The 45,384-nt window shown below is 66.5% G+C and carries 37 protein-coding genes (1 of these 37 cut by a window edge); 25 read left to right on the top strand and 12 right to left on the bottom strand.

What is annotated here, in order from left to right; genetic code table 11:
• The 5 genes from MTR62_RS02360 to MTR62_RS02340 form a co-directional block, all read left to right on the top strand.
• A partial coding sequence (locus MTR62_RS02360) for a DUF58 domain-containing protein (RefSeq protein ID WP_244016675.1) occupies positions 1-990 on the top strand: 990 nt, incomplete at its 5' end.
• Positions 987-2,084 (top strand): stage II sporulation protein M, encoded by a 1,098-nt coding sequence (locus MTR62_RS02355; protein WP_244016674.1) that lies wholly within the window; start codon positions 987-989, stop codon positions 2,082-2,084. The genes MTR62_RS02360 and MTR62_RS02355, both read left to right, overlap by 4 nt.
• The gene (locus MTR62_RS02350) at positions 2,081-3,154 is read left to right on the top strand and encodes an RDD family protein (protein WP_244016673.1); all 1,074 of its coding nucleotides are present in this window, start codon (positions 2,081-2,083) and stop codon (positions 3,152-3,154) included. The genes MTR62_RS02355 and MTR62_RS02350 overlap by 4 nt, the downstream gene beginning before the upstream one ends.
• Positions 3,151-3,615, top strand: coding sequence for a GNAT family N-acetyltransferase (locus MTR62_RS02345; RefSeq protein ID WP_244016672.1), 465 nt, complete (start codon positions 3,151-3,153; stop codon positions 3,613-3,615). Before MTR62_RS02350 ends, MTR62_RS02345 begins: the two co-directional genes overlap by 4 nt.
• Positions 3,615-4,127, top strand: coding sequence for a GNAT family N-acetyltransferase (locus MTR62_RS02340; protein WP_244016671.1), 513 nt, complete (start codon positions 3,615-3,617; stop codon positions 4,125-4,127). Before MTR62_RS02345 ends, MTR62_RS02340 begins: the two co-directional genes overlap by 1 nt.
• Before the next feature lie 19 nt (positions 4,128-4,146).
• On the opposite strand, the gene MTR62_RS02335 is transcribed toward MTR62_RS02340, so the two are convergent.
• Positions 4,147-5,172, bottom strand: a complete 1,026-nt coding sequence (locus MTR62_RS02335; RefSeq protein WP_244016670.1) for a zinc transporter ZntB — start codon at positions 5,170-5,172, stop codon at positions 4,147-4,149.
• Between the two features lie 110 nt (positions 5,173-5,282).
• Between MTR62_RS02335 and ispG the strand changes: the two genes are divergently transcribed.
• Genes ispG through MTR62_RS02320 form a run of 3 tightly spaced genes read left to right on the top strand, consistent with a single transcriptional unit; the run spans position 5,283 to position 7,713 of the window.
• Positions 5,283-6,419, top strand: coding sequence for a flavodoxin-dependent (E)-4-hydroxy-3-methylbut-2-enyl-diphosphate synthase (gene ispG / locus MTR62_RS02330; RefSeq protein WP_244016669.1), 1,137 nt, complete (start codon positions 5,283-5,285; stop codon positions 6,417-6,419).
• Positions 6,416-7,129 (top strand): hypothetical protein, encoded by a 714-nt coding sequence (locus MTR62_RS02325; RefSeq protein WP_244016668.1) that lies wholly within the window; start codon positions 6,416-6,418, stop codon positions 7,127-7,129. The genes ispG and MTR62_RS02325 overlap by 4 nt, the downstream gene beginning before the upstream one ends.
• A gap of 56 nt (positions 7,130-7,185) precedes the next feature.
• A complete protein-coding gene (locus MTR62_RS02320) occupies positions 7,186-7,713 on the top strand; it encodes a retropepsin-like aspartic protease family protein (RefSeq protein ID WP_244016667.1) in 528 nt (175 codons plus the stop codon).
• A gap of 92 nt (positions 7,714-7,805) precedes the next feature.
• On the opposite strand, the gene rpoC is transcribed toward MTR62_RS02320, so the two are convergent.
• Together rpoC and rpoB are read right to left on the bottom strand one after the other, a co-directional pair.
• Positions 7,806-12,095, bottom strand: a complete 4,290-nt coding sequence (gene rpoC / locus MTR62_RS02315) for a DNA-directed RNA polymerase subunit beta' (protein WP_244016666.1) — start codon at positions 12,093-12,095, stop codon at positions 7,806-7,808.
• 84 nt (positions 12,096-12,179) lie between these two features.
• The gene (gene rpoB, locus MTR62_RS02310) at positions 12,180-16,337 is read right to left on the bottom strand and encodes a DNA-directed RNA polymerase subunit beta (RefSeq protein WP_244016665.1); all 4,158 of its coding nucleotides are present in this window, start codon (positions 16,335-16,337) and stop codon (positions 12,180-12,182) included.
• Positions 16,338-16,795: 458 nt separating this feature from the next.
• Here rpoB and MTR62_RS02305 point away from each other — a divergent pair, with 458 nt between their 5' ends.
• Complete coding sequence (locus MTR62_RS02305; protein WP_244016664.1) at positions 16,796-17,188, top strand: hypothetical protein; 393 nt, start codon at positions 16,796-16,798, stop codon at positions 17,186-17,188.
• A gap of 259 nt (positions 17,189-17,447) precedes the next feature.
• Here the strand turns inward: MTR62_RS02305 and MTR62_RS02300 are convergent, their stop codons facing one another.
• Positions 17,448-17,741, bottom strand: a complete 294-nt coding sequence (locus MTR62_RS02300) for a hypothetical protein (RefSeq protein WP_244016663.1) — start codon at positions 17,739-17,741, stop codon at positions 17,448-17,450.
• A 521-nt stretch (positions 17,742-18,262) separates the two neighbouring features.
• On the opposite strand from MTR62_RS02300, the gene rplJ reads away from it, so the two are divergent.
• The 8 genes from rplJ to MTR62_RS02260 all read left to right on the top strand — a co-directional run bounded on the left by rplJ (position 18,263) and on the right by MTR62_RS02260 (position 26,417).
• Entirely contained in the window at positions 18,263-18,778 is a 516-nt protein-coding gene (gene rplJ, locus MTR62_RS02295) for a 50S ribosomal protein L10 (RefSeq protein ID WP_244016662.1), read from the top strand.
• A 90-nt stretch (positions 18,779-18,868) separates the two neighbouring features.
• Entirely contained in the window at positions 18,869-19,246 is a 378-nt protein-coding gene (rplL, locus tag MTR62_RS02290; RefSeq protein ID WP_244016661.1) for a 50S ribosomal protein L7/L12, read from the top strand.
• A gap of 194 nt (positions 19,247-19,440) precedes the next feature.
• A complete protein-coding gene (locus MTR62_RS02285) occupies positions 19,441-20,394 on the top strand; it encodes a bifunctional helix-turn-helix transcriptional regulator/GNAT family N-acetyltransferase (protein WP_244016660.1) in 954 nt (317 codons plus the stop codon).
• A gap of 127 nt (positions 20,395-20,521) precedes the next feature.
• A complete protein-coding gene (locus tag MTR62_RS02280; RefSeq protein WP_244016659.1) occupies positions 20,522-21,169 on the top strand; it encodes a hypothetical protein in 648 nt (215 codons plus the stop codon).
• A 344-nt stretch (positions 21,170-21,513) separates the two neighbouring features.
• Positions 21,514-22,923 carry an MATE family efflux transporter gene (locus MTR62_RS02275; protein WP_244016658.1) on the top strand — a complete coding sequence of 470 codons (1,410 nt, stop codon included), beginning with the start codon at positions 21,514-21,516 and terminating at the stop codon, positions 22,921-22,923.
• Between the two features lie 176 nt (positions 22,924-23,099).
• Positions 23,100-23,384 (top strand): co-chaperone GroES, encoded by a 285-nt coding sequence (gene groES / locus MTR62_RS02270; protein WP_244016657.1) that lies wholly within the window; start codon positions 23,100-23,102, stop codon positions 23,382-23,384.
• Positions 23,385-23,429: 45 nt separating this feature from the next.
• The gene (groL, locus tag MTR62_RS02265; RefSeq protein WP_244016656.1) at positions 23,430-25,079 is read left to right on the top strand and encodes a chaperonin GroEL; all 1,650 of its coding nucleotides are present in this window, start codon (positions 23,430-23,432) and stop codon (positions 25,077-25,079) included.
• A gap of 297 nt (positions 25,080-25,376) precedes the next feature.
• Positions 25,377-26,417, top strand: coding sequence for a serine hydrolase (locus MTR62_RS02260; protein WP_244016655.1), 1,041 nt, complete (start codon positions 25,377-25,379; stop codon positions 26,415-26,417).
• A 174-nt stretch (positions 26,418-26,591) separates the two neighbouring features.
• On the opposite strand, the gene MTR62_RS02255 is transcribed toward MTR62_RS02260, so the two are convergent.
• Entirely contained in the window at positions 26,592-26,918 is a 327-nt protein-coding gene (locus MTR62_RS02255) for a hypothetical protein (RefSeq protein ID WP_244016654.1), read from the bottom strand.
• 233 nt (positions 26,919-27,151) lie between these two features.
• Between MTR62_RS02255 and polA the strand changes: the two genes are divergently transcribed.
• From polA to MTR62_RS02240, 3 genes are all read left to right on the top strand, one after another.
• Entirely contained in the window at positions 27,152-29,992 is a 2,841-nt protein-coding gene (polA, locus tag MTR62_RS02250) for a DNA polymerase I (RefSeq protein ID WP_244016653.1), read from the top strand.
• A 184-nt stretch (positions 29,993-30,176) separates the two neighbouring features.
• Positions 30,177-31,295, top strand: a complete 1,119-nt coding sequence (locus MTR62_RS02245) for a mechanosensitive ion channel family protein (protein WP_244016652.1) — start codon at positions 30,177-30,179, stop codon at positions 31,293-31,295.
• A 58-nt stretch (positions 31,296-31,353) separates the two neighbouring features.
• Positions 31,354-31,938: a hypothetical protein gene (locus MTR62_RS02240; RefSeq protein WP_244016651.1), complete on the top strand. Its 585-nt coding sequence runs from the start codon at positions 31,354-31,356 to the stop codon at positions 31,936-31,938.
• Positions 31,939-31,949: 11 nt separating this feature from the next.
• On the opposite strand, the gene MTR62_RS02235 is transcribed toward MTR62_RS02240, so the two are convergent.
• Positions 31,950-32,774, bottom strand: coding sequence for a hypothetical protein (locus tag MTR62_RS02235; RefSeq protein ID WP_244016650.1), 825 nt, complete (start codon positions 32,772-32,774; stop codon positions 31,950-31,952).
• A 112-nt stretch (positions 32,775-32,886) separates the two neighbouring features.
• Here MTR62_RS02235 and MTR62_RS02230 point away from each other — a divergent pair, with 112 nt between their 5' ends.
• Positions 32,887-33,666, top strand: a complete 780-nt coding sequence (locus tag MTR62_RS02230) for a glutaminyl-peptide cyclotransferase (protein WP_244016649.1) — start codon at positions 32,887-32,889, stop codon at positions 33,664-33,666.
• A 211-nt stretch (positions 33,667-33,877) separates the two neighbouring features.
• Here MTR62_RS02230 and MTR62_RS02225 read toward each other — a convergent pair whose 3' ends face one another.
• From MTR62_RS02225 to MTR62_RS02215, 3 genes are all read right to left on the bottom strand, one after another.
• On the bottom strand, positions 33,878-36,196 hold the full coding sequence (locus MTR62_RS02225; RefSeq protein WP_244016648.1) for a CDC48 family AAA ATPase: 2,319 nt from the start codon (positions 36,194-36,196) through the stop codon (positions 33,878-33,880).
• 627 nt (positions 36,197-36,823) lie between these two features.
• Positions 36,824-37,606, bottom strand: coding sequence for a universal stress protein (locus tag MTR62_RS02220; protein WP_244016647.1), 783 nt, complete (start codon positions 37,604-37,606; stop codon positions 36,824-36,826).
• A gap of 131 nt (positions 37,607-37,737) precedes the next feature.
• The gene (locus tag MTR62_RS02215) at positions 37,738-38,625 is read right to left on the bottom strand and encodes a LysR family transcriptional regulator (protein WP_244016646.1); all 888 of its coding nucleotides are present in this window, start codon (positions 38,623-38,625) and stop codon (positions 37,738-37,740) included.
• A gap of 95 nt (positions 38,626-38,720) precedes the next feature.
• Here MTR62_RS02215 and MTR62_RS02210 point away from each other — a divergent pair, with 95 nt between their 5' ends.
• The 3 genes from MTR62_RS02210 to MTR62_RS02200 are packed head-to-tail and all read left to right on the top strand — an operon-like array spanning position 38,721 to position 41,083.
• A complete protein-coding gene (locus MTR62_RS02210; RefSeq protein ID WP_244016645.1) occupies positions 38,721-39,428 on the top strand; it encodes a CoA transferase subunit A in 708 nt (235 codons plus the stop codon).
• The gene (locus MTR62_RS02205; protein ID WP_244016644.1) at positions 39,428-40,078 is read left to right on the top strand and encodes a CoA transferase subunit B; all 651 of its coding nucleotides are present in this window, start codon (positions 39,428-39,430) and stop codon (positions 40,076-40,078) included. Before MTR62_RS02210 ends, MTR62_RS02205 begins: the two co-directional genes overlap by 1 nt.
• 30 nt (positions 40,079-40,108) lie before the next feature.
• Positions 40,109-41,083, top strand: coding sequence for an NAD-dependent epimerase/dehydratase family protein (locus MTR62_RS02200; RefSeq protein ID WP_244016643.1), 975 nt, complete (start codon positions 40,109-40,111; stop codon positions 41,081-41,083).
• Between the two features lie 2 nt (positions 41,084-41,085).
• Here MTR62_RS02200 and MTR62_RS02195 read toward each other — a convergent pair whose 3' ends face one another.
• Positions 41,086-41,595, bottom strand: a complete 510-nt coding sequence (locus tag MTR62_RS02195) for a hypothetical protein (protein ID WP_244016642.1) — start codon at positions 41,593-41,595, stop codon at positions 41,086-41,088.
• Positions 41,596-41,761: 166 nt separating this feature from the next.
• The gene (locus MTR62_RS02190) at positions 41,762-43,825 is read right to left on the bottom strand and encodes a S46 family peptidase (protein ID WP_244016641.1); all 2,064 of its coding nucleotides are present in this window, start codon (positions 43,823-43,825) and stop codon (positions 41,762-41,764) included.
• A 255-nt stretch (positions 43,826-44,080) separates the two neighbouring features.
• Between MTR62_RS02190 and MTR62_RS02185 the strand changes: the two genes are divergently transcribed.
• On the top strand, positions 44,081-44,965 hold the full coding sequence (locus MTR62_RS02185; protein ID WP_244016640.1) for a sulfurtransferase: 885 nt from the start codon (positions 44,081-44,083) through the stop codon (positions 44,963-44,965).
• Positions 44,966-45,067: 102 nt separating this feature from the next.
• On the opposite strand, the gene MTR62_RS02180 is transcribed toward MTR62_RS02185, so the two are convergent.
• Positions 45,068-45,384, bottom strand: the 3' portion of a protein-coding gene (locus MTR62_RS02180) for a glutathione S-transferase (protein ID WP_244016639.1). 313 nt of this gene lie beyond the right edge of the window; the window shows 317 of its 630 coding nt (coding positions 314-630); its start codon lies beyond the right edge, outside the window — the gene reads right to left on this strand; it ends in the stop codon at positions 45,068-45,070.

Below are 45,384 nucleotides of genomic sequence, written 5' to 3'. Positions count from 1 at the left end.
GCGGGCGGCGAGGCGGGCTGGAGCGGGCGCGTGGCGCTCATCCCGGCGCGGCGCGGAACCGGCCGGATCGGCGGGGTCTGGTTGCGCTGGAACGGCCCGCTGGGGTTGGCCTCGCGGCAGTTTTCGGGCCACTGGGACAAGGACCTGCGGGTCTGGCCCAATGTTGCGGCGGTGCGTTCGCCCGCCTTGCAGACCTTTCTCAAGGACGCCCAGTTCGGGCTCATCGCGCGGCGCATGCGCGGCGAGGGGACCCAGTTCGAGGCGCTGGCCGAATACCACCCGGGGATGGAACGGCGCCGGATCGACTGGAAGGCCTCGGCGCGCCATGTCCATCTTTTCGCCAAGGAATACGAGACCGAGCGCAACAACCAGATCGTCTTCGCGTTCGATTGCGGGCAGGCGATGTGCGAGCCGGTGCAGGGTATGCCCCGGCTGGACCGCGGGGTGTCCGCCGCGCTTGCCACGTCCTACGTGGCGCTCAAGGGGGGCGACCGGGTGGCTCTGTTCGGCTTTGCCGCAAGGCCGGAACTCAGGACCCCCTTCGTTACCGGTTCGGGCGCGTTCCACCGTCTCCAGCGCGCCGCCGCCGGGCTCGACTACCGCGCGCAGGAGCCCAATTTCACGCTCGCGCTGGCAACGCTGGCAGGCCAGCTCCAGCGCCGTTCGCTGATCGTGATCTTTTCCGATTTCACCGACCTCACCAGCGCGCAGCTGATGATCGAGAGCGTGGGGCGCCTGCTCAAGCGCCATGTCGTGCTGTTCGTGACGCTGGCCGACGATGAGCTGGAGACGATTGCAGGCGCCGCGCCCGACAGCCTGCAGGAGCTGTCCGAGGCGGTTTCGGCCGACATGCTGCTGCGCCAGCGCGCGCTTGTCCTGCGCCGGCTCCAGCAGATGGGGGTCGACGTGATCGAAGCTTCGTACGCGACGATCGGGCCGCGCCTGATCGATGCCTATCTGGAAATCAAGCGGCTGGGAGCGATCGGATGAACCTGGGTTTCGGTCTTTCCCGGCGCCGCACGACCACCGACGATGCCGGTGCGATCGAGCGCGCGGCGCTGCGTTCGGACCGTTTCCGGATCGAGCGCGAGGCCGACTGGCAGCGGCTCGAGACGATCGTGCGCGCGCTCGAGAAGGGGCGGCTGCGCAAGGTCTCGGACGAGGACCTGCTGGCGCTGCCCGGCCTCTACCGCACCGTGGCCTCAAGCCTGTCGGTCGCGCGCGAGACGTCGCTCGATGCCGCGACGCTGGCCTATCTCGAAGCGCTCGTCCAGCGGGCCTGGTTCGTGGTCTACGGCCCGCGCACCAGCCTGTGGGACTGGCTGCGCGGTTTCTTCACCGGCGGCTGGAGCGCGGCGGTGCGCTCGATCGCGCCCGACATCGCGGTGGCCTTCGCGGTCATGGTGGCGGGCACGATCGCGGGCTGGCTGCTCGTCTCGCACGATCCGGAGTGGTATTTCGCGCTCGTCGGCAAGGACATGGCGGGCGTGCGCGTGCCCGGTGCGAGCGCCAAGGACCTGCATGGAACGCTGTTCGGCAACGATGGCCAGAACGCGATGAGCGTGTTTGCCGCGCAGCTGTTCAGCAACAACGCACAGGTCTCCATCCTGTCCTTCGCGCTGGGGTTCGCCTTCGGAGTGCCTTCGCTGCTGCTGCTGGTGCAGAACCTGGCGTTGTTGGGGGCCATGCTCTGGCTCTACCATGGCGCCGGGCTGACGCTCGACTTCGCGGGCTGGATTGCGGTCCACGGTACGACCGAGCTTTATGCGATCATGCTGTCGGGCGCGGCGGGGCTGCACATCGGGCGCGCGCTGGCCTTTCCGGGGCAACGCCCGGTGCTCCAGGCGGCGGCCGAGGCGGGGCAACGCTCCGCCGTGGTGATGACCGGGGTGGTGATGATGCTGGTGCTGGCCGCGCTGCTCGAGGGCTTTGCGCGCCAGCTGGTCGACACGACGCCGGGGCGCTTTGCCATCGGCGGCTTCATGCTGGCGCTGTGGTGCAGCTATTTCTTCGCCTTTCGCGGCACCCGCCGCTGGCGCGAGGCCAACGCGCACAGGAGCGTGCCGAAGGGAACTTCGCGATGATCGCCCGGCTCAAGGCGCGGCGCGCCCGGCAGGCGGCGCTGCGCCGCGACGCTTCGGGACTGGCGCGCACGCTGGTCACGCCCGAGGGCGTCACGCTTTCGATCGCGGTGGCCAGCCGGGGCGCGCGGATCGGTGCGCTGGTGCTCGACCTCGGGCTTATCGTCGTGCTGATGATCGCGATCTCGCTTGGCCTGATGTACGTGGCGGGGGGCACCGCCTCGATTGGACGCACGGTTCATAGCCAGAGCGCGGCGGGCTATGCGCTGCAATTCCTGATGATTGTGTGGATCATCATGATGTTCTTCTTTCGCAACGCCTATTTCCTGTTCTTCGAGCTTGGCCCACGCGGTGCGACACCGGGCAAGCGGCTCAACGGCATCCGCATTGCTGCGCGCGACGGGGGGCGGCTCAGCGCGGAGATGGTCATCGCGCGTAACCTGCTGCGCGATGTCGAGCTGTTCCTGCCGCTGATCCTCCTGCTCTCGACCGGGTTTGAAAGCGGGCCGGGCTGGATCGCGGCCACGGCCTGGTTCGCGATCTTCCTGCTCTTTCCGCTGTTCAACCGCGACGGGTTGCGCGCGGGCGACGTGATCGCCGGGAGCTGGGTGCTCCAGGCGCCGCGGCGCAAGCTGGACCGGGCGCTCTCGCTTGGCCCGGTCGCCACCGCGTCGGCCTCCGCCCCTGCCGCTGCCACTGCCACTGCCACTGCCACTGCCACTGCCAGAGGCACTGCCACTGGCACGACGAAGGCACCCGCGCCCGAACCAGCGGGGGCTGCGATGGTCGCGAGCGGCTATCGTTTCAGCGAGGCGGAACTGGCGGTCTATGGCGAATTCGAACTCAAAGCGCTCGAACGCGTGCTGCGCGATCCCAAGGCCAAGGCGATCGAGCCGGTCTACCTTGCCATCGCCGAGAAGATCGGCCGCAACGACGGCTGGAACGACGAAGCCGCGTTCCTGCGCGCCTACTACACCCAGTTGCGCGCGCGGCTGGAGGCGGGCATGCGCATGGGCGTGCGCAAGGCCGACAAGCACGCTTCTGAAACCCTGCGCGGAAAGGACAATCCATGAGCGGCTACGCCATCCGCGAAGACGATCTGACGGGGGGCGAGATCCTCGCGCTGCTCCAGTTCCATCTCGACGAGATGCACCGCTGGTCGCCGCCCGAGAGCGTGCACGCGATGCCCGCCGAGCGGCTGCGGCAGAGCGACGTGACGTTCTTTTCGGCCTGGGACGGGGAGGCTCTGGCCGGGTGCGGGGCGATCAAGCGGCTCGATCCCAGGCATGGCGAAATCAAGGCGATGCGTGTCGCCCCGGCCTATCGGGGCAAGGGCGCCGGGCGCGTGATCCTGCTCCATCTGCTTGGCGAAGCGCGCGCGCGCGGGTTTGCCCGTGTCAGCCTCGAGACCGGGCGGCCCGAAGCTTTCGTGCCCGCGCAGAGGCTCTACCGCGCGCACGGATTTGTTGAGTGCGCGCCCTTTGCCGACTATGCGCGCAACGATTTTTCGATGTGCATGACGCTGGAGCTCTAATGGATTTGCGCGAAGCCAACGCCAACGATGCCGCTGCCCTGGCTGATCTGGGGCAGCGCAGCTTCGTGGCCAAGTTCGGCCACCTCTATACCCCCAGGGACCTGGCCGATTTTCTGGCGGACAGCCATGGCGAGGCGCGCGTCGCGGCGGAAATCGCCGACCCGAAGATCCCCGTGATGCTCGCCTGCGAGGGCGAGCGGATCGTGGGCTTTTGCAAGTTGAAGCTGGCCTGCGGCTGGCCCGACGTGGCGCGGGGCGGGAACGTGATCGAGCTCAAGCAGCTCTACACCGATCCCGATGTGATCGGGCGCGGCATCGGCGGGAAGCTGATGGCCTGGGCGCTCGACTACGCGCGCACGCAGGGCGCTGACGAGATCCAGCTTTCGGTCTACAGCGACAACCCGGACGCCCAGCGCTTCTACGCGCGCCATGGCTTTGCGAAGGTCGCCGAGACCTACTTCATGGTCGGCGAGCAGCGCGACCACGAATTCCTCTTCGCCGCGCTGATCTGAGACGGGATTCCCGCAGCTCCTAAAACCACTTCCAGCGCCAGAACATCACCAGCTGGACGATCAGGATCGTCACGCAGAGCACGACCACGAACCAGAACGCGTCGGGGTCCTGCATGCCCGGAATTCCGCCCACGTTGATGCCCAAAAGGCCGGTGACGAAGCTGAGCGGCAGGAAGATCGCGGCGACGATGGTCAGCATGTAGGAGGTGCGGTCCGCGCTTGCCGCGGCGCGCGCGCGCAAGTCGTCCTGCAGGACGACGGCGCTTTCCTTGCTGATGTCCAGATCGTCGATGTAGCGGCGCAGGCGGTCGATCGTCTCGGCGATCTCGCGCCGGTCGTGGTTTTCGAACCAGGCCGGCGCGTCGCGGCTGATGCGTTCGAGCGCTTCGTGCTGCGGGGCCATGTGGCGCTTGAGGCCGAGGCAATTGCGCCGGATCGTCGCGATCTTGTCGAGCATGCCCGCCGGATCGTCCTCGGGGTCGCTGTCCTCGAGCTGGTCGATCACCTCGTTCATATCGATGATCGAGCGGTTCATGCGCGCGATCATGTGTTCGACCAGCAGGGTGATGAGCGCGCCCGCATCGACCGGACCCTCGCCCCGGTCGAGCTGGGACTTGAGCGCCTGCGGGGTCTGCAAGGGGCGGCGGCGCAGTGTGACGAGGCGGCGTCCGTCGCACCACACCTGCATCGAGACCATGTCCTCGGGTTCGGCGCCGGGGTTGAAGTTGATGCCGCGCAAGGTCGCGACCAGCGCGTTGCCTTCGCGAAAGGCGCGCGGGCGGGTGTCCTCGCTGGTCAGCAGTTCGACGGTGGGTTCGGGCAGGCCCAGCCCTTCGTCGAGCCACTGCGCCGCGCCCTCCACCGTGCGGCACAGGTGCACCCACAGGATCTCGCCCGGCTTGCCCGGCAGCCAGTCGCGCGCCTCGTCCCAGTCGAGGCTGCGTGCGCCGCCGCGTCCGTCCAGCACGCGCCCGAAGATCAGCGGGCTTTGCGCATCGCGGCTCTCGGCAGTGTCGGTCGGGTCGTACTCGCTGGTCTCGATCATCACCCCTGAATGCCGGAAAAAGGCGAAAGGTTCAAAGGGGATGGGGCCGCCCGCGCGGGTTTTGCGCAAACGTGCTTCAAACCTTCATGGCAAGCGCCTATAGGAGCGGCATGTCTTCCATTCGTCCCTGGCGCACGATCGAGCGCCGCAAGAGCCGCCAGATCATGGTCGGCAGTGTCCCCGTCGGCGGCGATGCCCCGATCACGGTGCAGACCATGACCAACACGCCCACGTCCGACGTGAAGGCGACCGTGGACCAGATCCGTCGCTGCGAGGATGCGGGCGCGGACCTCATCCGGGTTTCGTGCCCCGACGTGGAGAGCACCAGCGCGTTCAAGCAGATCGCCCGCGCGGCCACGGTGCCGTTGATCGCGGACATCCATTTCCACTACAAGCGCGCGCTCGAAGCGGCCGATGCGGGCGCGGCGTGCCTGCGCATCAATCCGGGCAATATCGGGTCGGACGATCGCGTTGCCGAAGTGGTGCGCGCGGCCAAGGCCAACGGCTGCGCCATCCGCATCGGGGTCAACGCCGGGAGCCTGGAAAAGGACCTTCTCGAAAAGTACGGCGAGCCGTGCCCCGAGGCGCTGGTGGAAAGCGCGCTTGACCATATCAAGCTGTTGCAGGACCACGACTTTCACGAATTCAAGGTGGCGGTGAAGGCCTCCGACGTGTTCCTCGCGGTGGCGGCCTACCAGGGTCTTGCCGAGGCGGTCGACTGCCCGCTGCACCTGGGCATCACCGAAGCGGGCGGGCTTATCGGCGGCACGGTCAAGTCCTCGATCGGGATGGGCATGTTGCTGTGGTCGGGCATTGGCGACACCTTGCGCGTCTCGCTCTCGGCCGAGCCCGAGGAGGAAGTGCGCGTGGGCTTCGAGATGCTCAAGACGCTGGGCCTGCGCACGCGCGGCGTGCGCGTCGTCTCGTGCCCCTCGTGCGCGCGGCAGGGCTTCGACGTGATCCGCACGGTCGAGGCGCTCGAGGCGCGGCTCCAGCACATCAAGACCCCGCTCTCGCTTTCGGTGCTGGGCTGCGTGGTGAACGGTCCGGGCGAAGCGCGCGAGACCGACATCGGCCTGACCGGCGGCGGCAACGGTAAGCACATGGTCTACCTTTCGGGCGTGACCGACCACACCGTGCAGGACGCCGACATGCTCGACCATATCGTCCAGCTGGTCGAGCAGAAGGCGGCCGAGATGGACGCTGCCGAGGAGGCCGCCAAGGCCGCGGTCGAAGCCGCCGAGTGAGCCGCCTGACACGCGAGTTGCGCGGGTTTCTGGCCAGCCATCGCGATGCGCTGCGCGTGTTTCGGCTCGCCCCGCTTGCGCTGGCGCTGGTGATCGCGCCCGAACTCGCGCAGCACGCGGCCGAAATTCAGCTCGGGATGTTCGCCGACAAGACCGCGTTCGCGGCGCATCAGGGCGATGCGCTGCGCGGGCAGCTGGGCACCGCCAAGCTGGTTGGGCTGACGCTCGCGGTCGTATTCACCGCGCGGTTCTGGGCCAACCGGGCGACCGGCCGGCGAGCGTGGAGTCTGGCGGATATCGTCTGGAAGCCGCTGGCACTGGGTTTTCTGGTTCAGGTGCTTGCGGCGGTGCCGGGCATGCTGCCGCTCGATCTCGATCCCGCCGTGACGTTTGCTGCAGGGGCGGTGCTGACGCTGCTGTCCTTGCCGGGGATCGTGCTGATGGTCGCCGGACTGCTGGGGGATCGCACGCTGGGCCTGCGCGCCGCCTACGCGCGTGGCTGGGGCAAGGCGCTGCGCATCGCGCTCTATGTCGCGCCGGGCTGGACGGCGCTGCAATTCCTGCACGAGTGGGACCATCACACGGCGCTGGGGCAGGGCGCGGGGCTGGTCTGGGCGCTGATGGTCTGGGACAGCCTCGTGGTCGGGCTCATGGCCGCGCTGGGCGGCACGGGCCTGCACCACGGGTATCGCGGACCCGACGAGGCTTGAGCGCGGGCCTTGGCGCGTTAACCGATGTGCAGGGCGAGCAGGGATAGACTGGCCCCATGCGAAGCGGCCCCCTCGTTCTCCTGCTGGTCTGCGTGGTCGCGGTGCTGGTGATCGCGCCGGGGCTCAAGGTTGACCAGCCTGGCCCGGTCATCGCCCCTTCATCCGCGCCGGGCGCGATGCCTATGCAAGACGCCGCCATGCGCCAGGCCTGGCTCGCGGGGAGGGCCACCATTGCGCGCTCGGCAGACGGGCACTTCTACATCGACGCAACGGTCGAAGGCGAGCCGGTGCATTTCCTCGTCGATACCGGGGCGAGCATCGTCGCGCTGACCGGCGAGGACGCGCAAGCCGCCGGGCTGCACTGGAATCCGGGAGAAGTCATGGCCATCGGCCGCGGCGCGAACGGGACGGTCTATGGCGTTCCGGTGCACCTTTCGAAAATCGCGATCGACGGCTTCGAGGCGCACGATGTCGATGCCGCGATCGTTCCCGAGGGGCTCGATGTCTCGCTGCTGGGGCAGAGCTTCCTGGCGAAGCTGCGCACTGTCGAAATCACCGGGGATCAGCTCTCGTTGGGTGAATGAAGGGTCTGTAGCAAGGTCCTGCACAGAAAAGGCCCCGCCGGATCGCTCCGACGGGGCCTTTTGTATGGGCCTGGAGGGCTCGGGCGAGAGGCTTATGCCTCGTCGCCTTCGTCCTTGATCAGGTATTCGCCGGCATCGGCGTCGGTGCCGTGGGTTTCCCCCTCGACCGCGGCCAGCGGATCATCGCCGAGGTCATCGGCGGGATCGCGCTTGAGCTCGGCGGCGTGCTCCTGCGCGGCCGTGTCGGCGGCGATGAGCGCTTCCTGCATCTTGCGGTAGGAGGCGCGCAGAGCGGCGTCGCGGCTGGAGGCGGCGACGCGCACCCGGTTCATGCCTGCGCCGGTACCGGCGGGGATGAGACGGCCGACGATGACGTTTTCCTTCAGACCGATCAGCGAGTCCTTCTTGCCTTCCACGGCCGCCTGCGTGAGCACGCGGGTGGTTTCCTGGAAGGAAGCGGCCGAGATGAACGAACGGGTCTGCAGCGAGGCCTTGGTGATGCCCAGCAGCACCGGCTTGCCTTCGGCGGGCGCCTGGCCCGGCTTCAGCTTGCCGTTGATCTCGTTCATTTCCTCGTAGTCGACCTGCTCGCCCGGAAGCAGCGTGGTGTCGCCACCCGCGGTGATCTCGACCTTCTGCAGCATCTGGCGAACGATCACCTCGATGTGCTTGTCGTTGATCTTCACGCCCTGCAAGCGGTACACTTCCTGGATTTCCGCGACGAGGTATTCGGCCAGAGCCTCCACGCCGAGAACTTCCAGGATGTCGTGCGGGTCAGGCGAACCCGAGATCAGGTTGTCGCCCTTCTTGACGTAGTCGCCTTCCTGCACGTCGATCACGCGGCTCTTGGGGATCAGGTATTCTACCGGTTCGCCCTCTTCCGGGATGATCGCGATCTTGCGCTTGGCCTTGTAGTCGCGAACGAATTCGATGCGACCCGAGACCTTGGCGATGATCGAGTTGTCCTTGGGCTTGCGCGCTTCGAACAGCTCGGCAACGCGCGGCAGACCACCGGTGATGTCGCGGGTCTTGGCCGCTTCGCGGCTGGCGCGGGCGATGATGTCACCGGCTTCGACCATCTGGCCGTCCTCGACCGAGAGCGTCGCGCCCGGCGCCAGCATGTAGCGCGCGGATTCGCCCGAGTTGTCGTCGAGAAGGGTGATGCGCGGACGCAGGTCTTCCTTCTTCTTCGAACGGCTCGTCGAACGGTCCTCGGTCACCACGCGGCTGGTCATGCCGGTCGCATCGTCGACCTGCTCGGTCAGCGTGCGGCTGTCGATGAGGTCCTGGTACTTGATGATACCGCCGGTCTCGGTGATGATCGGCAGGGTGAACGGGTCCCACTCGGCCAGGCGTTCGCCTTCGGCAACCGAAGAGCCGTCCTCGTGCAGCAGCACCGTACCGTAAGGCACGCGGTGCATCGCGCGCTCGCGGCCCTCGGTGTCCATGACCACGACTTCACCGTTACGGGCGAGCGAGAGCTTGCGCCCGCGCTTGTCGGTGATGGTGGGGATGTCGCGGTAGTGGACGGTACCTTCGCAGATCGATTCCAGGTGGCTGGTTTCGTTGAGCTGCGCGGCGCCGCCGATGTGGAAGGTACGCATGGTCAGCTGCGTGCCCGGTTCACCGATCGACTGTGCGGCGATGACGCCCACGGCCTCACCGATGTTGACCGGCGTACCGCGGGCAAGGTCACGCCCGTAGCACGTGGCGCACACGCCCTGTTCGGCTTCGCAGACCAGCGGCGAGCGGATGCGCGCCGACTGGGTGCCGGTGGCCTCGATCGCGGCGACCGCCGCTTCGTCGAGCAGCTGGCCCTTCGAGGCGACGATGGTGCCGTCCTTGGCGGCGATGTCTTCGGCCAGGGTACGGCCGAGGATACGCTCGGCCAGCGAGGCGATGACCGAACCACCCTGGACGATCGCGCGCATTTCGAGCGCACGCTCGGTGCCGCAGTCGTCGATGATGACCACGCAGTCCTGCGAAACGTCGACCAGACGACGGGTCAGGTAACCCGAGTTCGCGGTCTTGAGTGCGGTGTCCGCGAGGCCCTTGCGCGCGCCGTGGGTCGAGTTGAAGTATTCAAGAACGGTCAGACCTTCCTTGAAGTTCGAGATGATCGGCGTTTCGATGATCTCGCCCGACGGCTTGGCCATGAGGCCGCGCATGCCGCCCAGCTGCTTCATCTGCGCCGGGCTACCACGCGCACCGGAGTGGCTCATCATGTAGATCGAGTTGATCTGGGCCATGCGGCCGGTCTCGGGATCGATCGGCTGGGCTTTGAGCTCTTCCATCATGGCGTTCGCGACCTGGTCGCCGCAACGGCTCCAGGCGTCGATCACCTTGTTGTACTTTTCCTGCTGGGTGATGAGGCCGTCCTGGTACTGCTGCTCGTAGTCGGCAACCAGTTCCTTGGTCTCGGCAACCAGCGGGTCCTTCTGGGCGGGGATGATCATGTCGTCCATGCCGAAGGAGATGCCGGCCTTGCACGCGTTCTTGAAGCCGAGCGACATGATCGCGTCGGCGAACAGGACGGTGTCCTTCTGGCCGGTGTGACGGTAGACCTGGTCGATGACCTCGCCGATGTCCTTCTTGGTCAGCAGCTTGTTGACCACGTCGAAGGGCACGGTGTGGCTCTTGGGCAGGCATTCGCCAATGAGCATGCGGCCCGGCGTCGTCTCGAAACGCTTCATGTACTGCTGACCGTTCTCGTCGGTCTGCGGCACGCGCGCCTCGATCTTCGAGTGGAGCGTCACCGCCCCGATCTCGAGCGCCTGGTGCACTTCGGCCATGTCGGCGAACTTCATGCCCTCGCCGGGCTCGCCGGCGCGGTCCATCGAGAGATAGTACAGGCCCAGCACCATGTCCTGCGAAGGCACGATGATCGGCTTGCCGTTGGCGGGCGAGAGGATGTTGTTGGTCGACATCATCAGCACGCGCGCTTCGAGCTGGGCTTCCAGCGAAAGCGGCACGTGGACGGCCATCTGGTCACCGTCGAAGTCGGCGTTGAAGGCCGAGCAGACGAGCGGGTGCAGCTGGATCGCCTTGCCTTCGATCAGGACGGGCTCGAAGGCCTGGATGCCCAGACGGTGCAGTGTGGGCGCACGGTTGAGCATGACCGGGTGCTCGCGAATGACTTCGTCGAGGATGTCCCAGACTTCCTTGCGTTCCTTCTCGACCCACTTCTTGGCCTGCTTGAGGGTCATCGAGAGACCCTTGGCGTCGAGGCGGGCGTAGATGAACGGCTTGAACAGTTCGAGCGCCATCTTCTTGGGCAGGCCGCACTGGTGCAGCTTGAGCTCGGGACCGGTCACGATGACCGAACGGCCCGAATAGTCGACGCGCTTGCCCAGAAGGTTCTGGCGGAAGCGGCCCTGCTTGCCCTTGAGCATGTCGGACAGCGACTTGAGCGGACGCTTGTTGGCGCCGGTGATGACGCGGCCGCGGCGGCCGTTGTCGAACAGGGCGTCGACCGATTCCTGCAGCATGCGCTTTTCGTTGCGCACGATGATGTCGGGCGCGCGCAGCTCGATCAGGCGCTTGAGGCGGTTGTTGCGGTTGATGACGCGGCGGTAGAGGTCATTCAGGTCCGAGGTCGCGAAGCGGCCACCGTCGAGCGGGACGAGCGGGCGCAGTTCGGGCGGAATGACCGGGACCACCTCGAGGATCATCCACTCGGGACGGTTGCCCGAATCGATGAACGATTCGACCACCTTGAGGCGCTTGATGATCTTCTTGGGCTTGAGTTCCGACTTGGTCGTCTCGAGCTCCTGGAGAAGGTCGGCGCGTTCCTGCTCGAGGTCGAGCTCCATCAGCATCTGCTTGACGGCTTCGGCGCCGATGCCGGCCGAGAAGGCGTCTTCGCCATACTCGTCCTGGGCGTCGAGCATCTCGTCTTCGGTCAGCAGCTGGTACTTCTCGAGCGGGGTCAGGCCCGGCTCGATGACGATGTAGCTTTCGAAGTAGAGCACGCGCTCAAGCTGCTTGAGCTGCATGTCGAGCAGCAGGCCGATGCGCGAGGGCAGGCTCTTGAGGAACCAGATGTGCGCGACCGGGGCGGCCAGCTCGATGTGGCCCATGCGCTCGCGGCGCACCTTGGTCACGGTGACTTCGACGCCGCACTTTTCGCACACGACGCCCTTGTACTTCATGCGCTTGTACTTGCCGCAAAGGCACTCGTAGTCCTTCACCGGGCCGAAGATGCGCGCGCAGAACAGGCCGTCACGCTCGGGCTTGAACGTGCGGTAGTTGATGGTTTCCGGCTTCTTGATCTCGCCGAAGGACCAGGAGCGGATGCGCTCGGGGCTAGCAAGACCGATCTGGATCTGATCGAAGGTCTCGGGCTTGGCCATCTGGTTCGTGAACTTGGTCAGGTCGTTCATAAGTTCCGTCCCTCTTGGGGGTAAATTCTATGCGGGCGGGAAAGGGGAGGGCAGGGGGCGCGAGGGCCACCTGCCCGATCCCGTTTATTCCGCCGCGAGCGCCACGCCGTCGTCGTCCTCGTCGTCGAGCGAGGACAGTTCGACGTTGAGGCCCAGCGAGCGCATTTCCTTGACGAGAACGTTGAAGCTCTCGGGGATGCCCGCCTCGAAGGTGTCGTCGCCCTTGACGATCGCTTCGTAGACCTTGGTACGGCCGACCACGTCGTCCGACTTGACGGTGAGCATTTCCTGCAGCGTGTAGGCCGCACCGTAGGCCTGGAGGGCCCAGACCTCCATCTCACCGAAGCGCTGGCCACCGAACTGCGCCTTACCGCCCAGCGGCTGCTGGGTGACGAGGCTGTAGGGGCCGATCGAACGGGCGTGGATCTTGTCGTCGACAAGGTGGTGGAGCTTGAGGATGTACTTGTAGCCCACGGTGACCTTGCGGTTGAAGGCTTCACCGGTGCGACCGTCCATCAGCGTGACCTGGCCCGACTTGTCGAGACCGGCCAGCTCCAGCATGTTGGCGACGTCCTGCTCGACCGCGCCGTCGAACACCGGGGTGCCCATCGGCACGCCGCCGCGCACGTTCTCGGCCAGCTCGATGAGCTGTTCGGGGGTGCGACGGTCCAGTTCCGCGGCGTAATTGTCGCCGTAGATCTTGAGCAGCGTTTCCTTGACGACCTCGGGCGGTTCGCCCGCGACCGGGTTGGGATTGGCCGCACGCCAGCTTTCCAGCGCCTCGCTCACCATCTTGCCAAGGCCGCGCGCGGCCCAGCCAAGGTGGGTTTCGAAGATCTGGCCCACGTTCATGCGCGAAGGCACGCCGAGCGGGTTCATCACGAAGTCGACAGGCGTGCCGTCCTCGAGGAAGGGCATGTCTTCCTGCGGCAGGATGCGGCTGATGATGCCCTTGTTGCCGTGACGGCCGGCCATCTTGTCGCCCGGCTGAAGCTTGCGCTTCACGGCCACGAAGACCTTGACCATCTTGAGCACGCCGGGCGCCAGTTCGTCACCACGCTCGAGCTTCTCCTTGCGGTCCTCGAACTTGGCCTGGATCGCCTTGACGGTCTCGTCGTACTGGGCCTTCACCGCTTCGAGCTGGCCCTGCATGTGGTCGTCGGCCACCGCGAACTTCCACCACTCGTGGCGTTCGACCTCGTCGAGCACCTCTTCGGTGATCTCGATGCCCTTCTTGAGGCCCTTGGGCGCCGAAGCGGCGACCTGGCCCAGCAGCATCTCGCGCAGGCGGTTGTAAGTCGCGCGGTTGAGAATGGCGCGTTCGTCCTCGCGGTCCTTGGCGAGGCGTTCGATTTCCTCGTTCTGGATGGCGCGGGTACGGTCGTCGATCTCGATGCCGTGACGGTTGAAGACGCGCACGTCGACGATCGTGCCGGCAACGCCCGGCGGCAGGCGCAGCGAGGTGTCGCGAACGTCCGAGGCCTTTTCACCGAAGATGGCGCGCAGGAGCTTTTCTTCCGGCGTCATCGGGCTTTCGCCCTTGGGGGTGATCTTGCCGACGAGGATGTCACCCGGGTGCACTTCGGCGCCGATGTAGACGATGCCCGCCTCGTCGAGGTTGCGCAGGGCTTCCTCGCCGACGTTGGGAATGTCGCGGGTGATGTCTTCCGGACCCAGCTTGGTGTCGCGGGCCATGACCTCGAACTCGTCGATGTGGATCGAGGTGAAGACGTCGTCCTTCACGATCCGCTCGGAGATGAGGATGGAGTCCTCGTAGTTGTAGCCGTTCCAGGGCATGAACGCGACGAGCACGTTGCGGCCCAGCGCCAGCTCGCCCAGCTCGGTCGAGGGACCATCGGCGATGGTGGTGCCGGCCTCGACGTATTCGCCCACCTTCACCAGCGGACGCTGGTTGATGCAGGTCGACTGGTTCGAACGCTCGAACTTCTGGAGGCGGTAGATGTCGACGCCCGACTTGCCGGGCTCGATGTCGCCCGAAGCGCGGATGACGATACGCGTCGCGTCGACCTGGTCGACGGTGCCGGCGCGCAGCGCCGAGATCGCGGCGCCCGAATCGCGCGCCACGGTCTCTTCCATGCCGGTGCCCACGTAAGGCGCGTCGGCCTTGACGAGCGGCACGGCCTGACGCTGCATGTTCGAGCCCATCAGCGCGCGGTTGGCGTCGTCCTTTTCCAGGAACGGGATGAGCGAGGCCGCGACCGAGACGAGCTGCTTGGGGCTGACGTCCATCAGGGTGACCTGATCGCGCGGGCTCATCACGAATTCGCCTTCCTGGCGGGCCGAGATGAGTTCCTCGACGAACGAGCCGTCCTCATTGAGCGCGGCCGAAGCCTGGGCGACGGTGTGCTTCTGCTCTTCCATCGCCGAGAGGTAGACCACGTCCTTGGTCACCTTGCCGTCGACGACCTTGCGGTACGGGGTTTCGATGAAACCGTACTTGTTGACGCGCGCGAAGGTCGAAAGCGAGTTGATCAGGCCGATGTTCGGCCCTTCGGGCGTTTCGATCGGGCAGATACGACCGTAGTGGGTCGGGTGAACGTCGCGAACCTCGAAGCCCGCACGCTCACGGGTAAGACCGCCCGGCCCGAGCGCCGAGACGCGGCGCTTGTGGGTGACTTCCGAAAGCGGGTTGGTCTGGTCCATGAACTGCGAGAGCTGCGAGGAGCCGAAGAACTCACGCACCGCGGCCACGGCGGGCTTGGCGTTGATGAGGTCGTTGGGCATCACGGTCGACACGTCGACCGAGCTCATGCGCTCCTTGACCGCGCGTTCCATGCGCAGCAGACCGACGCGGTACTGGTTCTCGAGCAGCTCGCCGACCGAACGCACGCGGCGGTTGCCGAGGTTGTCGATGTCGTCGATCTCGCCCTTGCCGTCCTTGAGGTTCACCAGCTCCTTGACCACGGCGAGGATGTCCTCGGTGCGCAGCGTGGTGACGGTGTCTTCGGCATCGAGGCCCAGGCGCATGTTGAGCTTGACGCGGCCCACGGCCGAAAGATCGTAGCGGTCGGGATCGAAGAACAGGCCGTCGAACAGCGCTTCCGCGGTTTCCTTCGTCGGCGGTTCGCCGGGACGCATGACCTTGTAGATCGCTTCCAGACCCATGTCGCGGCAATCGGCCTTGTCGGCCTTGAGCGTGTTGCGGATCCAGGGACCGGCGTTCGAATCGTCGATGTCGAGCAGGTTGAGCTGGTCGATCCCGGCGGCGTCGATCGCTTCCAGGTTCTCCGGGCTCACTTCGTCACCGGCTTCGATGTAGATGCGGCCGGTCGACTCGTCGATCATGTCCTCGGCGATGTAGCGGCCGAAGATTTCCTCGGTCGGGATCAGCAACGCCTCGAGACCGTCCTTGGCCGCCTTGTTCGCGGCGCGCGGGCTGATCTTGGTGCCGGCCGGGAAGACCACTTCGCCCGAAGCGGCATCGACGATGTCGAACGCGGGCTTCACGCCGCGCCAGGTCTCGGCGCTGTAGGGCAGGCGCCAGCCGCCTTCACCGCGCTTCCAGGTGACGGTTTCGTAGAAGTGATCGAGGATCGCTTCGGAATCGAGGCCCAGCGCGAAGAGCAGCGCGGTGACCGGCAGCTTGCGCTTGCGGTCGATACGCACGTTGACGATGTCCTTGGCGTCGAACTCGAAGTCGAGCCACGAACCGCGGTAGGGGATCACGCGGGCGGCGAAGAGGTACTTGCCCGAGGAGTGGGTCTTGCCGCGGTCATGGTCGAACAGCACGCCCGGCGAACGGTGCATCTGCGACACGATCACGCGCTCGGTACCGTTGATGAAGAAGGTGCCGTTCTCCGTCATCAGGGGCATGTCGCCCATGTAGACGTCCTGCTCCTTGATATCGAGGACCGAGCGGGTCTCGGTCTCGGCGTCCACTTCGAACACGATGAGGCGCAGCGTGACCTTCATCGGGGCCGCGTAAGTGATGCCGCGCTGGCGGCACTCGGTCACGTCGTACTTGGGTTCTTCGAGCTCGTAGTGCACGAAGTCCAGCTCGCTGGTGCCGGCGAAGTCGCGGATCGGGAAGACCGAACGCAGGGTCTTTTCGAGGCCCGAGACATAGCCCGTAGCGGGATCCGAGCGCAGGAACTGCTCGTAGCTCTCGCGCTGAACCTCGATGAGGTTGGGCATCTGGATGACTTCGTGGGCGTCGCCGAAGATCTTGCGGATGCGCTTCTTGACGGAGCGCTTCGCCGTATCGATGGGCTGGGTGGCCATGAGCTGGTCTTGCCTCTTCGCTTCTCGTTAGAGCCGAGTCGCATTGCTGCGTCCGGCCCGGAAAAAATCGTCACGCGTGGACGAAAAACCTGTCGTGCGGACAGGCCATCAAACGCCAAAAGGCCGCCTCGCACGCGCGGAAACCCTGGATGGGAGCNGACGAAAAACCTGTCGTGCGGACAGGCCATCAAACGCCAAAAGGCCGCCTCGCACGCGCGGAAACCCTGGATGGGAGCCCGCTGCGGCCAGCAGCCTTGGACGTCGGATGAACTCGAATTCGCTTCCTTCCCGGGCCTGTCCCCGCGCATGGACGGGCCTTGCTCGAAGCGATCGAGCGAGCTGGCTCTATAGAACTGGCCCCATCGCCTGTCAAACGGCCCGTCCCGCTGCGCCGCACGGTCCGGCGGATTTCGGGTGGTGGCGGGTCAACCTTTGGTGGTGTCCGGCGTTGGGGGAGCATGAGCGGATTTACCCTTTTCTCCTCCTGGCGTCCCACCGCGCCGCTCGCCCTGATGCTGGCCGGTTCGGTCGCGCTGCCCGCCGCGGCGCTGGCGGGGCCTTTGCATGGGACGTCCGAGGCTCGCAAGCCCGTTGCTTCGGTCGTGGTCGCCGAGCCGCGCGGGACCGGGGTGGTTGGCGGGGCGATGCCGGAGCGGGCGCTTGAAGGCGAGCGGAGCCTTGATGGCGCGCGTGAACCTGCGGCCGAGCCTGCGCGGCCCGGTCGCCTCCCGTTCGCCGGGCTGGTCGGCCTGCTGGCGGCCTTCGCGGTGTCGCTGGCCGGGATGGTGCGGCTGAGCGTTCGCGAGCGAGGCCGGGCCGGGGCAGGGCGCCCCTTCGCCGCAGGACCATGACGATTTTGATGCAAATTCGACACGAGCCATAGCCGGGCCGGTGACCGGGTCATCGACCCTTCGACACCCTTCCTGAACCGGTCGAGCCTGGCACCTGTTCGGTCACTGCCCTTGGTGGCCGGACCCAAGCCTCGGGGGTGATCCGTCTCGGCGGGTCGCCCCCATTTTCGTGCCCCCGTTTTCGCGCCTGCGCGGCGCAGGCGGGCGTCGCCGGCGCGCGCATCGTGGCCTGGCGCAGGCCCGTTGCGAGGGAAGGCAGTCAGGCGGCGAGGTCGAACAGCGCGCCCGCCCGCTGGCGGTCGAGCGCAGTATAGGCGCCGGTGACTAGCGAACTGCGCGCCTGGGCCCATTCGCGGTGCCAGTTCTCCATCTGCAAGGTGTCGCGCGCGGTGCTCGAGAAGTAGAAGCGCGGCGCGGTCTGTGCCGCCCGCGCACTGCCGATCGCGGTGCTCGACCCGCGGCTCGGGGCGACCGGCTCGACGCTGCGCGCACGCGTCTCGTTCCCGGCCTGCACATAGGCCGGCACGGGTAGCGTCGAGGCGGAGATCGGCACTATTTCCATAGAGATGTCTGTCTGCTGTCCTGCGCGGCGGTGACGGTAGCTCGTCAGGATCGCAGTTCCGGGTTGACGCGGGGTTACCGGGCGTATCCGGGGGTGTGCGTAGGGCGGCTCGCGGATGAGCACGGGGTGAGGGGCGCAGAGGATCGGGCGGTGGCCGCAAGCGCAGGCGCGCGCGTGCGATGGTCGCGATCGCTTGACTTTGCTGCGGGTCTGGGCCAATGGCCGCTCCCGAACGGCGCGTTGATTCTCGCCGCTCGCCGTCCGAGACAGCTGCCGGGGGCTTCCCCCTTAATCTGCAGCCGAGACGGGGAACAGGAATTCTTTCCGGCCCTTCACTCGCAAGAGTGCGGTGCCAGCGCGTGCTTCGGCGCGCAACTCCTTCCCCATCGAACGGACTTTGCCATGCTCGCGTCAGCGGGTGTGGGCTCCTGCATTCCGCAGGGGCAAGCAAATGTAGCCGGCTGCACGGGGGCCTTCGGGATCTCGGGCAGTCATATGTGAAGGAGTAAGGCATGGATCGTTCGCAGAAAGCCGATTCGGTCGCCCAGCTCAACGCGGTCTTCAACGAGGCGGGCGTGGTGGTTGTCACCCGCAACCTCGGCATGTCGGTGGCTCAGTCCACCGAACTGCGCAACAAGATTCGCGAAGCCGGTGCGACCTACAAGGTTGCCAAGAACCGTCTTGCCAAGATCGCCATCGCGGACACCGACTATGTCGGTATCGGCGACTTCCTTGTCGGCCCGACGGCCCTGGCTTCCTCGGAAGACCCCGTCGCCGCTGCCAAGGCTGTCGTGGATTTCGCCAAGACGACCGACAAGATCGAGATCGTCGGCGGCGCGATGGGCGCAAACGTTCTGACCCCCGAAGGCGTCAAGGCTCTCGCCACGATGCCCTCGCTCGACGAACTGCGCGCCAAGCTCATCGGTCTCGTCCAGGCTCCGGCCACGAAGATCGCCCAGCTCTCGACCGCTCCGGCGGCCAAGCTGGCGCGCGTCTTCCAGGCTTACGCCGACAAGGACGCTGCCTGAGCTTAGTCTCGGTAATACGTTTCGAATTAACGATTTATCCTGCCCGGCGGCATGAAGCCCCGGCAGGACCACAGATCAGGAGTGAATATTATGGCCGATATCGCCAAGCTTGTTGAAGAACTCTCGCAGCTGACCGTCCTCGAAGCCGCTGACCTTGCCAAGGCTCTCGAAGAAGCATGGGGCGTTTCCGCCGCTGCCGCCGTTGCCGTTGCTGGCCCGGCCGCTGCCGGTGGCGAAGCCGCTGCCGCTGAAGAGCAGACCGAATTCGACGTGATCCTCACCGGCGACGGTGGCAAGAAGATCAACGTCATCAAGGAAGTCCGCGCCATCACCGGTCTCGGCCTCGCCGAAGCCAAGGCGCTCGTCGAAGGCGCTCCGAAGGCCGTCAAGGAAGGCGCTTCGAAGGCTGAAGCCGAAGACATCAAGGCGAAGATCGAAGCAGCCGGCGGCACCGTCGAGCTCAAGTAATCTTCGTTTCTTCCGGCTTTCGGGCCGGAGGCGAAAATTCGAAAGGGCGTCTCCTGCGGGAGGCGCCCTTTTTCGTTGCGCGGCCGGCGCGTGGGTCAGGGTAGGGGCCGGAGCCGGGAGCCGAACATGAAAATCCCGCTCGACCGCTTCGGGCATTTCCATAACGAGATATATAACAAGGTATGGAGAATCGCATGGGTGATATCGTGGCCGAACTGGGTGGGCTGTTTCTCGGGACGCGGCTCAAGCGTCTGGGGGAGCGTTTGCAGGCGGACGCGGCGCGCATCATCGAAGGCGCACAGCTGCCGCTGCAACCCGCGCACATGCCGCTGATCACCGCCCTTTCGCGTGCCCCCGGCCTCACCGTGGGACAACTGGCCGAGGAAGTGGGGTTCAGCCAGCCTGGCGTAACCCGCTCGATCGGGCAGCTGGTCGAGGCCGGACTGGTCGAGGCGCGCGCGGCGCCGGGCGACCAGCGCCAGCGCGAACTGCGCCTGACCGGGCCGGGCGAAGCGGCGATGGAGCGGGTGCGCACGCGCGTGTTTGCCGGGCTTGACGAGGCGGTCGCGCAGATGTGCGGGGGCAAGCTCGACCAGCTTCTGGCGCTGATCGGCGCGCTGGAGGCCGCGCTGGCCGAAACGTCGATGGTCGAGCGCCACGCCCGGCTGCGGCCACGCCCGCTTGCGATCCGTGCGTTCGAGCCGGCGCTGGCGCGCGCCTTCCACGATATCAACGCGCAGTGGATCGAGGCGATGTTCCGTCTCGAGCCGACCGACCGCGAGGTGCTCGAGAACCCGCAGGCGCGTTTGATCGAGCCGGGCGGGGCGGTTCTCTTCGTCGAAAGCGAAGGGCTGGGCATCGTGGGCACCTGCGCGTTGCAGAAGACCGGGCCCGACACGTTCGAACTGACCAAGATGGGCGTGCTGGAAAGCGCGCGCGGGCTCAAGGCGGGCGAATTCCTGCTGCGCGCGATGATCGCCAAGGCGCACGACATGGGCGCGAAGACGCTCTACCTGCTGACCAATGCGCGCTGCGAGGCGGCGATCCATCTCTATGAAAAGCTGGGCTTCGTCCACGATCGCGGGATCATGGAGCGCTACGGCGCGCGCTACCAACGGTGCGACGTGGCGATGCTCTACCGGGGGTGAGCGGGCCAATGGAGAGGGGGTAAGGTAAAGGGCTTCGTGGCTGAACGCGCCTGTCATCGCAGGTTCAGTTTCGCGGCCGCAGATTTCCTCGCGCAATGGCGATGAGTCACGAAGGAGGTTCCCCCCAATGCGTTCCAAGCTCAAGCTGCCCGCCCCGTTTCCTTTGCCCAAGGCGTATCTGATCGCTGGTGCCGCGCTGGTCGTCGGGTGTGCCGGTGTCGCGCAGGCCGCGAGCCAGAAACTGCACCACATGACGCTCGATGGTCCGGGGGGGCAGCGCATCGCGGTGTCCTACACCGGCGACGTGGCGCCCGAGGTCGAGGTCGTGCCTGCGGTCGCGCACGCCGAGGCGCCTGCGATGGCGCCAGTAGATGCCGATTCCGTGATGGCCGATCCCTTCGTCCAGATGCAGCGTGTCTCGGCGATGATGGACGCTGAGATGCGCGCGATGGTGCAGCGCAGTGCGCTCATGCAGCGCCAGACCGCCGCGCTTCAGGCCCAGGCTCTGCAACAGGCCAAGGTTACCGCCAACGGCGAACCTATGGCGCCCGGTTTCACGCTCACCGGAACGATGCCCAAGGGCGTGCAGGTGACTTACTACTCATCCTCGACCGACGCCAACGGGTGTACCCGCTCGGTCTCGTACCGCTCGGACGGTTCGGGCGCGAAGCCGCAGATGGTTCAGGCCGCCTCGGATAGCTGCGAAGCGGCCACCGCGCCGAGCCCCGCCAAGGCCGAGGCGCCGCAAAAGGCCAAGCCGGGTACGGCGGTCTGATTGGAATTGGGCGTTGGAAAAAAGGGTAATAGTCCGAGGGCCATCGCCCTCGGGCTCCCCCATACTGTCGACCTCACCATTCTCAGCCGGGGTCGCGCGAAAGCGGTGAGGTCTACAGTCTGGGGTCAAGGGGTGTTAACCCCTTGAATAGAAAATCTCTTCCTGAGCCGCTTCGCTTTTTCTGAACTCTTTTTCCTCTGGTTCCGGCAAGCCTGTCTTGAACAACGGGCCGCCGTTTTCATTCGAAATCGGCGTTTTTCTTGCGCCTCTGCGGCAAAGCTACGCAGAGGGGAGGCGTTTTCGCTTTCCCCGCAGGCCCGCTGCGCCTAAGGCGCGCATCCACCATGGCCCGCCGCGTCTTGCCTTCTTCCTTCCGTGCCGAACTTGGCAAGACCCTCGAGCTCGGGGCGCCGCTGGCGTTGGCCAATCTCCTGCAGATGGCGGTGTTCGCGACCGACGTGATGTTCGTGGCGCGGCTCGGGCAGCAGGCTCTGGCCGCCTCGAGCCTGGCCGTCGCGATGGTCAGCGTGCTGATGATGGGCCTGAACGGTGTGACATCGGCCTGCGCGCCGTTGATCGCGGCCGAGCTTGGCCGGCGGCGCAACGCGGTGCGCGAGGTGCGGCGCACCACCCGTATGGCGCTGTGGCTGGGCTTGGGGCTCGGCATCGCTGGCGTGGCGCTGTGCCAGTTCGCCGAAAGTTTCATGCTGCTGGCGGGGCAAAAGCCCGACCTGGCGCGTCTGGGCGGGGACTTTCTCGCCATTCTCGCCATTGCGATGGTGCCGATGGGGATCGCCAACGTGTTGCGCACCTTCGTCTCGGCGCTGGGCCGTCCGTTCTTTGCCACCGCGATTACCGCGGTCTCGATCGCGGTCAACGCGGCGGGGGACTACGCGCTGGTCTTCGGCCATTTCGGGATGCCCGCGCTGGGCCTGACCGGCGCCGCGCTGGCGAGCATCATCACCGCGTCCTCGACCGTGCTGGCCTATGTCGCGGTAATCGTGTGGGACAAGCGGCTGCGGCGCTTTCGCGTGTTCGGGCGCTGGTGGCGGCCCGAGTGGCTGCGCCTGCGCCAGATGCTCCGGCTGGGTCTGCCGATTTCGGGCACGCTGATCGCCGAGGGCGGGCTGTTCAGCGGCGCGGCGTTCCTGATGGGGCTGGTGGGCGAAGCGCAGCTGGCCGGGCACACGGTGGCGCTGCAGATCGCGGCGATCGCCTTCCAGGTGCCCTTCGGCATCGGTCAGGCCGCGACGATCCGCGTCGGCCACCATTACGGCGCGGCCAATGCGGAAGGGGTGACCATGGCCGGGCGCGCCTCGCTGCTGCTGTGTCTGGGCTTCGCGGCGGTTTCGGCGCTGTTCATCGTGGCGTTCCCGCGTCTGGTGCTGGGGGCCTATGTCGATGTCGACGATCCGCGCAACGCGGTGATGGTGGGCTTTGCCCTGCGCTACCTGCTGGTCGCGGCGGCTTTCCAGTTTTCGGATTCGCTCCAGGCCGTCGCCGCAGGCGCGCTGCGCGGGGTGCAGGATACCCACGTGCCGATGGCCATCGCGGTGTTCGGCTATTGGGTGGCGGGCTTCGGGGTCTCGGCCGCGCTGGGCCTGTTCACCCCGCTCGAAGGCGTCGGGGTGTGGATCGGTCTTGCCGTGGGGCTGAGCGTGGCCGCCGCCCTGCTGCTGGGCCGCTGGCACGCGCGCACGCGCTTTGGCCTGCTGCGTGCGATCGAAAGCGCGCCGGGCAGCGCGCGCGCCTGAACGGCGGTTCCTGCCGCGGATGCGGGGCGGATGTTGCATCGCGGCGCGAAAAAATTTGCCCTGGCCCCGCTTGACGCCACCCGACCCCAAGACCATATCCCGCCGCGTTGGCACTCTTGGATCGAGAGTGCCAAAACCAGTTTATGCCTTTTAACAGGACTTAGAGGGAGACTCCCATGACTTTCCGCCCGCTGCACGACCGTGTTCTCGTGCGCCGCGTCGAAGCCGAGGAAAAGACGGCTGGTGGCATCATCATTCCCGACAGCGCCAAGGAAAAGCCCGCTGAAGGCGAAATCGTTGCCGTGGGCAACGGCGCCGTCGTCGACGGCAAGGTCGTTGCGCTCGACGTCAAGGCCGGTGACCGCGTGCTGTTCGGCAAGTGGTCGGGCACCGAGGTCAAGGTCGACGGTGAAGACCTGCTGATCATGAAGGAAAGCGACATTCTCGGCGTTATCGGCTGAGCTACGCTTCCTCCATCTTACTGATTTTCTGAAAGGAATTCCATAATGGCAGCCAAGGACGTCAAGTTCGGCCGCGACGCGCGCGAGCGCATTCTCGCCGGTGTCGACACTCTCGCCAACGCCGTGAAGGTGACGCTCGGTCCCAAGGGCCGCAACGTCGTGATCGAAAAGAGCTTCGGCGCGCCCCGCATCACCAAGGACGGTGTGTCGGTCGCCAAGGAAATCGAGCTCAAGGACAAGTTCGAGAACATGGGCGCGCAGATGCTGCGCGAAGTGGCCTCGAAGTCGAACGACAAGGCCGGTGACGGCACCACCACCGCGACCGTTCTCGCTCAGGCGATCGTGCGCGAAGGCATGAAGTCGGTTGCCGCCGGCATGAACCCGATGGACCTCAAGCGCGGCATCGACCTCGCGGTCGGCAAGGTCGTCGAAAACCTCGCCAGCCGCTCGACTGCGGTTGCCGGTTCGGAAGAGATTGCCCAGGTCGGCATCATCTCGGCCAACGGCGACGTCGAAGTCGGCCAGAAGATCGCCGAGGCGATGGAGAAGGTCGGCAAGGAAGGCGTGATCACCGTGGAAGAGGCCAAGGGCCTCGAATTCGAACTCGATGTCGTCGAAGGCATGCAGTTCGACCGCGGCTACCTCTCGCCCTACTTCGTCACCAACCCGGACAAGATGACGGTCGAGCTTGAGAACCCCTACGTTCTCATCCACGAGAAGAAGCTCTCCTCGCTCCAGGCGCTGCTGCCGATCCTCGAAGCCGTGGTGCAGTCGGGCCGTCCGCTCCTCATCATCGCCGAGGACATCGAGGGCGAGGCTCTGGCCACGCTCGTCGTCAACAAGCTGCGTGGCGGCCTGAAGATCGCCGCCGTCAAGGCGCCGGGCTTCGGCGATCGCCGCAAGGCCATGCTGGGCGACATCGCGACCCTCACCGCCGGTGAAATGGTTTCGGAAGACCTCGGCATCAAGCTCGAGAACGTCACCCTGCCGATGCTTGGCGAAGCCAAGAAGGTCACGATCGACAAGGACAACACCACCATCGTCGATGGCGCCGGTGCTCCCGAAGAGATCAAGGCCCGCGTCGAGCAGATTCGCGCCCAGATCGAAGTCACCACTTCGGACTACGACCGCGAGAAGCTCCAGGAGCGTCTGGCCAAGCTGGCTGGCGGCGTGGCCGTCATCAAGGTCGGCGGTGCGACCGAAGTCGAGGTGAAGGAGCGCAAGGACCGCGTCGACGACGCGCTGCACGCGACCCGCGCGGCCGTTGAAGAAGGCATCGTTCCGGGCGGCGGTACCGCGCTGCTTTACGCCACCAAGGGCCTCGACGGCCTGGCCGGCATCAACGACGACCAGACCCGCGGCATCGACATCGTGCGTCGTGCGCTGGCCGCTCCGGCCAAGCAGATCGCCGAGAACGCCGGTCTCGACGGCGCGGTTGTCGCCGGCAAGCTGCTCGACCAGTCGGACGAGAGCTTCGGTTTCAACGCTTCGACCGACACGTACGAGAACCTCAAGTCCTCGGGCGTGATCGACCCGACCAAGGTCGTTCGCACCGCGCTGCAGAACGCCGCTTCGGTCGCGGGCCTGCTGATCACCACCGAGGCCGCGATTGCCGACAAGCCCGAGGACAAGGCGGCTCCCGCCATGCCCGACATGGGTGGCATGGGCGGCATGGGCGGCATGGGCGGCTTCTAAGCTACCCCTGCTCGCGCAGGAACCTGCACGACATGATGAGGCCGGAAGGAGCGATCCTTCCGGCCTTTTCTTTGGGCGATGCCGCTGGTGGGGCAGTGTTAACCCGAATCGGCCCAGGGTGTTCACGGGTGGATGCGTTTACCCTTGCACCCGGTTCGATTCCGTCGGATGTGAGACAGGAAACGTCCTGCTTCGGCAATTGCCCGCAAGCGCCACGCGCTTCATCGCGCTTGGATGGTGATTGATCGGGTTTGTGTTAACCTGAAATCAGGTGGTCAAGACTAACGTGGGTTGTGCATGAACCGGGCTGACAATCTCCTCGCGCGGTGCCGCAAGGGCACGGGGCGCCTCGTTTCGATCGCGGTGTTCGCTGCGGCGTTGTTGCTTCCGCTGGGCGCGGCGAACGCGGGCGAGACCGCCGATGTCGCCAAGGTCCAGTCCAGCTTCGATTCGCTGTTTGGCACCGAATTGCGCGGGCCGCCGGTCTATTCCACGCTGTTCGAGCATCAGCTCGCCGCCGCCGCCGAAGCCTCCGAAGGGCGCATCGGCGTTGCCGCGGTCGATCTCAAGACCGGGCGCACCATCGATGTCCTGGGCGACCAGCGTTTCCCGATGGCCAGCACCAGCAAGATCGCGATCGCCGCGACCTTCCTCGAAGGGGTCGACAAGGGCAAGTGGTCGCTCACCAGCGAATTTCCGATGATGATCCCGGTGCGCTCGCAACCGTTTTCGAGCCCGGTCGCACCGGTGCGCGCGGGCCAGTACATGACCGCTGAAAAGCTCATGGAACTGATGCTCACGCGGTCGAACAACTACGCTACCGACGGCCTGCTGCGTGTCGTGGGCGGACCGGCGGCGGTCAATGCCTGGGTGCGCAAGGCCGGGATCAAGGACTGGCACCTCGATCACGACATCGCCACGCTCGTGCGCGACGATGGTGCGCTCGATCCGGCGCGGGTGATCGACGATCGCGACAGCGCCACGCCGCTGGCGATGGTTCATCTGCTGGCGGGCCTCTACGAAGGCAAGTGGCTGAGCAAGAAAAGCCGCGACACGCTGATGAGCATCATGGGCCGCTGCGTGACCGGGCGCCGCCGCATTCCGGCGGGCATTCCCGATGGCGCGACGATCCACCACAAGACCGGCTCGCTGCACAACACCTCGAGCGACGTGGGCATCGTCGAGACCGCCGATGGCGACGTCTTCGCGGTCGCGATCTACGTCACCGGGCAAGGCAGCCGCCCCAACCGCGAAACCCGCATCGCCTCGATCGCGCGCACCGTTTACAACGGCTACCAGACCGAAAGCGCCGGAGCGCCGCGCACCGCCGCGCGCTGAGGCGCCCCATTGCGGTTCCCTGACCACTGTGGCGCAACGGTGGTTCGGAGAGGCGCGCTCGACAGTCTGGGGTCACGGGGTGGTAACCCCTTGGTAAGTCCCTTTTACCTTAAAAGAAAAGGCGCTGCGAGCCGAGCCCGCAGCGCCTTTTTCATGCCAGGGGCAGGCCCCGGATCAGTTGGTGTTGGGGTTGCCGTCGGTGTGGTCGGCCATTTCGTTGGCGGCGTCGTTGGCGGCCTTTTCGGCGTCCGATGCGGCGTTGGCGGCGGCGTCCTGGACGTCGTCGGTGGCGTCGGATGCGGCGGCGCCGGCGTCGTTGGCGGCGCCCTTCATGGCATCGCCCATGTTGTCGACGCTGTCGGCGGCCTGCGTGGCGTAGGAGCCCATGTCATCGGCGGCCGAGGAGGCGGCGGCTTCGGTGGCGTCCTGCGTCTTCTGCGAGCAGGCGGCCAGCGAAAGGGCGGCTACGGCGGCCGTCGTGGCCAAAAGGATCTTGCGCATCTTTCAGGTTTCCCTCGTTGTTACTCTGCGATGTCGGCGCGGTCGCACCCCGCGCCGAGAAGCCAATACGCGAAAGGGGCTTCGCGGGCTCGCTAGAACGGTGCGCCACCCCCTTCAAGTGCTCGCCTTGCAACAAACACGGGCACGGATGGTTCCCGCAAGGCCAAGCTTTCCCCACAAAGCGTGGCGCGCGCCTGCTGACGCTGGGGCAAAGCGCTGCTAGGGCTGGGGCCATGGATTCCAAGCAGCACCTCTACCTCGTCGACGGTTCGGCCTACATCTTCCGGGCCTACCACCGCCTTCCCCCGCTGACCGATCCCGAAGGGACGCCGGTGGGCGCGGTCTATGGCTACACCACCATGTTGTGGAAGCTGGCCGAGGATCTCGACAAGGCCGAGGGGCCGACCCACATGGCGGTGATCCTCGATGCGGGCAGCAAGTCGTTTCGCAACGACATCTACGCCGACTACAAGGCCAACCGCCCCCCGCCTCCCGAGGATCTGGTCCCGCAGTTCCCGCTGATCCGCGACGCCACGCGCGCCTTTTCGCTGCCATGCATCGAGGAACAGGGCTACGAGGCGGACGATCTCATCGCGTCCTACGCGCGCGCTGCGGCGCGCCAGGGCTGGGACGTGACGATCGTGTCCTCGGACAAGGACCTCATGCAGCTTGTCGGCACCTGCGCCGAGGGGGGCGGCAAGGTCGACATGCTCGATACGATGAAGAACCTGCGCATCGATCTTCCCGAAGTGGCCGAGAAGTTCGGCGTGACGCCCGACAAGGTGGGCGACGTGCTGGCGCTGATGGGCGATGCGGTGGACAACGTGCCGGGCGTCTTCGGCGTCGGCCCCAAGACGGCGACCAAGCTGATCCAGGAGCATGGAGACCTGGAAGCCGTGCTGGCCGCCGCGCCCGAGATGAAGAAGTCCAAGCTCAAGGAACGCCTGATCGAGCAGGCGGACCAGGCGCGGCTGTCGCGCGTGCTGGTCGCGCTCAAGGAGGATTGCGCGCTGCCGATCGCGCTTGAGGACGTGAAGCTGCGCGCGATCCCGCCCGAACCGCTGGCCGCGTTCCTGGGCAAGCACGGTTTCACCAGCCTGCTCAAGCGCCTTGAGACGGGCACCGGCAGCCCTTCGAAGACGACCGACCTCAACCCTGCCAAGGCGCAGACGGCGGCGGCGGGCTCGGGCGAGGGCGCCGATCGCCAGCCGTTGCCCGAAATGCCCGCGATCGATTACGCGGCCTACGAATGCGTGCAGAGCGTCGCCGCGCTCGAGGCGTGGGTGGCCAAAGCCCGGGCCGCGCATGTCCTTGCGGTCGATACCGAGACCTCGGCGCTCGATGCGATGCAGGCGGACCTTGTCGGCGTGAGCCTTGCCATCGGCCCCAATCAGGCGTGCTACATTCCGCTCGGCCACGGCGGCAGCGACATGTTCGCCGAAAAGCCCGAGCAGGTGCCGCTCGAGACGGCGATCGCTCTCCTCAAGCCCTTGCTCGAGGATGATGCGGTTCTCAAGATCGGCCAGAACATCAAGTACGATCTCAACGTCCTCGCGCGCTACGGCATTACCGTCACGCCGATCGACGACACGATGATCGAGAGTTTCTGCCTCGACGCCGGTCGCGGAACCGACGGGATCGGTGGGGGCCACGGCATGGACGAGCTGTCCGAACGCCACCTCGGCCACAAGCCGATGGCGTTCAAGGACGTGTGCGGCACCGGCAAGAAGGCGATCCCCTTTGGCGAGGTTCCGCTCGACAAGGCGACGCACTACGCGGCCGAGGACGCCGACGTCACCTGGCGGCTCCACACGCTGCTTGCCCCGCGCCTCTCGGACGAGGGTGGCACGCGCATCTACCAGCGCGTCGACCGTCCGCTGATCCCGGTTGTCGCCCAAATGGAGCGCCACGGCATCAAGGTCGACCGCGAGAAGCTGGCCGGGCTCTCGGCGCAGTTCGCCGAGACCATTGGCGCGCTCGAAAAGGAAATCCACGCCGCGGCGGGTCAGGAATTCACCATCGGCAGCCCCAAGCAGCTGGGTGAGATCCTGTTCGACAAGCTGGGCTACAAGGGCGGCAAGAAGGGCAAGTCGGGCCAGTATTCGACCGACCAGTCGGTGCTCGAACGCCTCGCCGAGGAGGGCGCGCACGTCGCCACCAAGGTGCTCGAATGGCGCCAGCTCTCCAAGCTGCGCTCGACCTATACCGAGGCGCTGCAGGCCGCGATCAACCCCAGGACGGGGCGTGTCCACACCAGCTACAGCCTGGTCGGCGCGCAGACCGGGCGCCTGTCCTCGACCGACCCCAACCTGCAGAACATCCCGATCCGCACCGAGATCGGGCGCCAGATCCGCGACTGCTTCGTGGCCGACGAAGGCCATGTCCTGGTCGCGGCGGACTATTCGCAGATCGAGCTGCGCCTCGCCGCGCACATGGCCGACGTGCCTTCCTTGCGCGAAGCCTTCGAACAGGGCGAGGACATCCACGCGCGCACCGCGCAGGAACTGTTCGGCGAGGTCAACCGCGACACCCGCGGGCGCGCGAAGACGATCAACTTCGCGATCCTCTACGGCATTTCGCGCTGGGGCCTCGCGGGGCGTCTGGGCGTCGATGCCGATGAGGCGCAGGCGATGATCGACCGTTACTTCGAACGCTTTCCCGGCATCCAGAAATACATCGTCGCAACGCTCGAGGGCGTTCGTGAGAAGGGCTATTCGGAAACGCTCTTTGGCCGCAAGACCTGGTTTCCGCGTATCAATTCGAAGAATGGGGCCGAACGTCAGGGGTCCGAGCGCGCCGCGATCAACGCGCCGATCCAGGGCACCTGCGCGGACATCATCAAGCGCGCGATGGCGCGCATGATGCCCGCGCTCGAGGACGCGGGGCTGGGCCACGTGCGTATGCTCCTGCAGGTGCACGACGAACTGGTCTTCGAAATGCCCGAAGGCGACGTGGCGGCGGCCTCGGCGGTGATCGAGCGGGTCATGGCCGAGGCGGCGGGGCCAGCGGTGGCGCTTACCGTACCGCTCGGCGTCGAAATCGGCTCGGGCGCGAGCTGGGGCGCGGCGCACTGATTTCGAGGGGGTGGGCTGGCGTCAAGGCCCACCCCCGGCCCCTCCCGCGAGCGGGAGGGGAGAAGTAAGGTGTCACGTCTTCGGCGCGTCGCAGCGGGTCAGGTCTTAATCGCGATCGTGCCCCGCTTCGTCCGAAAGGTCCTTCGCACTTGCAACCGCTGCGTCGCAGCATAGTTTGTGGGGAATGACCGACGCGCTTCAGAACCTGATCGGTGAGCTGCCGGACTGGCTGCAACAGACGATCGTCGCCCTGATCGTGACCGTGATCGCGGTCACCATCGCGCTGCTCCTGCACAGCGTGCTGTTCCGCCTGCTCAGACGCTTTGCCAAGGCGAGCGAGAGCGATTCCGATAATCTGGTGGTCAAACGGCTCGCCCGGCCCAGCCGCTGGGCGCTGGTCGCGCTCGCCATCGTGCTCGCCGCGCGCGAGACACCCGCGCTGGACGATGTCTGGCAACGCCTGGGCGGGCTCGTCATGCCGATGATGGTCGGCTGGATGGCGCTGGCCATCCTCAACGCCTTCGTCGAGGCGATGGTGCTGCGCGCGGACATCTCGATGGCCGACAACCGCCGCAACCGGCGCAAGCGCACGCGCGTGACGATCTTCGGGCGCATCGCGACGTTCTGCATCGTCTTCGTGACGATCTCGCTCATGCTGCTCTCGATCCCCGGTGTGCGTGACATCGGGGTGACGCTGATGGCTTCGGCGGGCCTCGCGGCTCTCGCGGTCGGCGCGGCGGCGCAGCCGGCCCTGAAGGCGCTCATCTCGGGTTTTCAGATGGCGCTGACCGAACCCGTGGTCATCGGCGATGCGATCATCATCGGGGACGAATGGGGCTGGGTCGAGGAAATCAAGACGACCTACGTCGTGGTCAAGGTCTGGGACGAGCGGCGGCTGGTGGTGCCCACCAACAAGTTCCTCGAGGAAATCTTCCAGAACTGGACCAAGACCACCTCGCAGCTGATGGGGACGGTCATGCTCTATGTCGATCCGGCAACCCGGCTCGACCCGATCCGCGCGAAGTTTCTGGAGATCGTCGCGGCGAACGAGCGCTGGGACGGGCGCGTCCGGCACATGCAGGTGACCGAACTGACCCGCGATGCGATCGAGGTGCGCTTCCTCGTCACCGCCAAGGACAGCCCCACCCTGTTCGATCTGCGCTGCGACGTGCGCGAGGCGCTGATCCAGTGGCTAGCCGCCGAAATGCCCGAGGCGATCGTGCGCAACCGCCTCGCCCCGGTAGCCCCGGTCGAACTCGCGGGACTGGGCGCTCCCTCGGCGGCGGCGCTCGCGCAGATGTAGGCGAATTGTGCGATAGGATATTGCAAACGCGCGAAAATTCGATGAAACCTTCAAGGCCATGAGGGACCGTTTCACACGCCTGAGCCTTGACACTTTCGCGGATCAGTTCGAGCCGGTGGAGCACGGCTATCTCTACCGGCGCAGCCTGAAGGGCGCGCCGATTCCGGTCAGCGCGGACGAGCGCGATGCCTTCGTGGCGGTTTACCAGCAGCGGCAGAAACGGTTGCCGATCCTGGCGGCTGGATTTGGTCTTGCGCTGATCGGCGCGGCGATGCTGCTCTTCGGGGCTTCGGGCAAAGGCATGGACGACTCGGCGATCTGGGCCATCTGTGTGGTGATTTTGATCGTGATCTTCGCCGCAACCCATTGGAACTGGACTCGCCCTGTCCGCAGGCTGGCCGGGCGAGCCGCGGTGGGAGAGGCCTGTTCCAAAGCGATCGTGCGTCGGCGCAATCTGGCGCGCATCACCTATCCGCAAGTGTTTGGAGCACCCGTTCTGGTCGGGCTGATGCTGTGGAAGATCAGCGGATCGACCGACCTCTTGCACGGATGGGGGCGCCTGTGGCTGGTCCTTGGGGGCCTCGCCGTCGCCGGCGCTCTGGTGCAGGGGCTGCGCAAGTGGTGGATCGAGCGCGCGCCCTGATCGGGCCTTCGCTACTGGCGCACTTGCGGCATCGTACTGGCCAGAACTTCGCCGTCCCCGCGTCCGATCGACCACAGGCGGCGCGGTGCCTTGGGGTCCCAGTCGATCGCCTGACCGGCGCTGGCGAGGCCGAGCGTGGTCACCAGTTCGAGGCTCGAGCCCGCCTCGGGCAGGCGCAGCACGTAGACTTCGGGCCGGTCGTGGCCGGTCGCGTAGATGTAGCCGTCTGGCCCCCAGCTCAGTCCCGAGCAGCTCTTGGGCGCCATGCGCGCCAGCACGGCTTCGGGAAAGACCCAGGCTTGTTCGGGGTGGAACGCAGCGTCCATCTGGACCAGCTGGGTGAAGGCCGCGCCGCGCGCGGGATCGCCGCCCTTGCCGGTGTAGTTGGCGAGCACCGCCCACCAGTGCCCGGCGTGCCGGTCCATCACCGTGAGCGAGCCCTGCAACAGCCCGAGACTTACCGTGCGAAGGTGCGTCATCGTGCGCGTGTCGAAGAATTCGACCGCGCTCGTCTGCGGGAGGGCCGGGTAGTTTGAGGCCGCGCAGACCAGCTGGTGGCCCACCACGGTGCAGCTGTTCATGTGCGGGAAGAGGCGCGGCTGGCCGTGCCACTCGGCGACCTGTTCGCCGGTCGCGATGCGGTACTTGCCGATCGCATCGTTGCTGATCGCGTAAAAGTAGGTGCCGTCGGACGCCGCGCCCTGGTGCGCCTGTGCGGCGTGAAAGCGCAGCGTGACCGGCGCCGGAGCCGGGGAGGGCGCGCTGTCTTGCGCAAGGGCGGCGGCGGGGCCGCAAAGGGCGGCAAGAGCGATCAGGGGGAGCAGGCGTGCCAGCATGGATGCACAGTCCTGCCGCGCGATTGTTGCAGGCGTGCGAAAGGGGGAGAAGCGCGCCCGTCTGCACGCGTTCAGGCTTGCGCAAGTCGCAGGGGTTAGGCAGCTAGGCGCTATGACCCTTGCTTCCTCCACGCCGCTGGCGCGCGCGCTTCTGGGCCTCCTCCTGACGGGCCTGTGCGCCTGTACGGCCAAGGCGACGCCGGTGTGTTCCTATTCGGTCCTGGCGACCTATCCGCACGATCCGCAAGCCTTCACCGAAGGGCTCTTCTTCGCCGACGGCGTGCTTTACGAAAGCACCGGGCAAAAGGGCCAGTCGCGCGTCTATACGCGCACGCTGGAGAGCACCACGCCGATCCGCGAAGGCCAGGTCGATCCCACCTTCTTCGGCGAAGGTTCGGTGGCCTGGGGCGACCAGATCATCAGCCTCACCTGGCGCGACGGGCTGGGCTATCGCTGGGATCGCAAGACCCTGAAGCCGATCACCCTGTTTCCCTTCTCGGGCGAGGGCTGGGGCATGACCATCCACGACGGCACGATTTACCAGAGCGACGGTTCGGCCAACCTCATCCTGCGCGATCCCGCGACCTTCAAGCGCACCGGGACGATCGCGGTCACCGACGCGGGTGAGCCAGTGCCCATGCTCAACGAACTGGAATGGATCGATGGGGAAATCTGGGCCAACGTGTGGATGACCGATCGCATCGCGCGGATCGATCCGGCGAGCGGCGCGGTCAAGAGCTGGGTCGATCTGTCGGGGCTCGCGGCCAAAAGCGGGGCGCGCACCAGTGACGATGTGCTTAACGGCATCGCTTATGATGCGGCAAGGAAGCGGATCTTCGTGACGGGCAAGGACTGGGACAAGCTGTACCAGATTACGCCGAAGTGTTCCTGAGATAGAAGAAAGGGATTTAAGGGATTTACCATCCCTTGAGCGTTTTCCAGTCAGGTGAAATCACCTGACGGTTCAGAAAATGCGTAAAAACAAAGGCCAAGAGCGATCGCTCCGATTGCATTGGATCGATCGCTCTTGGCCCTGTGGACTGGAGACCCGCACCTCTCTCGCGCCTTGCCGGATGAGAGAGGTGCGGGTCTCCAGTCCTGTCTCAATCCCCGTGCTTGTTCGCGCGGGTCGGCTCGACCATGCCGGGCGCGATGAAGCCGATCGGGGCGACTTCCATCGCGCGCTTCTTCAGTTCGCCCTTCATCTTGGCGTATTCGGTCTCCATCTCGGCCGAGACGGTGGCGCGCGCGTCCTCGAGCGAGTCCTCGAAGTCGGCCATCGACACCGCTTCGACCGCCGCGCCCGCCTTGCGGATGGCGATGAGGCCGGCGCGGCGCACCACGTCTTCGAGGTCGGCGCCGGTAAAACGCTCGGTGCGCTTGGCGATGGTCGCGAGCGAGACGTCCGGGGCCAGCGGCATGGCCGCCGTGTGGATGCCCAGGATGTGCTCGCGGCCAGCCGTATCGGGCGTGCCGACATAGACCAGTTCGTCGAACCGTCCGGGGCGCAGCAGCGCCGGATCGACGAGGCCGGGCCGGTTCGTCGCGCCGACCAGGACCACCGATTGCAGCTCCTCCATGCCGTCCATTTCCGCCAGGATCGTGTTGACCACGCGGGCGGTCACCTGCGGCTCGCCCAGGCCGCCCCCGCCCATGCCGCGCGCGGGGACGAGGCTGTCGATCTCGTCGATGAACACCACGCACGGCGCGACCTGGCGCGCGCGCGCGAAGAGCCGGGCGATCTGCTGTTCGCTCTCGCCGTACCACTTGGACAGCAGGTCGGAGGACTTGATCGAGATGAAGTTGGCTTCCGCCTCCTTGGCCACCGCCTTGGCCAGCAGCGTCTTGCCCGTGCCCGGCGGGCCGTAGAGCAGGAAGCCCTTGGCCGCGCGGATGCCGAGGCGATGGAACGCCTCGGGGTTCTTGAGCGGCAGCTCGATGCCTTCCTTGAGCTTCAACTGCGCCTCGTCGAGCCCGCCGATGTCCGACCAGCCGATCTGGGGCACCTGGACCATGACCTCGCGCATCGCCGAAGGCTGGACGCGCTTGAGCGCGGCGATGAAGTCATCGCGCTCGACCGAGAGGTTTTCGAGCACTTCGGGCGGGATCGCGCGGGCCTCCAGGTCGAGCCGGGGCATGATCCGGCGCACCGCCTCGATCGCGGCCTCGCGGGTGAGCGCGGCGAGGTCCGCGCCGACGAAACCGTGCGTGGTGCGCGCCAGTTCCTGCAGCGAGACCTTCTCGCCCAGCGGCATGCCGCGGGTGTGGATCGCCAGAATCTCGCGCCGCCCGCTTTCGTCGGGGACACCGATCACGATTTCGCGGTCGAACCGGCCGGGGCGGCGCAGCGCCTCGTCGATTGCATCGGGCCGGTTGGTGGCCGCGATGACGACGACGTGGGCGCGGCTGTTGAGCCCGTCCATCAGCGTGAGCAACTGGGCGACGAGGCGCTTTTCGGCTTCACCGTGAACCTGGTCGCGCTTGGGGGCGATCGAGTCGATCTCGTCGATGAACACGATTGCGGGCGCGGCCTTGGTCGCTTCCTCGAACACGTCGCGCAGGTGCTTTTCGCTCTCGCCATAGCCCGAACCCATGATTTCGGGGCCGTTGATCGAGAAGAAGCTCGCCTCGCTCTCGTTGGCGACGGCCTGGGCAAGGCGCGTCTTGCCGGTTCCCGGCGGGCCGTGGAGCAGTACGCCCTTGGGCGGGGCGACGCCCAGGCGCGTGAACAGTTCGGGGTAGCGCAGCGGCAGCTCGACCATCTCGCGCAGCTGGCGGATGGTGTCCTCCATGCCGCCAACGTCGTCGTAGTTGACGTCGCCGCGCGGTTCATGCGCTTCCTCGAAAGTCTCGCGCAGTTCGACTTCGGTGTTCTCGTCGATGTGGACGATGCCGCGCGGGGTGGTCGAGACGACGTTGAGGCGAATTTGCGTCAGCGCATAGGCCGGCGCGTTGAACATGCGCCGCAGCTGCGGGGGAATGTCGGCAACCTGCTGCTGGCCGGTGGTGGCGACGAGATCGCCCTGGACCATCGGGCGTGCGAAGAAGTTGCGCTTGAGCGCGATCGTCGGCCCCTGCAGGCGCATGTCGCGCTGCGCGGGCGCGAAAACGACGCGCTGCGCGGGGCGCGATTCGGCCTTGCGCACGCCGACGTGATCGCCCGAGCCAACCTCGGCGTTGCCGCGCTGGAGACCGTCGAGACGGATGACCTCGAGTCCCTCATCCTCGGGATAGGCCAGGACCGCGCGCGCGACGGTGACCGACTTGCCGGTGATTTCCAGCACGTCGCCTTCCATGGCGTTGATGGCGGCAAGCGATTCGCGCGACAGGCGGGCAATGCCCTGGCCGCTTTCTTCCTGGCGCGCCGCTGCGACTTGCAGCCGGACTACGCGTTCGTCGACCCTGGATTCGGGCTCGCTCATGATTGTCCTTTCGAAGCAACGGCTCTTGCCCGGCGCCACAGCTTGGCCGTCGGGCAGGAGCTTGTTCAAAGGAGCTAGGTATCGCGCCCGGTGTTTTCAAACCGAACCTAAGGCAAGGGCGCCCGTCTGGCAGACAAAAGTCTGTCAGACAAAAAAAGACCCGGCCGTTTCCGGTCGGGTCGTGGAAGTTTTGGGAGAGGATGCCTGAAAGGCAGGCTCTTTATGAGACGAATCGGTTCGTTGTGCAAGTGCGAAGTGGTGCTTTTTTATTGCGTTTGGCGCACTGCGAGTTGCCTCATATGGAATTGCGCGCGAAATTAGGACGTTGCGAGCCACGTATTTCCGCCATCTCTGAAGGTGAATCGATTTTCGGAATGGGTTGCGAGGGCTCACCCGCAAGGGGCCGTGACGGCGATCTTGCAATCCTTGTCTGTTGCGTTGCAAAAAAGCGGTGGCCGTGTTCTAATTTTGCGGCAGGTGGGTCAGGACCTGCAAACAGGCCCGCAGCACCGTGGCGCTGCGGGCCTGTTTGCGGTTGGAGCCCGATGGAGAGGGAGGCGCTCCGCTTCCCCCTCGGGTCGTCCTGAAGCGTTTCCCGCTCAGGTTTTCACCTGACGGGAAAATGCATTAGTGCGAGAGCAGGAGCGAGGGGGCGCTGCCTTCTTCAAGGAAGTAGGCGGTCACGCCGCCGAACAGGAATTCGCGGAAGCGGCTCTTGCCGTAGGCACCCATGACCAGCAGCTCGGCATGGGTCTGGGCGACGGCGGTGGCCAGCGTCTCTTCGGTCGAACCGCGCCGTTCGTGTTCCTCGAGTTCGGCGTGGATGCCGTGACGCGAGAGGTAGCGCAGCGCGTCGGTAGCCGGAAAGCCGCCCGACTTTTCGGCCACGGTGATCACCTTGACCACCTGGCAATCGCCCAGCAGCGGGATCGAGGCGCGCAGCGCGGCGGCCGACTGTTCGCCGCCGTCCCACGCGATGCAGGCCCGGCGGATCGGGAATTCGATCGGCTTTTCATCGCTCAGCACGAGGACCGGGGTGTTCGAGACGAGCGCGAGTTCGCCCGCCAGCCCGCCCGAGCGCGAGACGATGGTCAGGTCCGACAGGCGCGCGATCGTCGCCAGCGCGCTGACCGGATCGTCCTCGCTGCGCAGGACGTCGAACGAGACGTCGTTGCGCGCGAGCTTGGCCTCGGTCTCGGCGGCGGCGCTGTCATCCTCGGCGCGTGCCTTGTCGAGCGCGTCGGAGATCACGTAGCTGCCGCCCATCGGGTCCATCGCAATGTAGCGCGCGACGGGCGTATCGACGAGCGCGGTGACATGCCCGCTGGTCTTGCGGGCAAGGTTGAGCGCGGTTTCGACGCGGGCGTCGCTGCCCGGCTTGCGGTCTACGTTGACGAGTATCGAGCGCATGGTCTTATCTCCCCATATGGCTGGCCAGAAGGCTAGAGCCACGGTTCATCATCGGCCATGACGAAGATCAAACATTGCCTTGCCGATCAAGGGAAAATCGGCGCGCGGGAGCAATGCAAAGGTTTCCAGCGCTACAGGGAGCGGGGGGCGGACTCGATGCGCAGGTCGGCGGCGCGGGCGAACAGGTCGAGGATCACCGGATCGCGCTCGCGCGCGCGCACCGCGGCCTCGAAGGCCAGCGCGCGGCCCGGTCGCGGGTGGCATTCGGCGAGGCGGCCGCGCGCCAGATCCTCGCGCACCATCGTTTCGGGCAGAACCGCCGCGCCGCGCCCGCTCGCCACGATCTCGATCAGCATGCGCACGTTGTTGCAGGTGTGCAGGCGCGGGCGGGTGATCCCGGCCGCGTCGAGCGTTTCGTGGGTGACGGCGTGGAGCGGGGAGTGGTCGGGCAGCGACCAGATCGGCAGGTCTGCGGTGAGCCCGCCTCGCGCAGCCAGCGCGGGGTTGGCCGCCCAGACCAGCGCGACCGTGCCGATCGGCGCGGTCTGGATGCCGGGGCTGGCGACCGGCCCGGCAAGGAACACGATGTCGCGCCGCCCGGCGAGCAGGTCCTGCATGAGCCGGGCGGTGAGGTCGAGCTCGATCTCCATGGTGACGCCAGGGCGTTCGCGCTCGATCGCCTGGACCCAGCCGGGCAGGCAGCTGGCCGCCGCGATCTCGCCCGAGCCGATCCGCACCGTGCCCGAGGCACCGGCAAAGTCGCTCGCATCGAGCAGCGCCTGCTCAAGCTCGTGGCACAAGGGCTCGCAGGCCTGGATCAGGCGGCGCGCGCGCGCGGTGAGAACCATCCGGCGTCCCTCGCGTTGGAACAGGGCAAGGCCGAGCTGCTCCTCGATCTCACGAACCCGTGCCGAAATCGCGGGTTGCGTGGTATGGAGGCGCTGCGCGGCCGCTGCGAACGTGCCGAGGCGCTCGATCCACATGAGCGTTTCGAGATGGAAGAGGGCAATCCGTTTCATCAGGATTGTTTATCATAATCGATAAAAATTAATCGCTATTTCTGATGCTATCGCCGGAGTACCCTTCCGCGCGGAAGTTGGAGAGAAGGATTTTCATGAAGAAGCTCTATCCCAGCGCCGAAGCCGCGCTCGATGGCCTGCTGCGCGACGGCATGCTGATCGCCAGCGGGGGTTTCGGCCTATGCGGCATCCCCGAAAGGCTGCTCGACGCAATCCGCGATTCGGGCGTGACGGGTCTCACGTTTGCCTCGAACAACGCGGGCATCGACAACGAAGGCATCGGCAAGCTGCTGCGCACCCACCAGGTGAAGAAGATGATTTCGTCCTACGTGGGCGAGAACAAGGAGTTCGAGCGCCAGTTCCTCTCGGGCGAGCTGGAGGTCGAGTTCTGCCCGCAGGGCACGCTGGCCGAGCGCCTGCGCGCGGGCGGCGCGGGCATTCCGGGCTTCTACACCAAGACGGGCGTCGGCACCCAGGTTGCCGAGGGCAAGGAAGTGAAGAGCTTCGGCGGGCAGGACTACATCCTCGAGGAAGGCATCTTCGCCGACCTGTCGGTGGTCAAGGCGTGGAAGGCGGACGAAAGCGGCAACGTGGTCTTCCGCAAGACCGCGCGCAATTTCAATGTCCCGGCCGCGACCTGCGGCAAGGTCTGCGTGGTCGAAGTCGAGGAAATCGTGCCGACCGGTGCGCTCGACCCCGATCACATCCACCTGCCCGGCGTCTACGTCCAGCGGCTGGTGCTCGGTGCGCCCTACGACAAGAAGATCGAATTCACGACGACCCGCGAGAGGGAGAGCGCCTGATGTCGCAGCAAGCCAAAGGCTGGAACCGCAATGAGATGGCCGCGCGCGCGGCGCGCGAGCTCGAGGACGGCTTTTACGTCAACCTCGGCATCGGCATTCCCACGCTTGTCGCCAACTACGTGCCCGAGGGCATGACGGTCACGCTCCAGTCGGAAAACGGGATGCTCGGCATCGGGCCTTTCCCTTATCCCGACGAGGTCGATCCCGATCTCATCAACGCGGGCAAGCAGACCGTCAGCGAACTGCCGCAGACCGCCTACTTCGACAGCGCGACCAGTTTCGCCATGATCCGCGGCGGGCACATCAACCTCGCGGTTCTGGGCGCGATGGAAGTGGCCGAAAACGGCGACATCGCCAACTGGATGATTCCGGGCAAGATGATCAAGGGCATGGGCGGCGCGATGGATCTCGTTGCGGGCGTGCAGAAGATCATCGTGGTCATGGAGCACTGCTCCAAGTCGGGCGATCCCAAGTTCATCCCGGCCTGCACGCTGCCGCTTACCGGCAAGAACGTGGTCGACATGATCGTCACTGACCTTGCCGTGTTCCAGCGGCCCGACCACGCCAGCCCGTTCAGGCTGATCGAGCTGGCGCCGGGCTTGACGGCAGAGGAAGTCGCGGCCAAGACGAGCGCGCACTACCTGAGCTGAGGCGCGCAGCTCAAACGGAGGAAGAGGCGCATGAGCCATGTTCTGCTGACCGGATCGTCGGGCTGGCTGGGGCGGCATCTGGCGCCTCTTCTCGCCGCGCGCGGGCATACCGTCACCGGGCTCGACGTCGCGGTCGGGCCGCATACGCTGGTGCTGGGCTCGGTCGCCGATCGCGAGCTGGTCTTTCGCACCGTCGCCGACTTCGGGGTCGAGGTGATCGTCCACGCTGGCGCGCTCCACAAGCCGGACATCGCGCGGTTTGCCCGTCAGGCCTTCATCGACGTCAACACCAGCGGCACGCTCAACCTGCTCGAGGCGGCGCTTGCCGCGGGGCACGAACGCTTCGTGTTTACCTCGACCACCTCGCTGATGGTTCGCGCCGACGTGCGCGACGGCGCGGGGCCTGAGGGCGCGTGGTGGATGGATGAGAGCTTCGGCCCGCTCGCCCCGCGCAACATCTACGGAGTGACCAAGCTGGCGGGCGAGAACCTGTGCCGCCTGATCGCGCGCGAAAGCGGGATGGCCACTGCGATCCTGCGCACGGGGCGCTTCTTTCCCGAGGACGACGACACGCTGGCGCGCCCGTGCGGCCCCAATCTCAAGGCCAACGAGTATCTCCACCGCCGCCTGTCGGTGGGCGATGCGGCGCGCGCGCACCTCGCCGCGCTCGAGGCCGACGTCGCCCACTGGCCGGACAACAGCGAGACGTTCGTGCTGAGCGCCCCGCCGCCCTTTACCCGCGCCGATGCGGGGGAACTTGCCCGCGATGCCCGCGCGGTGATCGCGCGCGCCTTTCCCGATGCTCCCGACCTCTATCGCGCGGCCGGATGGGAGCTGCCCGAACGGATCGAACGCGTCTACGATCCCGCCCACGCGCAGCGCCGCCTCGGCTGGCGGGCCCAGGATGATTTCGCCGCGATCCTCACCGCCCTGCGCGACGGCACGCCCTTTCCCTTCGCGCACGATCCCGCGTGGATGTCGCCCGTGCTGGGGGCGGGGGAGTAGGTTCAGTCGCGCACTGCGGCGATCGGCCCGGCGACGAACGAGCGCGACCAGCCTGAGACTTGCGTGATACGGCCTTCGCGGAAGGTGAACTTTACCGGATAGACGTGCTGCCCGGTGGTATCGGTGAATTCCATTTCGATCGTCTGCTCGCCGCAGGCATCCTTGACCGGGGTGGGAATGGTGTCCCAGCCAAATTGGCGATACCGATCGGCGCGCATTTCGCGAACCATACGGCGCAGGCCCTCGGCGCCGGTTCCCAGCGGCCGTCCGACATCGCCGCTGCCCAGCGATACCGGCGCATCCGAAGCGATTCGTCGGGCTAGCGCCCCGTCTGACTTCGTCGTGCGCGGCCCGGCTGCGAGGTCGATGGCCTCCACGGCGCGCTGGCCAAGCGCGGAGTGCAACGGGCCGATGTAGTCTGTCTCGGGAAGGTCGCAGGTATTCGCCGCGAGTGCGGCACTGGATGGGAAGGTCAGAGCGAGGAGCGGGACGATCGCAAATCTGGCTTTCATCCGGGTAATCCTACGCGTTGGAATGTGGCAATACAGGAATTCAAGGGGTTATTACCCCTTGCCCCCTTACTGTCGACGGACCTCCCGGAGCAGACGGTGCGCGAGAAAGGTGGGGTCGACAGTATGGGGAGCCCGAGGGCGTTGGCCCTCGGACCTTCCTTTTTCTTCACTTCGCCGCGAGTTCCTTCACGATCCGCGGTGCGGGGTAGATCGTCTCCAGCGCTTCCTGCAGCGCGGCGGTGGAGACCACGACGGTGCGGTTGAGCACCGGGTCGTAGCCGTAGTTGCCGCCCAGCGAGTGGATGTTGCCGTCGAAGGCCGCGCCGATCACGGTGCCCGCCTTGTCGATCACCGGCGAGCCCGAGTTGCCGCCGATGATGTCGTTGGTGGTCACGAAATCGTAGGTGATCGCGGGATCGATCTGGCTCTGCCGGGCGGCGAAGGCCGGGGCGAGGTCGAATGGCGAGGCGCCCGTCGCGCGATCGAAGGTGCCGCCCATGGTGGTCTGGAAGGGCACTTCGTGGCCGCGTTCGGTCCAGCCGTGGACCTTGCCGTAGCTGATGCGCAAGGTGAAGGTCGCGTCGGGGTAGAGGCTGTCGCCGTAGGCGGCAAAGCGTGCGTCGGCGAGCTTGGCCCCAGCCTGGGTGACCGGGCCGGCATAGGCCTCGTCCACTTCCTGCTTGAGCTTGCGCTGGTTGGCCTCGAGCCGGAGCGCGTACTGGATCATCGGATCGTCCGAGGCCTTGATCGCGGCTTCGCCGCCTTCCCACAGCTGCTTGCGGTAGGCCGGATCGGCGAGCCTGGTGCCCGAAATCAGCCGCCCGGCCAGCCCTTCGGGGCTTTCCTTGCCGAGCAGGAGCTTGCTCTGCGGATCGTCGACGCCCAGGTATTCGCGCGCCTTGGACAGGCTCCAGCTCATTTCCAGCTGGTCAAGCCAGGGGTAGAGCGGGGTCGGGTCGAGCAGGCGCTTTTCGGTCAGCGGCAGGTCCGAATCGGTGTAGCCGGGCAGGCGCTCGGCGTTGGGCTTGGCGCGTTCGGCGGCGGCGAAGACGAGCGTCTGCGCGTAGCCGTAGAGCGTGCTGGTCGGCGCGTCGTAGCGGTAGGGGACGTAGAGCGTGCGGTAGGCGTCGACCGCCTTGTCCACTTGCGCCCAGGGATCGCCGATCGCCGCGTTGCCCGCGCTCTTTTCCTTGAGCGCCTGTTCGGCGGCGGCGAGTTTGTCGGTGAAGGCCGGATCGTTGAGCGCCTTGGTGCGCCCGATGTAGACTTTCAGCGAATTCTCGATGCCGTTGAGCAGGTCGAGCCCTTCGCGCTGGTGCTCGGGGCTTTCCTCCATCGCGCGGATCAGGCGGCCGCGCAGTTCGGACAGCGTGGCGACCGTGATCGGCAGGCGCACTTCGCGCTCGAAGGCGAGCTGGCTCATGGTGTAGAGGCGCGAGGTCGAACCGGGGTTGCCGACCACGAAGGTCGCCTCGTCGGCCTTGGGCGCGCGCGGGTTCCAGGTGAGGTGGACCGGGGTCTTGACCGGCTTGCCATTCTCGTAGGCGCGCAGGAACGAGCCGTCGAGCGAGTAGCGCGGGAAGTTGAAGTTGTCGGGGTCGCCGCCGAAGGTCGCGGCGCGGTCTTCCGGAGCCCAGACCAGGCGCACGTCGGAATACTTGCGGTAGGTATAGAGCTTGTACTGCCCGCCGCCGAACAGGGTGACGACCTGGCAGCGGAACTTGGCGGTGTCGGAGCAGCCCGCCGCTTCGATCTCGGCAATCTTCGCGTCGCGCGCCTTGGTCAGCGCCTCGCCCGAGAGCGCGCCGATCGCGGCCTTTACCTGATCGGTGACGTCGGTGATCCTGGTCACCACTTCGGCCTGCTGGCCGGGGCACTTCTTTTCGTCCTCGAGCCGCGCGGCGGTGAAGCCGTGTTCGAGCAGGTCCTGCGCGCTCGACGAATTGTCGTAGAGGCACGAGGCGACGCAGTGGTGGTTGGTCAGGATCAGGCCGGCATCGGACACGAAGCTGGCCGAGCAGCCGCCGGTCAGGCGCACGGCCGAGGCGCGTACCTTGTCGAGCCAGGCCTGATCGGGCGCCCAGCCGTAGTCGGCCTTCATCCTGGCGGCGGGAAAGCCGTCGAATGTCCACATGCCTTCATCGGCGCGGGCGGTGACGGAAAGGGTCGCGGCCACGAGCGCGCACGAGGCGCTGGCGGCGGCGAGGAAGGAAGTCTTGCGCGGGATCATGAGGTGTCCTCGTCTTGCAGCTGGCGCCTGCCAGTTGGCGCCTTGCGGATGGCGCCGGTTTTCCAAGCCGGGCCCGCGCTGTCCAGTGAAAAGCCCGCGATGGCCGGGGATAATGATATAATGTATCGTTGGCGCTCGACGAAGGTGCGATGAAGATCGACGAACGGCGAAGGACAAACGATAGGGCGTGCGCGCGGGCCGGTGGGGTGTGGTTTGCCGGTGGCGGGGACGGGGGCTCTACGCTAGGCTGGTGCGATGACCTACCGCACGCTCCTCTCCGCCGATGACCTCAAGGCCCTGATCGAGGCCGAGGCCGATATCCTGATCCTGGATTGCGGGTTCGATCTGGCCGCGCCCGCCGCGGGGCGCGACACTTACCGGATCGGCCACGTGCCGGGCGCGCGCCACGCCGATCTGGAAACGGACCTGTCGGGTCAGGCGACGGGCACCAACGGGCGCCATCCCTTGCCCGACCGCGCGGTCTTTGCCGCCTGGCTGCGCGCGCAGGGGCTCAACAACGGGCAGCAGGTCATCGCTTACGGCGGCATGGGCAACGCGGGCGCGGCGCGGCTGTGGTGGCTGCTGCGCTGGATGGGCCACGCCGAGGTGGCGGTGCTCGACGGCGCGCGCACGGCCTGGGTCGCGGCCGGGCACGAGCTTGAAGCGGGTGATGCGCCCGAGGCCATGCCGGGTGATTTCACGCCGGGGCTGCCGCTGGTTGCGGGCACGGTGAGCGCTGAGGAGGTCCTGGCCAACATCGAAGGCGGCGAGGCGCAAGTGCTCGATGCGCGCGATCCGGTCCGTTTCCGCGGCGAAAACGCGGCGATGGACCCTGTCGCCGGCCATATCCCCGGCGCCAAGTGTCGTTTTTTTCGCGATAATCTGGCCGAGGACGAGACGTTTCGCCGTGCCGCCGAACTCAGGGCCGAATTCGAGGACCTGCTCGGCGGCGCGCCCGCGATCCTGCAGTGCGGTTCGGGGGTGACGGCGTGCCAGAACGCGCTGGCGATGGAAGTGGCCGGACTTTCGGGGGCCTTCCTCTACCCCGGCTCGTGGAGCGAATGGATCGCCGATCCGGCGCGCCCCGTCGCCACCGGAAGCGAACCCTGGGGCGAGGGGGAGTTCCGGCACAAGCTGTAAGTCCGGGCGCTTGCCCGCGTAAACGCGTGGGTCGCCTCCCCTCCCGCTCGCGGGAGGGTCCGGGGGTGGGGCTTCGGGGCCTTCGGGGCCTTGCGCTTCCCCTTACCCGAACCGCACCGTCGCATCGCCCGGCTGCCAGGGCGCGTACTTGTCCATCACGCTGGCAAACAGCTCCGAAGCCAGATGGCCGTCGAGCCAGCGGCGCAGCGCGGGCAGGTCCTGTGCGTCGAACCACGCGCGGTCGGTCGCGGCGAACTGGCGCACGAAGGGCACGATCGCCATGTCGGCAAGACCGCGGGTCGGGCCGCAGAGCTGGCCGTTGGCCGCCACGCGCGCGTCGAGATCGGCGAGGATGGCGCACCCCGCCGCGCGGTGTTCGAGCGGGTCGCTGGCGTGGCGTTCGGGGTACTTGTAGCGGT

The sequence above is a fragment of the Novosphingobium organovorum genome, from assembly GCF_022832435.1.
Lineage (GTDB): Bacteria > Pseudomonadota > Alphaproteobacteria > Sphingomonadales > Sphingomonadaceae > Novosphingobium > Novosphingobium organovorum.
Note: the sequence above shows the minus strand (reverse complement) of the source record. Positions and strands in the feature narration are given on the sequence as shown.

Coding starts and splice junctions, on each gene's coding strand:
- MTR62_RS02355 (WP_244016674.1), top strand. CDS start 987: ATGAACCTGGGTTTCGGTCTTTCCCGGCGCCGCACGACCACCGACGAT.
- MTR62_RS02350 (WP_244016673.1), top strand. CDS start 2,081: ATGATCGCCCGGCTCAAGGCGCGGCGCGCCCGGCAGGCGGCGCTGCGC.
- MTR62_RS02345 (WP_244016672.1), top strand. CDS start 3,151: ATGAGCGGCTACGCCATCCGCGAAGACGATCTGACGGGGGGCGAGATC.
- MTR62_RS02340 (WP_244016671.1), top strand. CDS start 3,615: ATGGATTTGCGCGAAGCCAACGCCAACGATGCCGCTGCCCTGGCTGAT.
- MTR62_RS02335 (WP_244016670.1), bottom strand. CDS start 5,172: ATGATCGAGACCAGCGAGTACGACCCGACCGACACTGCCGAGAGCCGC.
- ispG (WP_244016669.1), top strand. CDS start 5,283: ATGTCTTCCATTCGTCCCTGGCGCACGATCGAGCGCCGCAAGAGCCGC.
- MTR62_RS02320 (WP_244016667.1), top strand. CDS start 7,186: ATGCGAAGCGGCCCCCTCGTTCTCCTGCTGGTCTGCGTGGTCGCGGTG.
- rpoC (WP_244016666.1), bottom strand. CDS start 12,095: ATGAACGACCTGACCAAGTTCACGAACCAGATGGCCAAGCCCGAGACC.
- rpoB (WP_244016665.1), bottom strand. CDS start 16,337: ATGGCCACCCAGCCCATCGATACGGCGAAGCGCTCCGTCAAGAAGCGC.
- MTR62_RS02305 (WP_244016664.1), top strand. CDS start 16,796: ATGAGCGGATTTACCCTTTTCTCCTCCTGGCGTCCCACCGCGCCGCTC.
- rplJ (WP_244016662.1), top strand. CDS start 18,263: ATGGATCGTTCGCAGAAAGCCGATTCGGTCGCCCAGCTCAACGCGGTC.
- rplL (WP_244016661.1), top strand. CDS start 18,869: ATGGCCGATATCGCCAAGCTTGTTGAAGAACTCTCGCAGCTGACCGTC.
- MTR62_RS02285 (WP_244016660.1), top strand. CDS start 19,441: ATGGGTGATATCGTGGCCGAACTGGGTGGGCTGTTTCTCGGGACGCGG.
- MTR62_RS02280 (WP_244016659.1), top strand. CDS start 20,522: ATGCGTTCCAAGCTCAAGCTGCCCGCCCCGTTTCCTTTGCCCAAGGCG.
- MTR62_RS02275 (WP_244016658.1), top strand. CDS start 21,514: ATGGCCCGCCGCGTCTTGCCTTCTTCCTTCCGTGCCGAACTTGGCAAG.
- groES (WP_244016657.1), top strand. CDS start 23,100: ATGACTTTCCGCCCGCTGCACGACCGTGTTCTCGTGCGCCGCGTCGAA.
- groL (WP_244016656.1), top strand. CDS start 23,430: ATGGCAGCCAAGGACGTCAAGTTCGGCCGCGACGCGCGCGAGCGCATT.
- MTR62_RS02260 (WP_244016655.1), top strand. CDS start 25,377: ATGAACCGGGCTGACAATCTCCTCGCGCGGTGCCGCAAGGGCACGGGG.
- MTR62_RS02255 (WP_244016654.1), bottom strand. CDS start 26,918: ATGCGCAAGATCCTTTTGGCCACGACGGCCGCCGTAGCCGCCCTTTCG.
- polA (WP_244016653.1), top strand. CDS start 27,152: ATGGATTCCAAGCAGCACCTCTACCTCGTCGACGGTTCGGCCTACATC.
- MTR62_RS02245 (WP_244016652.1), top strand. CDS start 30,177: ATGACCGACGCGCTTCAGAACCTGATCGGTGAGCTGCCGGACTGGCTG.
- MTR62_RS02240 (WP_244016651.1), top strand. CDS start 31,354: ATGAGGGACCGTTTCACACGCCTGAGCCTTGACACTTTCGCGGATCAG.
- MTR62_RS02235 (WP_244016650.1), bottom strand. CDS start 32,774: ATGCTGGCACGCCTGCTCCCCCTGATCGCTCTTGCCGCCCTTTGCGGC.
- MTR62_RS02230 (WP_244016649.1), top strand. CDS start 32,887: ATGACCCTTGCTTCCTCCACGCCGCTGGCGCGCGCGCTTCTGGGCCTC.
- MTR62_RS02225 (WP_244016648.1), bottom strand. CDS start 36,196: ATGAGCGAGCCCGAATCCAGGGTCGACGAACGCGTAGTCCGGCTGCAA.
- MTR62_RS02220 (WP_244016647.1), bottom strand. CDS start 37,606: ATGCGCTCGATACTCGTCAACGTAGACCGCAAGCCGGGCAGCGACGCC.
- MTR62_RS02215 (WP_244016646.1), bottom strand. CDS start 38,625: ATGAAACGGATTGCCCTCTTCCATCTCGAAACGCTCATGTGGATCGAG.
- MTR62_RS02210 (WP_244016645.1), top strand. CDS start 38,721: ATGAAGAAGCTCTATCCCAGCGCCGAAGCCGCGCTCGATGGCCTGCTG.
- MTR62_RS02205 (WP_244016644.1), top strand. CDS start 39,428: ATGTCGCAGCAAGCCAAAGGCTGGAACCGCAATGAGATGGCCGCGCGC.
- MTR62_RS02200 (WP_244016643.1), top strand. CDS start 40,109: ATGAGCCATGTTCTGCTGACCGGATCGTCGGGCTGGCTGGGGCGGCAT.
- MTR62_RS02195 (WP_244016642.1), bottom strand. CDS start 41,595: ATGAAAGCCAGATTTGCGATCGTCCCGCTCCTCGCTCTGACCTTCCCA.
- MTR62_RS02190 (WP_244016641.1), bottom strand. CDS start 43,825: ATGATCCCGCGCAAGACTTCCTTCCTCGCCGCCGCCAGCGCCTCGTGC.
- MTR62_RS02185 (WP_244016640.1), top strand. CDS start 44,081: ATGACCTACCGCACGCTCCTCTCCGCCGATGACCTCAAGGCCCTGATC.